We start from the raw sequence: 56,239 nt of genomic DNA on the forward strand, positions 1-56,239 counted from the left end.
AAAGGCCGTGGAGGCGGACGAGCGCGGCGAGGCCATGCCGTCCTTCTTCCGCCACGACCTGGGCTTTGGAACGGCCGACGACGTCTCCGGACTGGTTGCCTACCTCGCCTCCGACGAGGCAGCCAACATCACCGGCCAGGCCATCGGCGCCGGCGGTGACCGGCTCCAGGTCTGGACCCACCCGGAAGCGGCCACCACCGAGTACCGTGAGGGCGGCTGGAGCTACGAGGCGCTGCAGGAAAACGCCGGCCAGCTGTTCACCGCCAGTACGCTCCAGGGCTACGGCGAGGAATTCCTCCCGCTGCCGGAGGACCTGAAGCCCGCACAGGCCGCCGAGGCCCGCTGACCATGGCCGACCGCTACGAACTGGGCATCGACCCGGCAAAGCTCGACGCCATCGACATGCACGTCCACCTCGAGGTGGACAGCTGCGGCCACGGCTCCCTGCCGGAGGAACTGACCGAAGCCTCGGCCAAGTACTTCAAGGCCGAGGACCGCACCCCGTCCCTGGACCGCATCGCCGAGGTCTACCGCGAACTGAACATGGCCGCCGTCGTCTTCACCGTGGATGCCCGCACCCAGCTCAAGCACGAGCCCAACAGCATCCCCGAACTCATCGCCGGCGCCGCCCGGAACAATGACGTCCTGATCCCGTTCGGCAGCGTGGACCCGCGAACCGGCGAGGACGCCATCGCCGGGGCCAAGCACCAGGCCATCGAACTCGGCGCCCGCGGCTTCAAGTTCCACCCCTCTCTTCAGGGCTTCGACCCCTCCAGCGAGCGCTTCTACCCGCTGTGGGAAACCCTCCAGGAACTGGGCCTGCCCGCCATCTTCCACACCGGACAAAACGGCATGGGCGCGGGCCTTCCCGGCGGCTACGGCATCAAGCTGGCCTACTCCAACCCCCTGCTGCTGGACGCCGTGGCCGCCGACTTCCCGGGCCTGCAGATCATCATGGCCCACCCGTCCGTGCCCTGGCAGGACGAGGCCAACTCCATCGCCACCCACAAGGCCAACGTGTTCATCGACCTCTCCGGCTGGTCGCCCAAGTACTTCCCGGAATCGCTGGTGAAGGCCTCCAACTCCTACCTCCAGGACAAGGTGCTGTTCGGCACCGACTTCCCGCTGATCACCCCGCAGAAGTGGCTGGGCGCCTTCGCGGACCTCCCGCTGAAGGACGAGGTACGGCCCAAGATCCTCAAGGACAACGCGGTCCGCCTGCTCGGGCTGGGGGCCTGAAATGGACACGCTGACGACGGCGGATGCCGCCTTGGGTGCCCGGCTTTATGAAACAGCGGATTGGTACGACGCCGAGTCCCTCCTCACACCCGAAGAGCGCCAGGTCCTGTCCCGGCTGCGGACTTTCCTCGATTCTGAAGCCAGGCCACTCCTGGCCGAGTACTGGGAACGCGGCGAGTTTCCGGATCAACTTGCCCGGCCGCTGATCGACCTGGACCTCATGGAACCAGCCGAACTCACTGGCGCCGCGGGTGCAGAACACAGCCCGGCCCGCGGCATCTACCAGGGCTTCCGGATCTTCGAACTGGCCCGCACGGACGCGTCCCTGGCCACCTGGTACACCGCCCAGGCCGGCCTGTTCCGCACCGCCATCCGCGTGGGTGCCTCGCCGGAACAGCAGGCCGAATGGATGCCCAAGGTCATCGACTTCTCCCTCAAGGGCGTGTTCTCGCTGACCGAACCAGAATCCGGATCGGACATCGCCGGCGGACTCTCCACCACCGCCCGGCGGCAGGCCGACGGCAGCTGGATCCTGGACGGTGCCAAACGCTGGATCGGCGGCGCAGCCACCGCGGACGTCCTCGCAGTATTCGCCCGGGACACCGCGGACGGGCAGGTCAAGGCCTTCCTCGTGGACCGGACAGCCGACGGCGTCAGCCTGGAGAAGATCCAGGGCAAGACCTCGCTGCGGATGATGCAGAACGCCCACATCACCCTCACCGGCGTCCGCGTCCCCGAGGCCATGCGCCTGCACAACGTGAACTCCTTCCGGGATGTAGCGGCGATGCTCCGGGCCATGCGCTCGGACGTCGCCTGGATCGCCACCGGCATTGCCGCCGGTGCCTTCGAGGCCGCCCTCGCCTACGTCAACGAACGCCGGCAGTTCGGCCGGACTCTAGGCTCCTTCCAGCTTGTTCAGGAAAAACTGGCCCGCATGCTGGGCAACGTCACAGCCAGCCTGTCCCTGGTGGTCCGGCTCACGGAACAGCAGGCCAAAGGCGTCTACCGCGACCAGGACTCCGCCCTGGCCAAGATGCAAACGTCCCTGTTCATGCGCGACACCGTAGCCCTGGCCCGCGAAGTGGTGGGCGGCAACGGCATCACCCTGGCAACCGCCGTCGCGCGTTTCCACGCTGACGCCGAAGCCGTTTACTCGTACGAAGGCACCCACGAGATCAACGCCCTCATCATCGGCCGCGCCCTCACCGGCGAAAGCGCCTTCACCCGCTAAGCCCTGCAACACCTGCACAGCACCACAACCACACACCAGCCCAGGAGGCAACGATGCCCAATCTCGTCGTCGATTTCGACACCCTGCTCACCCTGTCCGGCAAGGACCTCGGCACCACCGACTACCGCCAGATCACCCAGGAACAGATCAACCTGTTCGCGGACGCCACCGACGACCACCAGTGGATCCACACCGACCCCGAACGGGCCAAGGACGGCCCGTTCGGCGCACCCATCGCCCACGGTTTCCTCACCCTGTCCCTGATCATCCCGTTCTGGGGCGAGCTGTTCGACGTCGAGGGCGTCACCACCAAGGTCAACTACGGCCTGGACAAGGTCCGCTTCACCTCACCGGTCACCGCGGGCTCCAAGGTCCGCATGCAGGCCACCATCGCCGAGGTGACCGAGGTCAAGGGCGGCGCCCAGATCAAGGTCAACGCCACCATCGAGATCGAAGGCCAGGAACGCCCGGCCGTCGTGGCCGAATTCCTGGCCCGCTTCTACAAGTAAGCCGCTTCCACCAGTAACAGCAGTTCCAAACCCCAGGCGGTCCGCTCCGGCGCCGCCGCCTCAGGCAACCCCAAAACCCCCACATTCCTCCGTCTTTAGGAACAGCCATGTCCGGACACACCACGCTCGCACCTGCGGGCACGGCCGCCAAGCGCAAGGAAGCGCGCACGGTCATCCTGTCCAGCTATCTGGGCAGCACCATCGAGTTCTACGACTTCCTGCTGTATGCCACGGCAGCAGCAGTGGCCTTCCCCAAGGTCTTCTTCGCCGGCACGGACGAATGGGTGGGCGTCGTCGCCGCTTACGCCACCTTTGCCGCCGGGTACGTTGCCAGGCCGCTGGGTGGCGTGATCTTCGGTCACTTCGGTGACAAGGTGGGCCGCAAGGGGATGCTGATCATCTCCATGGCCATGATGGGCATCGCCTCCACCCTTATTGGTGTGATTCCGGGTGCCGGCGTGATCGGGCCGTGGGGCGCGGTCATCCTGGTGCTGCTGCGGGTCTGCCAGGGCATCGCCGTCGGCGGTGAATGGGGCGGGGCCGCACTGATGGCCCTGGAGCACGCGAACCCCAAACGGCGCGGCTTCGCGGCGTCGTTCGTCAACGCCGGTGCCCCCACCGGCGCCGTGCTGGGCACCCTGGTAATGGGCGCTTTTTCGGCCCTGCCGCAGGATGCGTTTTTGGCCTGGGGCTGGCGCGTGCCGTTCCTGCTGTCCTTCGTGCTCCTCATCGTGGGCATGTTCGTCCGCCTCCGGGTCTCCGAAAGCCCCATCTTCGCCGAGGCCGTGGCCAAAGAAGAGGCGCAGGGTGCCAAGCGCAAGATCCCGCTGCTGGACGTGCTCCGCCGGCCCAAGGCACTGATCATGATCATGTTCGCCGGGGCTGCCGGTTTCGGCCTGCAGGTGGTGCTGCCCACCTTCTCCGTGACGTACGCCGTGTCCAAGGGCGCACCGCAACAGGGCGTGCTCTACGCCTTCGCCGGAGCCTCCGCCATCTCCATCGTCTTCGTCCTGCTGGGCGGCCGCCTTTCGGACCGGTTCGGCCGCCGCCCGGTGATGATCGCCGGCCTGGCCCTGTTCATCGCCTACCTCTTCCCAATGTTCGGCATGCTCGGCTCGGGCAACGTGGGGTTGGTCTTCCTGGCCTTCACCGTGGCGCTCATCCTGCACTCCTCCCTTTACGGGCCGCTGGCGGCGTTCGTGTCCGAACAGTTCGGCACCACCTCCCGCTACACCGGCGCCGCCGTGGGCTACCAGCTGGCCACCCTCATCGGCGCAGGCTTCACCCCGGGCATCATCGCCGGACTCTACAAGGACTCCGGGCAAAACATCCTCCCGGTGGTGGTGTTCCTGTCCGTCATGGCGCTGGTCTCGATTGTCTTCATCACCCTGACGCGGGAATCTAAGAACAACGACCTCACCACGGTCCGTTAGGAGAACCATGGACAACAATGGAGTTGGATCCTGGCTGCAGCGCCGCCGCCGGAAGTCGGGCTCCAAGGCAGCCCTCCTGTCCGGTGCCGGCGCCTTGAGCTACCAAGAGCTGGCCGAAAGGGCCGACCGCCTGGCCAACGCACTCCGGGACAGGGGAGTGGCCAAGGGTGACCGGGTGGCCTACCTTGGCGAGAACCACCCTTCCTTCGTGGAAACGTTCTTTGCCTGCGGCATCCTGGGCGCCATCTTCGTGCCGCTGAACACCCGGCTCGCGCCGCCGGAACTGCAGTTCCAGCTGCAGGATTCCGGAGCCCGGCTCCTGGTCAACGCCGGCGTCCTTGAGGCGTCCGCAACTGCCGCGCTGGAAGGGACCGGTGTCACCCACCGCCTGGTGGTAACGCTCGACGGCGGGACGGAACCTTCCGCCGCCGCGTCACCCGCCGCCGTCGAACGCTCCGTCACGGTGGAACAGTACGGGGAGGCGCTGCAAACGGCGGCTGCCGAACCCGTCGACGTGCCCGTGGCCCATGACGACGGCGCCATGATCCTGTACACCTCCGGGACCACGGGCAAGCCCAAAGGTGCGCTGCTGACGCACGGGAACATCACGTGGAACTGCATCAACACCATCGTGGACATGGACCTGAACCGCAACGACGTGGCGCTGATGATCTCGCCGCTGTTCCACGTGGCGTCCCTGGACATGGGGCTGCTGCCGATGCTCCTCAAGGGCGCCACCGTGGTCCTCGAGGCCAAGTTCGATCCCGCCAGGGTTCTGGACCTGATCCAGAAACACAAGGTGACCACCCTCAACGGGGTGCCCACCACGTTCCAGCTGCTTTGCGAAGACCCAGGCTGGGCAACCGCGGACCTCAGCTCCCTGGACAAGCTCACCTGCGGGGGCTCCGCCATTCCGCGCCGGGTCCTGGACGCGTACGAGGACCGCGGCATCGGCTTCACCAGCTGCTACGGCATGACCGAAACGGCCCCCGGCGTCACCATGCTTCCCGTGGACCGGTCCAGGGAGAAAGCCGGTTCGGCGGGCCTGCCGCACTTTTTCACCGACCTCCGGATCGCCGATCCCATGGGTGGCGCGGTGGCCCCTGGCGAGGTGGGGGAAATCCAGATCTCCGGCCCCAACGTGATCAAGGAGTACTGGAACCGGCCGGAGGCCACTGCCGCCAGCTATGCGGACGGGGCATGGTTCCGCTCCGGCGACATGGGCTACCGGGACCCGGAAGGCTTCCTGTTCGTCTCGGACCGGCTCAAGGACATGATCATCTCCGGCGGGGAGAACATCTACCCGGCAGAGGTGGAAGCGGTCATCTCCGAGCACAGTGCCGTGGGCAGCGTGGCCGTCATCGGCGTCCCGGATGACAAATGGGGCGAGGTCCCCCAGGCGATCGTGACCCTGCGCGAAGGGGAATCGTTGACCGCGGAGCAGCTGCGCAGCTTCCTCGACGGCAGGCTCGCCCGCTACAAGATCCCCAAGTCATTAGTGGTGGTGGAGGACATGCCGCGCACCGCCAGCGGCAAAATCCGCAAGATGGAGCTCCGCAAGCAGCTCTGACGTTCGCTGTACAACGCCCGCCCCGGTATCCCGGAGCGGGCGATTGTCTTAAGGGGCGATGAGCCCTGTCAGGCGGCACGTCCACGGGCGCCCGTTTGGAAAGTGACACCGAGACTGCGGTGGAAGGAAGCGCGCCACCTCGATTTCGACAACAGCGGAGCTTCCGTGGATGTCAACGACTTCGCAACCCAGACAACCCCAGGGGCAGCATAGGGTGCTGTTTCACGTACCGGTGCGCTGGGGCGCTCCGCTGGATTGGCGTGGGATGAGAGTGGGCATGGACCGGCGGATGAGTGGTTCGATGCCTGGGTTGACGATGAGGTCGATGGCGGTGGCTGCTATCTGGTCCAGGGGAACGTGCACCGAGGTCAGGGGCGTCGGCAGCCGGGCGGACAGTGGCGTGTCGTTGTATCCGACCAATGCCAGATTGTCGGGGATGCTGATCCCGTTGCGGTGGGCTGCGGCCATGACACCCATGGCGATGTTGTCGTTGGCGGCGAAGATGGCTGTCGGGCGGGATTGCGGTGTTCCTGCGAGGAGCGTTTCGCCGGCCGTGTAGCCATTCTCGATGCCGTACCCGGCAGCGATAAGCCATTCTTCGCGCGGCTGGATGCCTGCTTCATTCAGTGCTCTGCGTGCTCCCGCCAAGCGTGCGGTTCCGGTGGAGGTGAAAGCGGGGCCGGTAACGACAGCAATGTTGCGATGGCCCAGGTCGATGAGGTGACGTGTGGCGAGGTAGCCGCCGACCTCGTCGTCTCCGAGCGCCGAGGGACTGATGCCGTCGGTTCGGAGCACCAGCGCATGCGCTACACGGCGCTCACGCAGCAGTCGGGGGAGCTCGTCATCGAGCCGCGCCGTGGCGAGAATCAACCCATCGACGTTTCTATCGAGGAGTGTTTCGGCCGCGCTGCGTTCATCCACGGGGTCATCTCCGCTGGTGGCGACCATCGCAAAGTAGCCGCGGGAAGACGCTGCCTTCTCGAGCTCTTCGAACATCAAGGCCATGACCGTGTCGCTGAGCCGGGGCACAAGGACGCCCAAAGTCCGGGTCTCGCCGCGGCGCAGGCTTGAGGCAAAGGAGTTCCGCCGGTACCCGAGTTCTTCCGCGATCTTCCGGACATGGGCTGCCGCCGCGGATCTGGAGGTGGTGCGTTCATCCAGCGCGCGGCTGGCGGTCGAGATGCTCACGCCACTGGCAGCCGCGACATCCTTGAGCGTGACAATCCCTGCGGGGGCGGGACGTTCCATCGCGGTTCTCCTCTTCAGCAAGGGTGTTACAGCCACTCTATTCCTCCTTCTTGCAAACGTTCTCTTGACAGTGAGCTGCGACACGTGCAAACTTGAAAACGTTCCCGCAAACGATTTCATCTTAGCGGAACTACCGACCATCAATGAAGACAAGAAGGTAGCTGCAAATGGCACTCGATCTCCGCGGACTTAGCCCCGCACCTGTCACCCCGTTCACCGAAGATGGCGCTGTCGACTTCGCTGCGATCCAGCGCCTGGGTTCGTGGCTCGGATCGATTGAGGGCGTAAAGAGCCTCGTCGTCCTGGGCCACGCCGGCGAAGGCACGTTCCTCACCGAAGAAGAACAGCTTGACGTCATCCGCGCGTTCGTGGCCTCCACCGACGGCCGGGTACCGGTTGTGGCTGGTATCACCAAGGAAGGCAACAAGACTGCGGCCCTCGAGGCCAAGAAGGCCGTCGAGGCCGGCGCGTCAGCTGGTCTCGTTTACCCCTCGCACGGCTGGCTGCGCTTCGGCTACCAGCAGGGCGCACCGCAGTCGCGCTACAAGGAAATCTATGAAGAGTCCGGCCTGCCGCTGATCCTCTTCCAGTACCCCGACAACACCAAGGCGACCTACGACCTCGACACTCAGCTGGAGATCGCTGGCCAGGAGGGAGTCTTTGCCACGAAGAACGGTGTCCGGAACATGCGTCGGTGGTACACCGAGATCCCCGCCCTGCGCGCCGCTTACCCCGAACTGCAGATCCTGTCCTGCCACGACGAATACCTGCTGCCGACAATGTTCGATGTCGACGGCCTGCTCGTCGGCTACGGTAACATCGCCCCCGAACTGCTCGTCGAACTGATCGAAGCAGGCAAGGCGCAGGACTACAAGCGTGCCCACGCAATCCATGAGCGGCTGCTCCCGGTAACGAAGAACGTTTACCACCGCGGCTCCCACATGGAAGGCACGGTCGCCTTGAAGTGGGGCCTCGTGAACCGCGGCATTCTGGACCACGCCACGGTGCGCACCCCGCTCCTGCCCCTGCCCCAGGGCGCCGAAACCGAAATCGCGGAAGCCTTCGCTGCCGCGAACATCGGCAAGGTCACCGTCAGCGCCTGATCCCCGGATCCTGAGGATGGCGGGAGCAACTCCCGCCATCCTCCCCTAGGCTTTAGCCATCTCCACTCTGGTCAATGAGGACCCCAGCATCACCGCTGGAGAAGGAGGACTCGCAATGCGCGAGCCAAACAACACCACAACCATGGCTGGCGGCCCCAACGCCGCCAGGATCAATGCAGAGCTCGTAGCCCGCCTCGAACGGCTCCCGCTCACCCGACGCCTGACCCTCATCCGCGTGGTCATCGGGTCAGCCACGTTCTTCGACGCTTACACCGTCCTGGCCATCGCATTCGCAATGCCCCAGCTGTCCTCAGAATGGCACCTCACCGCCGGGGAAATCGGAATGATCCTCTCCGCCGGCTACGTCGGCCAAATCTTCGGATCACTCTTCTTCGGCCAACTCGCCGAACGGATCGGACGCCTCCCGGTCCTGTTGATCACGATCCTGCTTTTCGTCTCCATGGACGTAGCCTGCCTCTTCGCCTGGGGCGCCACGTCAATGATCATCTTCCGCTTTCTCCAAGGCATCGGCACCGGCGGCGAAGTACCGGTCGCCAGCGCCTACATCAACGAATTCGTCGGAGCCAAGAAGCGCGGCAGATTCTTCCTGCTCTACGAGGTCATCTTCCCTGTCGGTCTCATGTTCGCGGGCGTCGCCGGATACTTCCTCGTCCCGGTCGTTGGCTGGAAGGCCATGTTCATCGTCGGCATCGTCCCGGCCCTGCTCACCATCCCGATGCGGTGGCTGATGCCCGAATCACCGCGCTGGCTAGCCTCCCGCGGACACGTCCACAAAGCCGAAACCGTCGTCACCATGCTCGAAAAGGAAGCACTCAAGGCAGGACACACCCTCTCCGAGCCCGTCATCCGCCCCGTGGATCCGAAGGCCACCGCCCGCACCAGCTGGCGCGAACTCTTCTCAGGCATATACAAAAAGCGCACCTTCATGATCTGGATGCTCTGGATCTGCGTCTACATGGTCAACAACGGCCTGGTCACCTGGCTGCCGACCCTTTACAAGCAGACATTCAACCTCCCCCTGCAGACCAGCCTCGCCTACGGCTGGGTCACCTCCGCCGTGGGCGTCGTGGCATCCATCCTCTGCGCACTGCTGATCGACCGCGTAGGCCGTAAACGTTGGTACACATTCGCCTTCCTGGCCGCGACCGTCCCTCTTGTCATCCTCACAGCCCTCGGCGCCGTGTCGGCGACACAGGTCGTAGTATTCGCCAGCATCGCCTACGCCATCCTCCAGACCATCTCCTTCTCGCTCTACCTCTACTCCGCCGAGCTGTACCCGACCCGGCTCCGCGCCATCGGCACCGGCTTCGGCAGCGCCTGGCTCCGCGCCGGCTCCGCCATCGGCCCCATCCTGGTCGGCTACATCGTGGACAACTACGGCATCAGCCTGGTGTTCACCGTCTTCGCAGCCGTTGCCCTCATAGGTGGCCTGGTGACTATCTTCTTCGCCATCGAAACTAAAGGCCGGGTCCTCGAGGAACTCTCGCCCTAACTCCCTAGCACCCGCCTCAATGGCAGCGCCACGAACCAGCTCCGGTCCGTGGCGCTGCCGTTGCCAGTCAAGGACTACCCTCGGAACATTGCTTCCCGTTCCGCCCAGATCCCAGGTGCGCCGTCTTGAGGACACTCGCGCTGCGCTTCGGCGGCCAAGGCGTCGACCTCAAAGGCGCATTGCCGCGGGATTCCGCCGTTGTTACCGTTCACGGTCATCAATTGGCGGAATCCTATAGGACAGTGCCACCATTATTGGATGCTTGAGGCAACTAAACCCCAGAAGTCCCCGGACGGGACACCCGTCAATCCCGCGCTCGAGGCGGAAAGCAGGATCGCCCGCATCGCGGTGACTGTGTTCCCCATCCTGGTGGTCGTTGCCGGCATCCTCGGTTTCCTGCTCCCCGGAGTCTTCAAGCCCATGGCCCCCAGCGTGCCCTACCTGCTGGGCATCATCATGTTCTGCATGGGCCTGACCCTCACCCCGCCGGACTTCGCCGCCGTGGCCAAGCGGCCGTGGGCTGTGGCCTTGGGAATCGTGGCGCACTACATCATCATGCCCGGCGCTGGCTGGCTGATCGCGGGCGCCCTCAACCTCCCGCCCGAGCTGGCCGTCGGCGTGATCCTGGTGGGCTGCGCACCCTCCGGCACGGCCTCGAACGTCATGGCCTTCCTGGCCAAGGGCGATGTTGCCCTCTCCGTGGCCGTGGCCTCCGTCTCCACCCTGATCGCCCCGATCGTCACCCCGCTGCTGGTCCTGTTCCTGGCCGGCTCGTACCTGCAGATCGACGCTGCCGGCATGGTCCTGGATATCGTCAAGACCGTGCTGCTCCCGGTGGTGGCCGGCCTCCTCGCCCGGGTCTTCCTCAAGAAGCTCGTTGCCAAGGTGCTGCCCGCGCTGCCGTGGGCGTCCGCCGTCGTGATCTCCCTGATCGTGGCCATCGTGGTAGCCGGCAGCGCCAACAAGATCATTGAGGCCGGGGCCATCGTCTTCCTCGCCGTGGTGCTTCATAACGGATTCGGACTGGGCCTTGGCTACCTTGCCGGCAAGCTGGGCCGCCTGGACGACAAAGCCCGCCGCGCCCTCGCGTTCGAAGTGGGCATGCAGAACTCCGGCCTGGCCGCGACGCTGGCCACCGCCCACTTCACGCCCCTGGCCGCACTGCCGTCCGCGGTCTTCTCGCTGTGGCACAACATCTCCGGGGCCATCGTGGCCGCCTGGCTGGCCCGGCGCCCGCTGCAGGACAAGCAAGCCTAAGGAGCCCGTTTCCAGCCAGCCATCCTGGGTACAGGATCCGGTAGGGACAGCGCCGTTTCGACGCTGTCCGCCGGTTCCTGTAAGGAGATGGACAGATGGCTCGGATTGACCGGATAGCTGAACCATGGGGGACACGGACGCCGTACGGCAGCGGCGCTGACTGGCCGGTCAGGGTCGATACCCACCTGGCCGAAGGCGTGGCGCCGGAGGACGTGGACCGGTGGGTCCAGACGGCCTCGCTCCTGCACTCCAACGGCGACGCCATGGACATCGCCGTCAAGGACAACAGGATCGTGGGCGTGCGGGGACGGGCCGTGGACCGCGTCAACCACGGCCGCCTGGGACCCAAGGACCTGTACGGCTGGCAGGCGAACGCCTCCCCGGACCGGCTCACCAAACCCCTTATCCGCGAGAGCGGGAAGCTGGTGGAAACGGACTGGGACACCGCCATGCAGCGCATCGTGGACAAGTCCAAGGCGCTGCTCGCGGAACAGGGCCCCAGCGCCCTCGGCTTCTACACCACCGGCCAACTCTTCTCCGAGGAGTACTACACCCTGGGCACTATGGCCCACGGCGGCATCGGCACCAACCACGTGGACGGCAACACGCGTCTGTGCACCGCGACTGCCGGCGAGGCGCTGAAGGAATCCTTCGGCTGCGACGGGCAGCCCGGCTCCTACACGGACGTGGACCACGCCGATGTCATCGCCCTGTACGGGCACAACGTGGCGGAAACCCAGACCGTCCTCTGGACCCGGATGCTGGACCGGCTGGCCGGCCCCAACCCGCCCAAGATCATCTGCGTGGACCCGCGCATGACGCCCGTGGCCAGGGCCGCCACCGTGCACCTGGCGCCGCGGCCCGGCACCAACGTGGCGCTGATGAACGGCATCCTGCACGAGATCATCACTAACGGCTGGGTGGACCAGGAGTACATCCAGGCGCACACCGTGGGGTACTCCGAGCTCGAGAAAGAGGTCAAGAACTACCCGCCGGCCCTCGTGGCGGAGATCTGCGGTGTCCCGGCGGAACAGATCTCCGAGGTGGCCAGCATCATTGGCCACGCGGAGCGGCTGCTGTCCACGGTGCTGCAGGGCTTCTATCAGTCCAACCAGGCCACGGCCGCCGCCGTGCAGGTCAACAATGTCAACATCATCCGCGGCATGCTGGGCAAACCCGGCTGCGGCATCCTGCAGATGAACGGCCAGCCCACCGCCGAGAACACCCGCGAATGCGGGGCCGACGGCGACCTCGCCGCCTTCCGTAACTGGTCCAACGACGCGCACATCCAGGACCTGGCCCGGGTCTGGAACATCGATCCCATGTCCATCCCGCACTACTCCCCGCCCACGCACGTCATGCAGATGATGCGGTACGTGGAGGACGGCTCCATCCGGATGCTGTGGGTCAGCGGCACCAACCCCGCCGTCTCGCTGCCCGAGCTGGCACGCATCCGCAGCATCCTTGAACAGGACCGCCTGTTCCTGGTGGTGCAGGACATCTTCCTGTCCGAGACCGCCCAGCTGGCCGACGTCGTCCTTCCCGCCGCCACCTGGGGCGAAAAGACCGGCACCTTCACCAACGTGGACCGCACCGTGCACCTCTCCGAGAAGGCGGTGGACCCGCCGGGCGAGGCCCGGCCGGACCTGGAGATCTTCATCGACTACGCCCACCGCATGGGCCTGCAGGACAAGGACGGGCAGCCGCTGATCAAGTGGCACGACCCCGAGTCCGCCTTCGAGGCCTGGAAGGAATGCACCCGGGGACGGCCTTGCGACTACACCGGCATCACCTATGACAAACTGCGCGGCGGCTCCGGCATCCAGTGGCCCTGCAACGAGGAGAACCCGGACGGCACGGAACGCATCTACGCTGACGGGAAGTTCTGGGCGCACCCCGAGTACTGCGAAACCTACGGCCGCGACCTCATCACCGGTGCGCCCGTGGAACCCACGGAGTACAAGGCCCTGAACCCGGAGGGCAAGGCCATCATCAAGGCCGCCGAATACATGCCGCCGCACGAGCTGCCCAGCCAGGACTTCCCGCTCCAGCTCATCACCGGCCGCACGCTCTACCAGTTCCACACCCGCACCAAGACGGGGCGGGCGCCGGAGCTGCAGGCGGCCGCGCCTGACGTGTGGGTTGAGTTGTCAGCGGACGACGCCGGCGCGTACGGGATCGCCGAAGGTGACCTTGCCGAGGTGGAGACACCCCGCGGTTCGGTCCGTGCGCGGGTGCGGATCAGCGGCATCCGGAACGGCGTCCTCTTCCTGCCCTTCCATTACGGCTACTGGGACACCAAGGGCGGACACCAGCCGGACGGGGCCGGGCGGGCAGCGAACGAACTGACCATTACCGACTGGGATGCGGCGTCCAAGCAGCCCATCTTCAAGACGGCGGCAGCCCGCATTACCCGCATTTCCGGTGGCGACGGGCCCTCTTCGGCGCCCACCACCACGGCGTCGGCACCCGCCGGCGTCTTCCCGGAAGACGCCAGGACCAAGGGCCTACCCACCTCTTTGGCGGACGAAGCCACCGGCGTGGCAGGAGGGGCACGATGAAATTCGGGCTGGTACTGGAGGAAATGCACCGCTCCGAGAATGACCTGGCACACCACCTGCTGGTCATCTCCGAGCGGCACAAGGTGGACCACGAGATCTACCACCTCGCCCGGGACCTGGCGCGCTGGTCGCAGCAGCACGTCCGGGACATCGCGGACATCGCCAAGAACTACGGCCAAAACCTGGATCCGGAGCCCCGCGGCGAAGCAGGGCTGATGGAAACCATCAGGGAGAAGGGCAGCGAAATGGTGGGCCGGCGCCCCGAAACCGGCATGCTGCTGCTGCGCGACCTGCGGGAGCTTTACCTGAAGGCCTGCGGGGTGTCAGCGGACTGGGAACTGCTGGCCCAGGCCGCCCAGGGGATGAAGGACAAGAATCTGCTGGCCCTGGCGGAGAAGTGCCACCCGCAGACCATCCGCCAGATGAAGTGGGCCAACGGGAAGCTGAAGGAATCCGCCACCCAGATCCTGGTCAGCTAAGCGTCAGCTGCGGGAACTTTCAGCGCGTCTCCCGCGCCGCCTGGAGGTGCGCCACCAGGGCCTGCAGCTGCTCCGCGGTCCGCGGCAGGGCGTGGCTCAATTCGGTGCTGTTCTCCGCCCACATCGCGCGGGCGGCTTCCTTGGTGCCCTCGCTGCTGTGGAAACGCGAGCCCAGCTCATCCCAGCGGCGCACCAGCTCCCGGGCCTCTGGGCTGACGGCGGGGACACCCCCGTCGACCTGCCGCAGGCCTTCCTGCACGAGGCCCGCCCACTCGGTCCGTGATTCATGGGCGGCCTCCTGCCCCAGTCATCCTTTCCAAAACAGTCATGAAATAGGTGGGCTCGGCGTGCCCCTGCCCGTGCCCTTGCCCCTGCCCGCCGAGGCGTGCCAGCAGCTCCCGGATGGTCCCCTGAGGCTGTTCCAGCTGCAAGGCCTGCTCGCCCAAGGCATCGAGCTGCCTCAGCAGCAGTTTTTGCAGGGAATCGGAACTTCCTTCCGGCCCGTCCACCAGGGCGCCAATCTCGCCAACTCCAGCGGGGTTCTTCCGGTTGTTCCATACCGCCCACCGTAGGACCTGACGCCGCGTCAGGTTCAACCGCGGCGCACGCGACCCTGGGCAGGATCCTGCGCGGAGTGAACCAGTTTCATTCAGTGAAACTGGCGGCGCGTGCAGCCCGGCCCATGGCACAGAGTTGAGTCCATGAACGAGGGGCCCGTTGCGGGCCCCGCCCAGCCCATTGAGCAGTTCACTAAAAACAGCACAGAAACGGCGCGTTACACATGGAGTCAACGATGACGGGACGGCGGATCCTCAAAGGGATTGAGTTCGCCCGGCCACAGAATGCGGCGCCGCTGCTGCTGGACCTCTACCTTCCCGCAGGAGCAACGCACCAGGGCGGCCGGCCCGCCGTGGTCCATTTCCACGGGGGCGGGTGGCGGATGGGGGAGCGGTCTTCGCTGGGCCCCGCTGTTGACGGTTTCGGGCTGAACCCCATCGAACAGCTCGCGGATGCCGGGTTCGTGGTGGCTTCGGCCGACTACCGGCTCAGCACGGTTGCCACGTTCCCGGCCCAGCTGGAGGACGCCAAGGCAGCCGTCCGCTGGCTCCGCACCCACGCGGCCGAGTACGGCGTGGACCCGCACCGGATCTACGCCTGGGGAGACTCGGCCGGCGGCCACCTCGCTGCCCTCCTGGGCCTGACCGCAGGGGCAGCGGAGCTTCCGGGCCAAGCCGGATATGGCGGGCCCGCCAGCGACGACCGGGTTGCCGGCGTCGTCGCCTGGTACCCGCCCACTGACCTCCTCAGGATGGGGGGACAGGCACGGCCGGATGCCGTTGCCCGGGCGGATGATCCCGGGTCCCGGGAAGCGCTGCTGATCGGTGCGCAGCCGGCCGACGCCCCGGACAAGGCCAGGGCTGCAAGCCCCCTCAGCTACGTCCACGCAGGCGCCCCGCCTTTCCTCCTCATCCATGGAACGGCGGACCGCTTCGTCCCGGTAGCCCAGTCCACCTCGCTGGCCGGGGCGCTGGAAGGCGCGGGCAACGCCGTCGAACTCCTCCTGCTTGACGGCGCGGACCACATGTGGGCCAGCCCGGACGGCAACAGCGAGGACGCGGAACAGGCCATTGCCGCCACCATCGATTTCCTCCGCCGCCAGGCAAAGCAGCACTGATTTCCCACCACCATGCCGGGGCAATACGCGCACCCCGGACCAGACCGAAAGGCCTCCCATGCAGTTCATCGGCATCACCCACCACGGCGGACCCTGGGCAGCGGCGCTCGCAGGCTCCCGCGTCCTCCCGCTCACGTCCGTCGACGATTTCTGGGCCGACGCCGAGGGCTGGCAGGACAAGGCAGCAGCCCTGGTTGCCGGCGCAGCAGTCACTGAAACGTCCGACGCCGGCCCCTGGCTGGAGCGCGGCAGTGTCACCGAAGTGCCGCTGGTCCCGGCCTCCGCTCGCGTGATCTGCGTGGGGCTGAACTACAAGGCGCACGTAGCCGAGGGCAGCTTCAAGGACCAGGAACTGCCGTCCTACCCCACTCTGTTCGCCCGCTGGACGGCCTCCCTGTCCGTGGGCAACGTCCCGGTCCCCGTCCCGGCGGGCGAGGAAGGCCTGGACTGGGAAGGCGAAGTGGCCGCCTACATCGGCCGCCGCGTGGAGTCCGCCGACGAGGACACCGCCGCGGATTCCGTCTTTGGCTACTCCACGTTCAACGACATCACCTCCCGCAAGGCCCAGAAGCTCACTTCGCAGTGGACCCTGGGCAAGAACGGCGATTTCAGCGGCCCCCTGGGTCCCGTGGTGAGCCGCGACGAGGTGGGTGACCTGCGCGACGGGCTGCAGGTCCGCACCCGCGTCAACGGGATCGAAGCCCAGAACGGCAACACCCGGGACATGATCTTCTCCGTCCCGGCCATCATCTCGCTCATCAGCGAAACCTTCACCCTGCACCCGGGTGACGTCATCGCCACCGGCACCCCCGAAGGCGTGGGCTACGCCCGTACCCCGCAGTGGCTCCTGCAGCCCGGCGATACGGTGGAAGTGGAGATCGAGAAGCTGGGCACCCTGACCACGCCGGTGGACGACATTTCCCTCCGGAGCCGTGCTTGATGAACTCCTTCCATACCGCTGCTGACCTGCCGGCGGAGGTGCAGGTCCTGATCGCCGGCGGCGGCCCCAGCGGGCTGTTCCTGGCCCTGGACCTCGCCTCCCGCGGGGTGCCCAGCACCGTCATCGAACCGCGGACAGCGCTGGACCACACCCGTCCGCGCGCCAAGACCACCAATGCCCGCACCATGACGCACCTGCGCCGGCTGGGCCTCGCCGAGGTCCTCCGGGACGCTTCGCCGCTGCCGGTGGAGTACGCCCAGGACGTCATCTTCTGCACCGGCCTCACCGGCCCTTCCGCGTACGAGCTGCGCCGGTTCCGCAACGCCTTCCAGCTGGTCCCCGGCAGGTACGGGCCGCAGCCGGAGTGCGGCCAGCAGGTGCCCCAGCCCGTCCTCGAGGAGGTGCTCCGGGCCGCCGTCGAAAGCCACCCGCTGGTGACGTTCCTGGCCGGCTGGACTGTCACTGGCGTCAACGTCCCTGAAGGCGGGGCAGCCACGGAACCGCGCGCCGTCGTCATGAGGGATCCCGAAGGTGATGAACGCACCATCGCCGCCGAGTACGTCATCGGTGCCGACGGCGGGTCCTCCGCCGTGCGCCGCAGCCTCAGGCTGCGGCTGGAAGGCGGGTCCGCCGAGCTGTCCAACATCAGCATCCTCTTCCGCTCTGAATCGCTGGCGTCAGCTGTCTCCTTGGCTCCGGCGGTGCAGTACTGGGTGGTGGGCTCGGAGACCTCCGGCATGGTGGGGCCCATGGACCGTGACGGCACGTGGTGGGCGATCGTCCAGGGCGTGGATCCGTCCGTCACCGTCACTGCGGGGGAGGCGGCCGCGATGGTCCGCTCCCTGGTGGGCTCCGACGTTGATGTTGAGGTGGTGGCCACCGACCCGTGGACGGCCCGGATGCTGCTGGCTCCCGAATACAGCCGCGGCAACGTCTTCCTGGTGGGGGACGCCGCCCACCTCAACCCGCCCTGGGGCGGCCACGGTTTCAACACCTGCATCGGTGACGCCGCCAACTTGGCCTGGAAGCTCGCCGCCACGATCAACGGCTGGGCCGGGCCAGGACTCCTTGCCAGCTACGGGGCGGAACGCCGGCCGGTGGCTGCGCGCACCATCCGCGACGCCGCCACCAACGGCAAGGCCCTGGCCTACCACTTCGCAGACCCGGAGCTGGTTGCGGCCGGCCCTGCCGGGGAAGCCGCGCGGGACGCGGCCCACCGGGCGCTCGCCGTGAAGCAGAGCGAGTTCGATTCCCTGGGCCTGGTGCTGGGCTACGACTACGGCGGTTCATCCGTGGTGGTGCCGGACGGTTCGGCCCTCCCCGACGAGGACCCCATCCGTTACGTTCCGTCCGCTGTTCCGGGGGCCCTGCTGCCGCACGCCTGGCTGGCGGATTCGGTCTCCGTGTACAGCGCCCTTGGTGCGGGTTTCACGTTGCTGGCCGACGCCGGGGCGCTGGGCGGGGTGCCCGCCGCCGAAGTTTTCGAGCCGGTCCTGGCAGCCGGTGCCCGGCAGGGCATCCCGGTGACCGTCGCCGCCGTCGGGCCTTCCGACGACGGAACGCACCTTGCGGACCTGTGGGGCGCCACTGCACTGCTGGTCCGTCCCGACCAGCACGTGGCCTGGCGCGGCAACTCCCCGGTGGAGGCCGCCGCAGCGTTGTCCGTCGCCGCGGGCTGGGCGCCGGCTGTCCTTCCCGCACGTCCTGAAGAATCTGCACCTTCCATCGAGACCAGGAGCGCCCGTGTCGACGCCGTCATTCCGTGATTTCCTCTTTGCCCCGGACCACCCCCGCGTGGCGGACATCCGGGGGCTGGACGCCCGCGAATACGCCGAGGCGGCCAAGACCGATGCGTTCGCCGGGCCCATGATCGAGGGCTGGCGGAAGCTCTATCCCCAGCCGTTCACGGGCATCACCAGCGACGGCGTCCGCCGGGAGGGCCTGTATCCGCTGGCTCCTGCCCGGCCGGGGGAGGAAGCGCCCACGGCGGACATGGTGGCTGCGGCGCGGAAGCTGCTTGGCGCTGTCGCCGCGGACCAGGCCGGGAAGCTTTGCTACGCCGTGGACGCGCCGGAGTGGCAGAGCTGGGCCAACCCCGAATTCATGCAGCACGACACCGGACTCCGTTTGGACGAGGTTGCCGGTCCCGTGCGGGACGCGGTGTTGGGCGTGGTGGAGGCTTCGCTGGGCCCGGCCGGGTTTGAGCTGGTGCGGAACCTGATGCGGATCAACGGTTTCCTGGGTGATCTGGTGGAGCTGCCGCTGCTCATGAACGAGTTCAGCTACAACTTCGCCCTCTACGGGGAGCCTTCCGAGACGGAACCGTGGGGGTGGCAGCTGTTTGGCCACCACGCGGCGCTGAACTGCCTGGTGGCCGGGACGCAGCTGGTGATCTCGCCGGTGTTCATGGGGGCCGAACCGGACATGATCGACGCCGGCCCGCACAAGGGTGTCAAGGTGTTCAAGGAGCGCATCGCCCTGGCCCGGCAGCTGATGGCCGCCCTGCCCGCGGACCTGCGGTCCCGGGCCGTTGTTTATGCCGGGATGGTGGATCCGGCCATGCCCGAGGGGCGCCTCCACCCGGGCGACGAGCGGCACCTGGGCGGCTGCTTCCAGGACAACCGGGTGATCCCGTACGAGGGCATCCGGGTGGCCGAGCTGCCGGCCGGGGCCCGGGAATTGCTCGACGCGGTGGTGGAGGACTTCATCGCCTACCTTCCGGACGGTCCCCGTGCCGCCCGGCGTCGGGAAATTCAGGAGCACTATTCAGAGACGTTCTTCAGCTGGATCGGCGGCTGGGAAGGGGAGGAGGCCTTCTACTTCCGGGTCCAGAGCCCGGTGGTGGTGCTGGAACTGGACCACCACACCGGCGTCTTCCTGGGCAACGATGAGCCCGCCCCCTTCCACATGCACACCGTGGTCCGCACCCCCAACGGCAATGACTACGGCCGCGAACTCGTCAGGCAAGCCACTTCCTGACCCACTCTCCACCCATCCACTCAGCAATCGATGGGTTTCAAAGACCAGAAGGCCCGGATTTCCTCTCGGAAGTCCGGGCCTTCTGTGTTAACTGTGGGTTAGGGGATGTCCAGTGCTGCGCGGCGCTGCGGCGGCGGGCCGACGACGGTCAGGTCCATCTCGGCCTGGGCGCGCCCGAAGCCGTCCATGTCCATGTAGGGCTCGCCGCCCTCGGTGTACATGTAGTCCTCCGTGGGTTCGTTGAAGTACTCGAAGAAGCCGTTGAACACCGAAGGGGTCAGGAAGCCCACCATCTGGGTGTTGTGGGCATCGAGCGCGAATGAGTGGATGGTCCCGGCGGGGGCGTGCACAAAATCGCCCTTCGTCAGGAGCATCTCGCGGCCGTTGGCATAGAGCCACATCCGGCCCTCGGTGCAGAGGAAGTTCTCCGTGTGCTGGGAGTGGAAGTGCAGCGGGATATAGGGGCTCTTGGCGCCCTTGGTGTGCACAGCGAAGTAGTTGGAGCCGGTGTTGGCGGGCCGGGACAGGTAGGTGAACATAGTCTGGTAGCTGACCATCCGCTCACCCTCCCCGGCAGTGAGGAAGTACGGGCTCTGTGTGGGCGGCAGCCCGGCGTCGTGCTTGAACGACGGCGCCACCCGCTCAACGTCTGGGAACGTGATGCCAAACTCGGCACCCACCTCGGCCTGCTCCTGCAGGCTGGCCTTGTGGCCAGGGCGCGCCGGCGGGACGTGCGAATCGATGGGCGTGCCCACCCGCTCGTAGTAGGCCTCGCCGCCGCCGGGGGTCATCCAGTTCAGGAAGCGGGTGTAGTGGCTGGCCATCCTGTAAGCGTGCGGCGTGTTGGGCGGGATGACCACGGAGTCGCCGGGGGTGAGGATGCGGCTCTCGCCCGGCAGCCACACGTGCAGGATCCCGTCGAAAACGTAGAGCGTCTTGTGCTCCACCGTGTGGCTGACAAACGGGGACTCAGCGCCCATGCCGCCGGAGATGTAGGCAGCGCTGAAGATGCCCCCGGTGTCGGCAGCGCGGGCGATGACCGTGACCAGCTGGCCGTTGATCTCGTAGCGCGCGCCTTCGCCCGAGGCCATGTAATACGGGACCGCCTCGCCGGGCAGCGCGTTGGCCACCGGGAGCTGCTTGTTCATTTCCTCAACGCTGAGGGACATGGTTTCCTTCTTTCCAGTCGGCCGGCCCTTGCCGGAGCGTGACCTACATCATGGCTGTCCCACGCCCCCGGCCACGAGCCCTGATTCCATTAGTTGAAATCCGAACGTGGCCGGCCATCGTCCCCCTGCTACCCCTCACATTCCTTGCAGTACTTCTTGCCGTCCTTCTCACGGGCCAACTGGCTGCGGTGGTGCACCAGGAAGCAGGACATGCACGTGAATTCGTCTGCCTGCACCGGGACCACCTGGATGAGGAGTTCCTCGTTGGAGAGGTCGGCGCCGGGCAGCTCGAAGCTGTCCGCGAGATCCGTTTCGTCCATGTCGGGAGCGGCCTCCCGGCGGCCGGACTTGTCGGACTTCAGCTCCTCCAAGGCGACGTTCGGCTCTTCCTCGGGAGTCACCCGCGGAGCGTCGTAGTCAACTGACATGTGGTGTGTTCTCCTGTCCAGCTGCTGATGTCCAGATTGTTCTGGACAGATCGACAACGCCGGATGGGCGCAACTAATTCCCATTCCGGATGTTGCTGTTTTCCCGCAGGGCCAGCGCGGCCTGCACCAGGGCGGCGTGGGTGAGGGCCTGGGGGTAGTTGCCCAGGAAGGCACCGGAGGCGGGATCCAGTTCCTCGCTGAAGAGTCCCAGCGGAGAGGCCAGGTCCAGCAACGCCCGGAAGGTCTCCACCGCCTCCCCGCCCCTGCCCGTCAGGGCCAGGGCCTGCACCAGCCAGAAGGAACAGGGCAGGAAGGCGCCCTCACCGCCCTCCAGCCCGTCCTGGCCAGGCGGATACCGGTACAGGAGGGGCCCGCCCGCGCCGAGCTCGGCCCGCACCGCGTCAACGGTTTGGCGGACCACGTCAGCGTCCGGGTCCTCCAGCCCAATCAGCGGAAGGACCAGCAATGCCGCGTCCAGGTCTGCCGACCCATAGGTCCGCGTGTAGGTGCCCCGCACGGGGTCGATGCCCAGGCTCCGGACTTCGGCGCCCAGCTGGTCCCTCGCGGACAGCCAGCGCTGCCGCTGCCGCGCGCCCAGGTGGTGGGTGGCACCGATGCGCAGCGCCCGGTCCAGGGCGAGCCACGCCATGAGCTTGGAGTGGACGTGGTGGGCGGCATCATCCCGGATTTCCCAGATCCCTGCATCCGGGGCGGCCCAGGACGCCGCCACCCTGTCGGCGAAACCGCGCATGGCCCGCCACGTCTCCGAGTACAGCCGGTGCCCGCCCTGCACCAGCACCCAGGCGGCGTCCAGCACCCAGCCGTAACCGTCCAGCTGGTGCTGCCCGGCCGCCCCGTTGCCCGTCCGCACCGGTACGCTCCCCACATATCCAGGCCAGCCGCGCAACTCGTGCTCGCGGGGGACCGGCCGGCCGGACAGCGTGAGCAGCGCCGGAAGCCGTGGCCGCTGGAGCCGGCTGGCGTGCAGCAGCCAACCGAAGAAGTTCCGGGCCACATCCGTCTTGCCCGCGTGCAGGAACGCGGCCACGCCGATGCTGGCGTCCCGCGGCCAGGCGAACCGGTAGTCCCAGTTCCGGATGCCGCCCGGATTTTCGGGCAGCGACGTGGTGGGTGCGGCCACTGGAGCCCCGGACGGTGAATAAGTGAGCAGCCGCAGGGTGAGCAGGCTCCGCAGGACCTGGCCGCGGAACGGGATGTCAGCGTCCACCTCCCCGGACCAGGCTTCCCACCGTTGCTCGTCCTCAAGCACCAGGTGCCAGGCCGCCTCGGGGTCCACGTGAATCAGCGGCTCGCCGTACGCAATGGACAGGACCAGGGTCACCGGGTTGCCGGGCTGCACCACCAGCGTCCGTTCTTCGCCGTCGGGGAGCGGGCACCCCTCGCTGGAGCCCAGCGCTATGGCCAGCGGTCCCCATTCGCACACCAGGTCCCGCGCCCGCCGGCTGATCCGTGGCACGCGGTGGGTTTCACCCAGGCGTGGAGTGAAGCGGACGACGGCGGCTGCCGGGCCGCCGTGGGCGGTGAGCCGGCGCACCAGGAGCGTTGTGGGCAGCAGGGCTCCGGACACTTCGGCCACCATCGCTTCGGTGAGCGTCAGCCGGGCCCCGCCCGCGGACCATGTCGTTTCCAGTGTTGCCGTATTCCCGCGGTAATGGCGCTGGAGCAGGTGGGCGGGGCCGGCGGGTCCGGCGACGAACTGGCCCGCTTCCGTTCCTCCCAGCAGGGCGCCGAAGATTGGCTCGCCGTCGAACGCCGGAGCGCACATCCAATCCACCGACCCCTTGGAGGACACCAGGGCGGCCGTCCTGGTGTCGCCGAGCATGCCGTAGTCGGCGATGGCAGCGGGCTGCCAGGGCCTTGGTTCGCGCGTGGGGACGGGGGAGGGGGCGACGGCGGGGTGCCGCTTTGGCGGCCCGGTCACGGAAGGTTCTTCCATCGAAGGGCGGGGCTTCCGCTCGAATGCGATGCTCACGGCTGCCTGCTCACAGCGCCCTCAGCAGAAGCCCCAGCACGGCCCCGTAGGCGACATGCGCCACGATGGCTACCGCCGGTGTCTGGATGCCGTAATTCAAACCCAGCAGTCCCGGTGGCTCCAGCACGGCGGTAGTGGACAGGCCCGCGCGGGTGGATGCCATCCTCGGGTGGACACCGGGCAGCAATGGCAGGATGACCGTCAGGGCCACGGCTACGTGCAGCAGGCCCAGCAGCGCGCCGATCCACCAGGTTGCCCTGCCCAAGAGGGAGAACGCCGCGGCATAACCGAGGGCAAACACCTGGCCGGCAGCCAGATGGATGAAGAAGCCGGCAACACGGGCCCGGTCAGGATCAGGCGTCACCAGGGTGCCCAGGACCAGCGGCAGGTCGAGCCGGGTCAGGCCCGCCATCTGGGCCGCGATCATGATGACCGTCAGTGCGGCGGTAGCCAGGAGCCCGAACAGGCCCCATCCTTGCCAGTCCATGTCATGCCGTCCAGCCCTGGTCGTTCTAAAAAAGATTATCTTGAACTTAGAAGCATCCGCGGAGGTTGTCAAGAGCGAGCGCGGGCCAGCACACCCGCTCCCCGATTCCGAGGGCCTGACGGCGTTGATAACGCCCTTGATTACGCCATTGAGACGCCGCGGCACGTGAATGTTGGCATGCTTGAGCTCATGCCCATCTTCCAGGTCCCGGGCGGCCTGACCTTTGACCGCCGCGAGCCCACTGCCTGACGTCCGCCCCCACTTCAACCACCACCAACCGATAGGTCCCCGCCAATGCAGCATGTGCACACCGTCAGCTTTCCCGATTCCCAGCTCCTGGCCGACCTGTCGCCGCTTCCCGGAAGCCTGCGCGGGGTTGTCTGGGACATGAAGGAGGCCCCCGGTGGGGACCTGGGCAGGATCGACGGCGTCATCCTGCCGTACATCAACGCCGGGGAAGTACTGGGTTCCCTGGGCAAGGTCCCGGACCTCAAGTTCGTGCAGACGCAGTCAACAGGGTACGACGGCGTCTGCGAGGCCGCCGGTCCGGGCACCGCGGTGGCAAACGCCTCGGGCGTCCATGCAGCTGCCACCGCGGAGCTGGCCGTGGGCCTCATCCTCGCCAAGCTGCGGGGGATCGACCAGGCTGTCAAGGACCAGCAGGCTGAAAGCTGGAGGCCGCAACGCCGCCAGTCCCTGGCCGACCGCAAGGTCCTGCTGCTGGGCATCGGCGGGATCGGCAAGGAACTGGCCCGCCGCCTGGAACCCTTCGAGGTCACCATCACCCGGGTGGGAAGCACGGCCCGCACGGACGCCGACGGGCAGGTTCACGGCCCGGACGAACTGGTGGCCCTCGCCGCGGACCACGACATCCTGGTCTCCGTCCTGCCCCTGAACGACAACACCCACGACCTGGTGGGCCGGGACGTCCTGGCCGCCCTGCCCGACGGAGCCCTGGTAGTGAACGTGGGCCGCGGCGCCGTCATCAGCACCGAGGCGCTGACCCGCGAAGTGGTCTCCGGCCGCCTCCAGTGCGCCATCGACGTGGTCGATCCCGAGCCGCTTCCCGCCGGCCACCCTCTGTGGTCCGCGGAGAACGCCCTCATCACCCCGCACGTGGGCGGCAACGCCTCGGCCTTTGAGCCCCGAATCCTGAAACTCCTGAAACAGCAGCTCGAGGCCCTGGCGACAGGCCAAACCCCGGACAACCTGGTGCAGCAGGGACCCTTTCAGCAGGGCCCGTTCTAACGGCCGCCGCGATCTCATGCAGGCAGCGGTACGAAACAACAATGAAGAGGAAGTAACCAGGACATGACAGGGCTTTTTGATCTTACGGGGCGCGTAGCCCTGGTCACCGGTTCGAGCAGGGGCATCGGTTCGGCCCTTGCCAAGGCATTGGCCGACGCCGGAGCAACAGTAGTGCTGAACGGCGTCAACCCCGAGCGGCTCAAGGACGCCGAAGCGGCCATGGCGGCAGGTTTCCCGCCGGGCCGAATCCACAGCGTGGCCTTCGACGTCACCGACGACGACGCTGCCGCCCGCAGCATCCGCTGGATCGAGGACAACGTAGGGCCGCTCGAAATCCTGGTGAACAACGCCGGTATCCAGCACCGCGTCCCCATGCTGGATCTCGATGTGGCCGACTGGGAACGCGTCCTCTCCACGGACCTCACCAGCGCCTTCCTGGTGGGCCGCGAAGCCGCCCGGCACATGATCACCCGGGGCCGCGGCAAGATCATCAACATCTGCTCTGTCCAGGCCGACCTGGCCCGCCCCACCATCGCCCCGTACATCGCGGCCAAAGGCGGACTGCGGAATCTCACCCGCGCCATGACCGCAGAATGGGCCGCCTCAGGGCTGCAGATCAACGCCGTCGCTCCCGGCTACATCCACACCGAAATGACCCAGAACCTGGTGGATGACGGGGAGTTCAACTCCTGGATCCTGGGCAGGACACCCGCGCACCGCTGGGGCACCGTGGAGGACCTCGCCGGTCCCGTGGTGTGGCTGGCCTCGGACGGGTCCAACTTCGTGAACGGGCAGACCATCTTCATCGATGGCGGAATGACGGTGGTGGTCTGATGGCACCGTCCCTTGATGTCGCATTGCCCGCCACCGGTCCGGCGCTGGTGGCCCATGCCGCCGGCGACCTGCGGATCGACGAGGTCCCGCTGCCCCTGCCCGCAGCCGACGAAGCGGTGGTCGAGGTCCGCTACGGCGGCATCTGCGGTTCCGACCTGCACTACTGGCTGCACGGTGCGGCGGGGGAGTCCATCCTCAAGGCGCCGCTGGTCCTGGGGCACGAAATCTCCGGGACCGTGGTCCGGGCCGCGGCCAACGGTACCGGGCCGCAGGCAGGGACCGCCGTCGCCGTCCACCCGGCAACGCCTGGTCCAGGCGCCGCGCGCTATCCGGAGGACCGGCCCAACCTGTCCCCTGGCTGCACATACCTGGGCAGCGCCGCCCGCTACCCGCACACCGACGGCGCCTTCAGCCGCTACGTCACGCTGCCCGTCCGGATGCTCCGCCCGCTCCCGGACAGCATCGACCTGCGCACCGCGGCCCTGATCGAACCGGCCTCGGTCGCGTGGCATGCGGTGTCCCGGGCCGGGGACGTCCGTGGGAAAACCGCGCTGGTCATCGGCTCCGGCCCCATCGGCGCCCTCACCGTCGCCGTCCTCAAACGCGCCGGCGCCGCCCGGATCACCGCCGTCGACCTGCACCTCAAGCCGCTGGAGATCGCCACGGCCGTGGGCGCGGACCAGGTCATCAACGCCGCGGACACCGAAGCCGTCGCCGCCGTCGAGGCCGACGTCGTGATCGAATCCTCCGGGAACCACCACGGCCTTGCCTCCGCCATCAACGGCGCGGTCCGCGGGGGGACTGTGGTGATGGTGGGCCTGCTGCCTACCGGCATGCAGCCGGTGCCCATCTCGCTGGCCATCACCCGCGAACTGCAGCTGCTCGGCTCGTTCCGCTTCAACGACGAGATCGATGACGTGATCACGGCCCTCGCCGACAGATCCCTGCACATCGAGCCCGTCATCACCCACGAATTCCCGCTGGCCGACGCCCTCCACGCCTTCGAAGTCGCCAAGGACTCCACCAGTTCCGGCAAGGTGCTCCTCTCTTTCGGCGATGAGGGGCAGGCCCCATGAGGAGAACTTCTCCTGCGCGAAGGTGGTAGGTAGACTGGTCTACCTACCACCTCTGTGAGGAGTGAACTATGGCAGCTTCAGGACTTTCATCACCTGCCCGGCGCCCCGCCCGGGAGCTCCTGCTCGACGCTGCGGCGCGCCTTTTCTATGCAAACGGCGTCGCGGCCACCGGGATCGATACCATCACTGCCGAAGCCGGAGTGGCCAAAAAGAGCCTCTACAACAACTTCACTTCCAAGGCGGACCTGGTGGCCGCATATCTTGAGGCGAGGCACGAGGAATGGCTCGGCCTGTACCGCAAGCGGCTGGAAACGGCGCCGACACCGCGCAGCCAGGTCCTGGCCGTCTTCGATGCCTACCTGGACCACGCCAACTTCGCCTACGAGCACGGCTTCCGGGGATGCGGCTTGCTCAACGCCGCCGCGGAACTGCCGGCCGGCGATCCCGGCCGGGACGCCGTGCGCCGCCACAAGGAAGAAGTCCAGGAACTCCTGGCCGGGCACGTGTCGGGGTTGTTGCCGGAGCGGGAGGAACAGGTCCCCGCCATCGCCGCGCACCTGGCGTTCCTGCTCGAAGGCGCCATGGCCCGCGCCGGGCTGGAAGGCAATGACGGTCCGCTGAAGGACGCCAGGCGCATGGCCGGACAGTTGCTGGACGCCCTGTGAGCATCGAGCGCCACCACCCCAAGGCCCAACGGTGGGGGGCAATGTCCGTGGTGGCTGCCTCCGTCCTCTGGGGCACCACCGGGACCGCAGCCACCTTCGCCCCCGACGTGAGCCCGCTGGCCATTGGCGCCGTGGCAATGGGACTGGGCGGCCTGCTGCAGGCGCTCTTCGCAGCACGGCACATCGGCCTCCAGGCGGGCAGCCTGCTCGCACGGTGGCGCCTGGTCTCGCTCGGTGCCGCGGCCGTGGCCACCTACCCCCTGGCCTTCTACAGCTCGATGCACCTCTCCGGCGTAGCGGTGGGAACCGTCGTCTCCATCGGCTCGGCCCCCGTGGCGGCAGCGCTCATCGAACGCTTCGCGGACAGGAAACCGCTGAGCCGGCAATGGATTCTTGGGGCCCTGCTGGGAGTCGGCGGCGCCGCATTGCTCTCCTTTGCCGGGCATGCCCCCGCAGCGTCATCACCGGTTCCAGCTGCTCCGGCTGCTGCGGGGGAGGCCACGGCTTGGAGTTCGACGGCGGGAATCCTCCTTGGGCTGCTGGCCGGCGCCACCTATGCCCTGTATTCCTGGGCGGCGCACCGCCTGACTGGTCTCGGTGTTACCCCCAGGGCCGCCATGGGCAGCATTTTCGGGCTGGGCGGACTCCTCCTGATGCCTGTCCTCGCGGTGACGGGCGGCCCGCTGCTGCAGTCCTGGGCCAACGCGGGCGTGGGGGCCTACATGGCTGTGGTGCCAATGTTCGCAGGGTATGTCCTGTTCGGCTGGGGCCTGGCCCGCGTGGGGGCGAGCACGGCCACCAGCCTCTCCCTGCTGGAGACCGTGGTGGCTGCTGTCCTCGCCGTGCTGGTGGTGGGTGAAAGGCTCCCGGCGCTCGGCTGGCTTGGCGCCGCCGTCGTCCTGGCCAGCTTGTTCATCCTGACCCCACGCACCCGCGCACTGGCCCCCGCAACGACATCATCACCCGCAGCGGCACAGTCACGGGCAACAGAACGGCCTGTTGCGGAATCAGCCGGTGTGCTGCCGACCCGCGCTCCGGGCCAGTACCGTGGGGCCGAGCAGCAGGCAGGCGCCCAGCCCCAGCAGCAGAATCCCTAGCACCACCGCGCCCGGGGCAGGGACCCCGGCCCCTGCAAAGACGAGCACCACGCCGATCAGGGCCGCCAAGATCCCCGGGAACAGGCCTGCGGGGAAACGCCGCGCGGGATAGCCGGACAGCAGTTCCATGGCCAGGTGGGGATCGTCCGCGATCAGCCCCAGTTCGAGCTCCTTGAGCAGGCGTCGCTCCTCATCGGACATTGGCATGGCGGGCCCCTGTTTTCCCTGGGAGGCGGTAACGGTATCGACCGTAGGAGCCTTCTACCGGTTAGTCAATAGGTGCAGCGGCCCGGCACTGCCCTCACTCCAGGACGTCGTAACGCAGCTCATCGCCCGTTACCCGTACGCCTCTGGTGGGAACGTGCGGAACTGCCTTGGCCGGCGGCATCAGGTGTTCAACGGGCAGGCCGGCCAGCAGGACGCAATGGTCCGCGATGAGGCGGCGGTGGCAGCGCCACCACAGGGTTTCGCTGCACATGATTGCGGTGGTTGCCGCCTGGGAGCCTGCCACCAGTTCCGCGGCTGCCGCCAGGAAGTCTTCACTGCGCATATAGCCTGCGTAGGCGCGGAACGACTCGTTGCGGAGGGCCGTATCCGGAGAGTCCGGGAGCAGCTTGCGGAACCCGCCCAGCCGCTTCTCCCAGCGGTAGTCGATGCCCGCCTCCGGAAGCCACAGGGCCAAATGGTCCTTGCCGAAATGCGGATACTTGCGGCTGCCCGGGCCGATCCGGACATCCACCAGGGACGTCACTCCGGCGCTGCGGAGCAGCCCGGCGAAGTCCTCCTGGGAGGCAGTGCCGTGACCTACGGTGAACAGGGCCTTCATCGAAGCCATGATAGGCGCGTGGGCGGGGTGGCCCGCAGAAGCCGGCTACCGTCGTCGTAATTCGGCGAACTCGATGGACGGCACGATGGCGCCCGCATCCCGCTCCACGAAGTTGGTGCCCGGGGGCACCAGGTCGTCGATGGCGTCCAGTACTGTCTCGCCCAGCTGGACGTCGGCTGCGCGAAGATACGCCTGGAGGTGTTCCTCGCTGCGGGGGCCGATGATCACGCTGCTGATGGCGGGGTGGGTCAGGGCGAACCCCACCGCCAGGTCCACCAGGGACAGCTCCAGCTTGTCCGCCAGGCGGGCCAAGGAGTCTGCGGCGAGCAGCTTCCGCTCGCTGGACGGTCCGGACAGGTCGTACCGGCCGGGAAGCGTATGGACGCGGGTGGGCGGCTTGCCCGATTCCAGCACGAAGCTGCCGGAAAGCCAGCCGCCCGCCAGGGGCCCGTACGCAAGGACACCCAGGCCGTACTGCTGGGCAATCGGCAGCACGTCGCGTTCATTGCCGCGGACCAGCATGGAATACGGGACCTGGTTGCCCACCGGCGGGATCAGGTGGTTGGTGGTGGCCAGCCATTGTGCCTCCACCAGCTGCGCCGGCGTGAACACCGAGGTGCCGTAGTACAGGATCTTGCCCTGGCGGATGAGGTCGTTCAGGGTAGTGATGGTTTCCAGGACGTCGGTGTTGTAGTCCGGCCGATGGGCCTGGTAGAGGTCGATCCGGTCCGTCTGCAGCCGGCGGAGGCTGCCCTCCACAGCCTGCATGATCCAGCGCCGGGAGTTCCCGGAATGCGCGGGGTTGGGGCTCATCTGGCCGTGAAACTTGGTGGCCAGGAAGACGTCGTCCCGGCGTCCCCGGAGTGCGCGGCCCACCACCTGCTCCGATTCGCCCTGCGAGTAGACGTCGGCGGTATCAACCGCGGTGATGCCGGCGTCCAGGGCCGCGTGGATGATGCGGATGCTCTCGTCGGCCCCGGTGGGTGCACCCTGGCCGTTGCCGGTCCCCTCACCGAAATTCATGGTCCCAAGGGTGAGGGGACTGATGGGGGTTCCCGACCGTCCAAACACCCGCAGTTCGCTCAGGCTCATCTCCGGTCTCCTCCATTCAGTTGCCGTCCCCTGGATCGTCACGACGCTACACAGATCAGGCAGGCGGCCGCAGATTTCCGTTTTAGTCCTTCTCTTTTCGTCGCATGGAGTAACCGGGGCAGCGGGGATGACGTTTTGTGGCGCACAAAGAGGAGGGAACAACGCCTATATTGAGGGCATGGGCATCCTCAGCAGCGATGAACAGTTCGTCCAGTTGCACGACCTCATTATCGGCAGCAGCAACGTGGCCGACTTCCTGTCCGAGCTTTCCGCTGTTGCCGCGTCAGCGCTCAGCGATGCAGCGGACGTCTTCATCGAATGCGGGGTCACGCTCCGCCGCCGCAAACGCAGCGCCACCATTGCCGGCAGCAGCGAACGGGCCGTCGTGCTGGACAAGCTGGAACAGGCCCTCGGGGAAGGGCCGTGCATCGCCTCCCTGGACGCAATGAAGCCCATGGTCCTGTCCGACGTCCACACCGATACCCGCTGGCCTGAATACCAGAAGGTGCTGGCCGACAACGGCTGCCGCAGCGTGCTGGGCGTGCCTTTGGCGCTCGACCGGAACCAGGCGGCCGCGTTGAACTTCTTTGCCGCGGAGCCCGACGTCTTTGCCCCCAATGTCATCCGCACGGCGGAGGGGTTTGCGGACCTTGCCGGCCGGGCGCTTCGACTGGCCCTGCGGATCGCGGACGCCCAGAACCTGGCGGACGACTTGAAGGCCGCGATGGCGAACCGCACCGCGATCGACCTTGCGTGCGGGGTGATCATGGCGCAGAACCGGTGTACCCAGGATGAAGCCATGGCCCTGCTCACCAAGGCATCCAGCCACCGGAACCAGAAGCTGCGGGACCTGGCCGCTGAGGTCCTTGGCAGGGTGAGTACCGGGCCGGTGACGACGCACTTCGATCCGTAGGCATCCCGGATCAACTCCCTACAAACCGGTCTTGACCCGCTTGTATGCCGCCCGGGTTTCGCCTCTGCGCCGCGCTGCAATAATCTGAACCAACGGTTGTGCACGGGGGTGTGAGCGCCCGGCACGACAGGCAGCACTGTAAGTTCCGGGACCATCACAGACGAGGCGGACGCCCATGACGGCTTCAGACCAGCAGCACGCAGCACGGCCAACGACGCCCGCAGACCCTCCAGCCGCGGCGCCAGGGCCGGTGGATCCGCACCTGCTGCAGCAACTGGCCGACGCGCACGGCGTGGGCACGTCCTTCCAGGGCTGGGACGGCCTTCCGCACTCCGTTGCCGAACCGACTCTGATCAAAGTGCTGGCGGCGCTGGGAGTCGAGGCCCACACCAACCAGCACATCGAGGCCGCCCTGGCCGAGGTGGAACTGGCGCCCTGGCGGCGGATGCTGCCACCCGCCGTCGTCATCAAGCAGGGCGAACCGGCGCAGGTTCCGGTCCACGTGCGGGACGGTGCCACAGCCAGCCTCACCATCAACCTTGAAGGGGGAGCCGGATCCAGGGAGGCGCTCCAGCAGGACATCTGGATCCAGCCTCGGGAGGTCGACGGCGTCTCCACCGGACGTGCCACGTTCTCCCTGCCCGAGGACCTGCCGTTGGGCTGGCACACCCTGCATGCGGAGGCAGAGGGCGCCACGGCCAGTGCCGTCCTGGTGGTCACGCCCGCCCGGCTAACGACGGCAAAACCTTTGGAGGAACGCCGCGGCTGGGGGCTGGCCACGCAACTGTATTCGGTCCGGTCCAAGCGGTCATGGGGCATCGGCGACTTTGCGGACCTGGCGGACCTGGCGGCCATCAGCGGTGCGCGCGGGGCCGATTATGTGCTGGTCAACCCGCTGCACGCGGCGGAGCCCGTCCCGCCCGTCCAGCCCTCGCCCTATTCGCCGTCCACCCGCCGGTTCTTCAACCCGCTGTACATCCGCATCGAGGCCATCCCCGAACTGGCGTACCTCCGGCCCCGGAAACGGGCGGCGCTGGAAAAGCTGCACGAGGAAGTGGCCGGCCTGAACCGGGACGCTGCGCGGTTGGACCGGGACGCTGTCTATGCGGCCAAGCTGCAGGCACTGGAGATGCTGTACCACACGCGGCGTTCGCCCTCCCGGCAAGCCGCCTTCGAGGAGTTCTGCGGCATCTCCGGCAGCGGGCTGGATGATTTTGCGCTTTGGTCCGCCATCCGCGAGGACCTGGCGCCCGGTGATCCGTTGTGGGCGGATCCGGCGTGCGCCATCGGAACACCTGAGGCGGAGTCGCTGCGGGAGAAGCTGGCGGACCGGATCGGGTTCCACCGCTGGCTGCAGTGGATCTGCGATGAGCAACTGGAAAACGCCCAGCAGGTGGCTCTCCGCTCCGGCATGCGGCTGGGCGTGGTGCACGACCTTGCAGTCGGCGTGGACCACAACAGTGCCGACGCGTGGACGCTGGGCCGTGTGCTGGCCCCGAACACCAGCGTGGGCGCGCCGCCGGACATGTACAACCAGCAGGGCCAGGACTGGGGCCAGCCGCCATGGCACCCGGCCCGCCTGGCCGAGGCCGGTTACGAACCGTTCCGCAACATGCTGGCGAACGTGCTCCGGCACGCCGGCGGCATCCGCGTGGACCACATCCTGGGCCTGTTCCGGCTGTGGTGGATTCCCATGGGGAACGCGCCCGGGGACGGTGCCTATGTCCGGTACGACCACGAGGCATTGATCGGTATCCTGGCCCTTGAGGCGCACCGCGCCGGTGCCGTGGTGATCGGAGAGGACCTGGGTACCTTCGAGCCCTGGGTGCGTGACTACCTCGCGGCCCGCGGCATCCTGGGTACGTCCATCCTCTGGTTTGAGTACGACGGCGAGTCGCCCCTTGCGCCGGAAAAGTACCGTACGCAGGCGCTCGCCAGCGTAAACACCCATGACCTTCCGCCCACGGCAGGCTACCTTGCAGGGGACCACGTGGGGCTGCGGAGCCGGCTGGGACTGCTGGAACGGTCTGAGGAGGAAGAACGGGCCGAGCACAACGCGTCGCTGGAGAAGATGTTTGCCCTGCTGCGCGAACGCGGGTACCTCTCCGAGGGGGCAGCCGGCGGAGCCGGTGCGCAGTCGGCGGAGGAGCACACCATCGAGGCGCTGCACCTCCTGCTGGCCCAGGCACCGTCTGTACTGCTCGGTGTGGCACTGGTGGACGCGGTGGGGGAGCGGCGGGTGCAGAACCAGCCCGGAACAACGGAAGCCCTGTATCCAAACTGGCAGGTTCCGCTGGGCGGCCCGGACGGCAGGCCGGTTTACCTGGACGACCTCCCCGGCAATAAGCGCTTCAACGCACTGCTCGCTGCCGTGGAGGGATCCCTGCACGGGTCCTGACTGGCTGGTTAACCACCATGGCCCCGCCGCTTCCGTAAGCGGCGGGGCCATGGTGGTTGTTCCGCTGAACTAGCGTGCGGTGATCACGTGGGTGAAGTGGTCGTAGCGGAAGGTGACCGGGCCGCCGTCGTGCTCAAACACGATGTTGGCTCCGGGCGTTGCCCCGCCGGCCCCGTAGCTGACGTCCCATGACTTGTTGAGGGCCGCCTTGAACTCGTAGCTCCCTGCCGGCAGGTCAGGCACGGTGAGCTTCCAGACGAGGTCTGCCGGGTCCAGGACCAGCTGGGCCTGCTGGCAGGCCGGCTCCCAGTCGGTGGCGCAGCCCAGCTCGCTGTCCATGCTTCCGGCCGCCGCCACGGCGGACGGCTGCTGCGACGCGTAGACGGCGCTGAGCAGGTGCGTGCTGTTGTCGTAGCGGAAGGTGACCGGTCCGCCGGGGTGGTCCAGCACGATGTTCTGGCCATTCAGCTGGCCGTCGGAACCGTAGTTTTCGTCCCAGCCGCCGTTGAACGCGGCCTTGTATTCGTACTTCCCGGCCGGCAGGTCCGCGGTCAGCCGCCAGATGCGGTCCGCCGGGTCCAGGACCATCTTTGCCTGCGGGCAGGCCGGATCCCACTGCGCGGTGCAGCCCATGGCCTGGTTCAGTGATCCGGCCACCGTGACCGAGTCGGGCTGCGGCGCCTGGCCTACCGTGACGGTCCTGGTGCCGCTGGTGACGCTGAAGCCCGTGCCGGCCATGACGGCCCGGTACTGGACCTTCGTGCCGTCAGCCAGCGTGGAGACATCATCGGTTGCCGAGTACACGGGCGACGACGAGTCGGTCCCCACCGCCGTCCAGTCTCCGCCGTTCACGCTGCGCTCAAAGGACACCACGTGGCTGGCCTTCTCCGGATCGGCGGTGGCGCTCAGCTCCACCTTTCCTTCCACGCTGCTGCCTTCGGCTGGCTTCTGCAGGGTCAGCACTGGCGCGGGGACGCTTGCTTGACGGCTCTGGCTGGTGGCGGTGTGGCCGCCATTGTCCAGCACGGTGGCGCGGTACTCCAGGGGTGTGCCGGCGTCCAGGGCCGCGACGTCGTGGAACACCTGGTACGGGGCGGTGTCGTCCGTGCCGATCAGCTGCCACTGGCCGCCTGCCGTTCGGGCCTCGAAGGTGACCTCGTAGAACGAAGTACCGTCGACGTCGGCCGTCACGTTGATGCGCCCGTTGTCGCTTGGGGCTGCGGCCGGCTGTTGCAGGGCGACGGCGGGTGCAGCCTTTGAGTGCGGGATCCGCCCCGAGGATTCGTAGACGACGGCGGAAAGCGGCGGCACGGTGACCGTCAGCTTGGCGTCCTCCGAGGTTTTGGCCTCGTCGGCCCCTTCGCCGTAAATGCGCGTGTAGCTGCGCTTGGCAATGTAGGTGGGGATTTCGGCCGTCTGCGGCTGGGCGCTGTTGTTCAGGGCCACCACGTATTCGCGCTGGTCCTGGGCGTCCGTGCGGGAGAAGGCGTAGATGCCTGGGCCGTCCGAGGCGTAGCGGTGCTGGTGGGCGCCGTTCCGCAGTGCCGGATGCTCCTTGGTGAGGGCGGCCAGGTCGCGGATCTTCGCATACAGCGGATGGCCAGGGTTGAAGTTGTCCGTGGCGTGGGTGGCATCCGTGCCCAGCAGGTCGTCGTCGAGGTAGTCCGGGACCTTGCTTGCGAAGAGTGTCTGGCGGGCGTCCTGGTCGCCGCCGGGGCCGGTGAATCCCTGTTCGTCGCCGTAGTACACCACCGGGTTGCCGCGGGAGAAGTACATCAGCTCGTGGGCCAGTTCGTCGCGGGCCACCTTCTCGGCATCGCTGGCGGCCGGGTTGTCCTGGCTGATGAAACTGCCGATGCGGCCCATGTCGTGGTTGCCCAGGAAGGTGGGCAGTTCGTAGACGTTGGAGTCGGCGTCGGTGTACCAGTCGTCCCCGGCGAAGAAGGTTTGCAGGGCCTTGGCGTCCTGGCCCTTGGACGCGAAGTTGCGGGCCGCATCCTGGAAGGGGAAGTCCAGGACTGCCTGCATCTTGTTGCGGGTAGTGAACTGGGACGTGAAGCTCTTGGTGGTGTCGAAGACCTCGCCGAACATGAAGAACTCGTCCTTGCCGTGCTCTTTGGCGTAGTTGAGGACGTTGGGGCCGAATTCCTGCCAGAACTCGTTGTTGACATGCTTCATGGTGTCGATCCGGAAGCCGTCCACGCCGAAGTCGCCGATCCAGGACTTGTAGATGTCCTCCATGCCGTGCACCACTTTGGGGTTTTCGGTGAACAGGTCATCGAGGCCGAAGAAGTCACCGTACATGGAGTCCTCGCCGGTAAAGGTGGTGTCGCCCCGGTTGTGGTACAGCGTGGGGTCGTTCAGCCAGGCCGGCACTTTGAGGTTTTCTTCGCCGGGTGTCAGGACGGGTTTGTAAGGGAATGAAGTGTTCGCGTCCAACTGGGGGAAGGTCCCGGTGCCGGCGTAGTCGCGGTCATCGAAGGGTTCGCCCGAGGCCGTCTTGTACGGGACGGCGTCCTTGGAGACGTAGCCTTTGCGGTCGCCCTCCTGGTAGCCGATGACGTCAGCCGTGTGGTTGGTGATGATGTCGAAGTACACCTTCATGCCGCGGGCGTGGGCCTCGTCAATCAGGGCCTTGAGTTCGCCATTGGTGCCCAGGTGCGGATCGATCTGGGTGAAGTCGGTGACCCAGTAACCGTGGTAACCGGCTGACTTGTCTTCCGGCTGGACTGCCTTGTTCTTAAAGCTGGGGGTCAGCCAGATCGACGTGGTGCCCAGGCCCTGGATGTAGTCGATCTTGTTTCGGAGACCGGCCAGGTCGCCGCCGTTGTAGAAGCCTTTCTTTGTGGGATCGAAGCCGGAGACCATGGGATCGGGGCCAAGGCCGCCTTGGTCGTTGGCCGTGCTGCCGTTGCTGAACCGGTCCGCCATGACGAAGTAGAAGTTTTCATCCGTCACGGGACCGCGCAGCGAATGCAGGGCGGGCGCGGATCCCTGGTTCCTGCTGCCCGGGTCGCTGGACCCAGGACCGTTGGGGGCGGCCTGCGCCGGGAGGACTGCTGCGGAGACTGCGACGGCGGCCGCCAGGAGGCCGGCGGTGGACCGGCCAGCAACGCGTTTCCGGGTTGGCCGGGTGGTTGGAGGGTGCGGTGTCCCTGCCGGACCTGCCGGCAGGTGGGCGCGTGGGGGCGCGCCGGGAGGGGTGCGGAATAACAAGGGTGAGACCTTCCTGGGAAGCAGCGCTGCTGTACAGGCTTGCCGTTGACATGGGGATGCGGCAGGAGGGTTCGAAGAACAGCATGCTGTCTTGTGAACCAAGTCACAACTGTAAGCGCTTGCACTGAATTACTCCAGTGTTTAGGGAACGCGCTGGCGCGGGAAGCTGCCGCGGGGACCTGAAGTGCTAGCCGGCGGCTATCAGTGCGGTGGGCGACGCGGCATGCAGGTCGTGCAGCACCGGTCCGGGAAGGCCGGTGATGGGATCCAGCTCAAAGGTCGCGATGTTGTGTGATCGTTCGTGCGCCACGTGGAGCCAGTTTCCGCGGACAAGGTGGTGGCGCGGCCAGTTCCCGCCGCTGTCAAAGTCCTTGACGGGGATCAGTTCGGTGCCATCCCCGGCAACCTCCAGGACGCTGATGAGGTTGGAGCCGCGCACGCCGGCATAGGCGAAGTTTCCTTGCGGGCCCAGGCAGATCTCGGCGGCGGAGTCCCCTTGCTGGCTTCCGCCCGCCGTCGCAGGTCCGCGGAAGACCAGCTCGTAGGTGCCGGCCTCGGGACGGACCACGAAGACTTCCACGGAGTACTCCGACACGATGAAGACGTTCCCGTTCGGGTGCTCCACCAGGTGGCGCGGGCCGCAGCCGAAGGGGAGGACCACCTCGTGGTCCGCCACCAGCCCTGCACCCGCCTGGTAGGTCCAGATGCGGAGGGTGTCATGGCCCAGATCTGTGGTCATCACCCGGCCGTCCCGCAGCATCAGGCTCGCGTGGGCACGGCTTTGCCTCGGGCTGCCGGGAGAAAGGGCAGCGTGGGGATCAACGGACGGTGCGGCCGGGAACCGCCCGGCCAGGCCGCCGTTGGAATCCAGCTCGTAGAGCAGAACCTGCCCGTCGCCCCAGCACGCGGCAGTGACAAAGCGGCCGTGCGGGTCAACGGCAACATGGCAGGTGGCCTCGCCGGCCGGTTGTGGTTCCCCGTAGGGTTCCAGGGCGGCTTCGCCGTGACGGCGGTATGCCCGGACTTTCCTGCGCTGCTCAGCCGCCGCGTACACCACCGGCAGGGTTGGGTGTACAGCAACGAACGACGGCGATTGCGCTTCGACGGCCGTTCCCAACCATTCCAGGCTGCCGTCCTGGTGCTCGCGGACGGCGCCGATGCCGTCCGCGCGGCCGCCGCCGTCGGGGGTGTACGCGCCGATCCACAGGATATTGGTGGCCGGATTGTTGGTGGCTGCGCCGTTGGTCATGGTCCAATCCTGCCAAGGTTCGCCCCTATTCCCGTACCCCGGGCCGCCGATTAGCATGGGATTTCCGGCAGTGGCAGAAGGGAGACGGGCGCGGTCATGGCTGCATGGATGTCGATTGTCCACACCCGACGCCCTTCTGGGGCTTGGGCCTAGCCCGCGTGGAGGTGCCCGTGGGCTGGCCGGAGGGCGCTGCCCAGCCTCCTCCCGGACCGCGCGCTGTTCACGGCCGGTCCCTGTTGCTTGGCTTCGGCCGGATCGTTTCCCTGTTGCGTGCTGCCGGTTGTGTATTCGCCGAAGACGAGGCCCGGCTCCTGCTCGCTGAGGGCGCCGGCCCCGAGGAACTTTCACGCAGTGTCCAGCGCCGTATGGAGGGTGTTCCCCTGGAGCACATCCTGGGCTGGGCTGAGTTTGCCGGTGGCCGCGTTGTGGTTGAGCCCGGCGTTTTCGTGCCACGGCGCCGCACGGAACTGCTGGTCAATGAGGCCTTGGTTCTGCTGACGGACGGAGCACTGCCTGCGCCGCCGGTTGTGGTTGACCTGTGCTGCGGGTCCGGTGCCGTGGGAGCTGCAATTCTTCGCCGTGCCCCGCAGGTGGAGCTGCATGCAGCGGATATCGAGCCCGCTGCCGTAAGGTGCGCCCGGCGGAACCTGGATCCCCTGGGCGGCCATGTTCATGCGGGTGACCTGTTCGCAGCCCTCCCGCCGGCGCTGCACGGGCGGGTCGGGGTGCTCGCCGTCAACGCGCCGTATGTCCCTACGGAAGCAATTCGAACCATGCCTCCGGAAGCGCGCCTTTACGAACCTGTTGCCTCGCTCGACGGAGGCCCTGACGGTCTGGACTTCCACCGATGGGTCGCCGCCGGGGCCGTTCACTGGCTGGCTCCCCACGGTCATCTGCTCATCGAAACCAGTGACCGGCAGTCGGCCGGCACCTCCAAAATCCTGGCCGCAGCGGGGTTCACCGTCCGCACCGTGCGGTCGGAAGAGCTGGATGGGACGGTGGTCGTGGGACAGTGCGAGTCCCAAAACCCCTAAGTGGAAAACCTGGCTGTGGTTTAAGCGCTGCCGGGGTTTAAGCACTGCCGGCCGCCGCGTCCCCCAAAGGATCGCGACGGCCGGCAAGGCGATTCAGTTGTAACACAAAGGCGTGCCACGCCCATGTCACGCGGCGGCCCGTGCGTAATGAACGGTGCCGCTGCGGCAATCAGGACTTCGTGCCGGTCCCATCGGAGGTACCAAGGTTGGTGGTCTCCGGGTGGGTGCTGTGGGCTGGGATGTGGTCCCCGCCCAGGGCACCGGCGTCGCCGGCCCCGGAAGTGCCGGTGGAAGTACCAGCGGCAGCAGCAGTAGAGGGTCCTGAGGCCTGGCTGCCACCGGATGCGCCGTCACGGTGCATCGCAGAGCCAATCACGGTGCCTGCCCTGCGTGCGGCTTCCCCAAGCTGGTCTGCCACTTCAGGCGCCTTTTCCTTGATGGTTTCCGTCGCCACGGACACTTTGTCCTGGACCGGCTTGCTGTCCCAGATGCCGGCCGCGCGGGCCTTCAGCTTGTCGTAAGCCGCACGGCCTGACCGCGAACCGAGGACGTATCCCACGGCAACGCCTACACCCAAAAGAAGCTTGTTTTTCACGATGAACTCCTGCTCTGCGAGAAGGTTGTCAGTCCCGGCCGGGGCAGCGGGCGCCCGTGGCCGGGGAAAATGAAAGCCGGCCTGGGGATGATGTCCCCAGGCCGGCTTCCTGGCTTGCCCGTGCAGTTATCCGCGGGCGCTGCGCTTGGTGACCATGCCGTAAATGGCAAGGACGATCAGCGAGCCGACGATCGCCAGCAGCCACGTCTGGATCGAGAAGAACTCCTGCAGTCCACTGCCGAAGATCATCCCGCCCAGCCAGCCACCGAGGAATGCGCCAACGACGCCCAGGATCAGAGTGATGACCCAGCCGCCACCCTGCCTGCCCGGGAGGATCGCCTTAGCGATCGCACCAGCAATAAGTCCGAGAATCAGAAATGCAATAAATCCCATTTGAAGCTCTCTTCCTAAGTAAAGGAGGCCTCCAGGTTCCGGAGGCACTTCATCCTTCTGGCTCAATAGTAATCATGCTTACTATCTATTTGCCAACCCCGTTTTTGGAAAAGAGTGCAGTTCAGGCTGGTTTCAGTGTCCTGTTTTGTCCGAGTCGTTGCCTGATCCGGGACCTTCGTCAAGGATCGATAATTCCGCTAGATCCTGCGGGTCCAGGGCGAAATCAAACACGTCCAGGTTCTCCGCCATCCGGTCCGGCGAAGCGGTCTTCGGAATCGTTACCAATCCGTTTTGTATGTGCCACCGAAGGACGAGTTGGCCAGGGGTTTTCCCATGCTTTTCCGCCAGTTGGGAAAGGACGGGAGCGCCCAACAAACCCGCTCCCGAGCCGCCCAGCGGACTATAGGACTCAGTAATAATGCCATGCCGGCTATGGAATTCCCGCTCGGCGGACCGCGTGATGGCCGGGCTGAGTTGGATTTGGTTTACCGCCGGCACTACGTCAGTCTCCGCCATCAGCCGTTCGAGGTGCGCTGGCTTGAAGTTGGACACTCCGATGGACCGGACTTTTCCCTCCGCCTGCAGCCGTTCAAAGGTCTGCCACGTGGAGACGTACTGGTCCCTGCCGGGCAGGGGCCAGTGGATCAGCAGCAGGTCCACGTAATCAAGCCCAAGACGCGCCAGCGACCCCTCGAGGCCGGCTACGGCACGGTCGTGGCCCTGGAATTCGCCGTCCAGCTTGGTGGTGATGAAGAGCTCACTGCGGTCCGCGCCGCTGGCCCTGATGCCGTTGCCCACCGCGTTCGTTGCCGTACTTCACGGCGGTGTCGATATGCCGGTACCCGGCTTCCACGGCCTGTACGACGGCGGCGCCCGCCTGTTCGTCGTCCAGCGGCCAGGTGCCAAGCCCCAGCTGCGGAATCCTGTTGCCGTCATTGAGTTCGATGAGCGGTGCAAGTGTCATGCGATCAGTCTGCCCCCTCCCGGCCGTCCCGGCTCCAAGTGCCCGCGATTCGGGACGGCCCGGAGGGTACTGCCGGCGGCCTAGGCCGGTTCCTCCGCCAGTTTCCGCTTCAGGATCTTTCCACTGGGTCCCAGCGGGAGCTCGGAGAGTATCTTGACCACGCGCGGATACTTGTAGGCCGCAAGCTGGGAGCTGGCGAAGTCCATCAGCTCGGTCTCGGTGACACTGGCCCCGGCGTCCAGCACGATGGCGGCCGCGATCTCCTGGCCGTGGACATCGTGCGGGATGCCGTAAACGGCGGCACTGACAACTGCAGGGTGTGTCAGCAGGACTTCCTCCACCTCCCGCGGATACACGTTGTAGCCGTTGCGGATGATCATGTCCTTCTTGCGGTCCACGATGGTGAGGTAACCGTCGTCGTCCTTTGTGCCAAGGTCCCCGCTGCGGAACCAGCCATCCACCACGGCCTCGGCGGTGGCCTCAGGCCGGTTGAGGTAGCCCTTCATCAGCAGGTGTCCGCGGATCACCAGCTCGCCGAGTTCCCCGTTGGGCAGCAGCTCGATCCGCTCCGTCACCTCAGGGCGGGCGATTTCGATATCCACACCCCAGATCGGGATACCGATGGTGCCGGGCCGTGGCTGCATGCCCACGTGGTTGAAGGCCGCCACGGGGGACGTCTCGGTCAGGCCGTAGCCCTCATGGATCTCCACGCCGAAGACGTCGCGGAACCGGTCCATCACTGCCAGTGGAAGTGAGGCTCCGCCGGAGATGCCGTAGCGCAGGGCCGCCGGCCGGTCCGGCACGGTCTTGGCGGCTTCCAGGAGCGCCACGTACATGGTGGGGACGCCCAGGAAGATGTTCACGTCGTGCTTCGCCAGCAGCTTCAAGGCGTCCGGGCCGGTGAACCGGGGCATGAGGACGATGGTGGCCCCGGCGCGCAGGCCCGTGTTCAACACCACCGTCTGGCCGAAGGTGTGGAAGAGCGGCAGGCCGCCGAACAGGACGTCACCGGGCCGGAAGTCCATCACGCTGGTCAGCAGGACGCTGGTTTGTTCCACCAGGGCGAAGTGGCTGCCCAGTGCGCCCTTGGGCTTGCCGGTGGTGCCTGAGGTGTACAGGATGGTGGCCGTGTCCGATGGGCGGCAGGGTTCGTACGTCCGGATCGGCTCCGCGGCGGCCGCCTCCGCTTCCAGCCGTGGAAACCCGCCGTCGTCGGGCGCCATGACCGTCAGCACATCGACCCCGCTGGCTGAAGCACCGGCAGCGCCTTCCGTGAGCAGGGGAGCAGCGCAGATGAGCAGCCGGGCGCCGCTGTCCTGCAGGACGTACTCGATCTCGCGCGCCTTGAGCAGGGCGTGGACCGGGACAACGATGGCGCCCAGCGACAGGATGGCGTAGTACACCCGGGCGAAGTCCGGGACGTTGGGGATCAGGACGGCGACGGCGTCTCCCGGCCCGATTCCCCGCGCCCGCAGTGCACCGGCATAGCCGCGGGTTTGGCTCCACAGGTCGGCGTAGCTGACCTGGTCCTCGCCGACAACGAGGGCGATGCTGTCAGGATTCCTCTTGGCTGATTCTGCCAGGACGGCAGCGACGGAGATGGTGGCGAAGCCGTCAGCGGAGTTTGTGTTGGTCATGGCCTGCTTCTTTGTTGGGATGGGTCACGCTGTGAGGATCAGGGCGTCGCCCTGGCCGCCGCCCCCGCAGAGGGCCACGACGCCGGTGCCTCCGCCGCGGCGTTTCAGCGCCAGTGCCTGGTGGAGCACCAGGCGTGCACCCGAGGCGCCCACGGGGTGGCCCAGTGCGATGGCGCCGCCTTCGGCGTTCACGGATTCGGTGTCGATGCCAAGATCGTTGGCGGACTGGATGAGGACCGAGGCGAAGGCCTCGTTGATTTCCACCAGGTCCAGCTCCTGCACGGTCAGCCCCTGGTCCTTGAGCGCGCGCTCGATGGCGCGGGCGGGCTGGGAATGCAGGGATCCGTCGGGGCCTGCGGTCTGGCCGTGGGCGCCGACCTCGGCAATCCACTCCAGGCCTGCCGCTTCCGCGGCTGCCTTGCTGGCAATGACCAGCGCCGCTGCGCCGTCGGAAAGGGGCGACGACGACCCCGCCGTGATGGTGGCACTCTCCGCCTTGGAGAACGCCGGGCGGAGCTGCGCCAGGGATTCCGCGGTGGTGTCCGGACGGATGCCTTCGTCGTGTTCAAGGGTCACGGCAGGTCCCTTGCGCTGCGGTATCTCGATCGGAGCGATCTCCTCGGCCATGATCCCGGCGGCGCGGGCGGCTTCGGCGCGCTGGTGGGAGCGGGCCGCGACGGCATCCTGCTCTTCGCGCGTGATGCCGCGTTCGGCGTTTCCCGAGTCGGTGGCCTCACCCATGAGCTTCTTGCTCACCGGGTCCTGCAGCCCGTCATGGTTCAGGGAGTCCAGCATGGGCGCATCACCGATGACGACGCCGGCGCGCAGCCCGGGGACCAGGTGCGGTGCGTTGGTCATCGATTCCTGGCCGGCGGCCACAATGAAGTCGGCTTCCCCTGTGCGGATCATCCGGGCGGCGTCGATCACTGCCGTCAGGCCGGACAGGCAGAGCTTGTTGATGGTGATGGTGGGGACGTCCCAGCCGATTCCGGCGGCCAGGCTGGCCTGCCGTGCGGGGCCCTGGCCGGCGCCGGCTTGAATGACCTGGCCGACAATGACGGCGCCGATCTGCTCTGGCGCCACGCCGGTGCGTTCCAGCGCGGCGCGGATGGCGTGGGCGCCGAGTTCGCTGGAGGAAAAGGGCGTGAGTCCGCCGCGGAACCTGCCGAACGGGGTGCGGGCGCCGCCCAGGATGACGGGGATGTTGGCGTTCTGGTTCAAGAACAGTCCTTTCAGGGGATGATGGGCAACCAAAGCCGAAGGGCAGGGCTCAGGCGAAGGCGGAGGTGCCGGTGATGCCGCGGCCGATGATGAGGGCCTGCATGGTTTCGGTGCCTTCGTAGGTGTGGATGGCTTCGATGTCCGCAAGGTGCCTGGCAACGCGGTTTTCCAGCAGGATGCCGTTGCCGCCCAGGAGGTCGCGGGCGTTGGAGGCGATGCCGCGTGCGGTGCGGGTGCAGGTGTACTTCACGAGGGACGCCTGCTCGGGCGTGAGCGTTCCGGCTTCATCAAGCCGGGTCATCTGCACCACCATCAGCTGCATGGTGGCCAGTTCACTGAGCATCCGCGCCAGGCGCTCCTGCACAATCTGGGACGCGGCCAGCGGCCGGCCGAACTGCTTGCGCTGTTTGGCGTACTGGACGGCCGTTTCGTAGCAGGCGGTGGCATGGCCGACGGCGGACCAGGCCACGCCCAACCGGGTCGCCAGCAGTACCCGGGCCGTGTCCTTGAAGGTGCGTGCCCCCGGCAGGACGTTCTCCTCGGGGACGAAGACGTCCTCCAGGCGGATGTGGGCCTGCCAGATGGCGCGGAGGGCAAGTTTGCCTTCGATTTTGGTTGCGGTGTAGCCGGGGGAGTCCTGCGGAACCAGGTAGCCGTGGACCTGGCCGTCGTCGCCCCGGGCCCAGACGATGCTGACGCCGCCCACGGAGCCGTTGCCGATCCACTTCTTTTCGCCGTTGAGCAGGAACCCGCCGTCCGTGCGGGTTGCCGTGGTTTCCAGAGCCACCGAGTCGGAGCCGTGCGTAGGCTCGGTGAGGGCGAACGCCGCGTATTCCGTGCCCCTGGCAATTGCCGGCAGCCAGCGTTCCTTCTGTGCCGCAGAGCCACATTCAGCCACGGAACGCAGTGCCAGGCCGCCCTGGACGGCAATCATCGTGGCCACGGAGCCGTCGCCCCGGCTGATTTCCATGTTCACCAGGCCGGCGGCCATGCTGCTCATGGGTGCGAAGCCCTCCACGGTGATGCCGTCGCGGAGCAGGTCCAGTTCGCCCAGGCGCTGGAGGAGGTGCAGTGGGTACTCGCCGCGTTCCCAGTAGCAGTCAATGACGGGCAGGACCTCGTCCTGGACAAAGCTGCGGGCGCGCTCCCAGTAGGCGCGGTCCTCGTCCCCGACGCCGGCCAGGATAGACGCCGGGTCCGTCCCGAGGGCTTCGGTCAGGACATATTCCGGCTCAACTGTTCCGGAGGGGAAACCGGCGGGATCCCCGGTGCGGGTGGGCGCGGGGCTGGGCGACGTCGTCGTCATTGAAAGCATCCTTTGAATCAGCGGCGGCGGGAGGGCCGGGGCCTTGTGGCCTGGACCACACCCTCCAAGGATGCAATGAAACCCAGTTCCACGTCAAGAAACTGGGTATCAAGAGGCTGTAGTGGCGGGTTGGGGCTAGGGGAGGGCGTCCCGGACCGCCTGGGCGATTGCGTCCTTGTCGGCGGGGCCGGGGAAAACCGTAACGACGACGGTCGGCGCAGGTGGGGCGGCAGCGGCCGCGCCCAGGAGCGCAGGCCGGAACGTATCCGCCAAAGCATGGAGTTCGGCAGCCAGGGCGGTGGCCCGCTGCCGGTCGCCCGCCAGGGTGTCTCCGGCACTGGGAGCGGCCCGCAGCCACTCCCGCAGGAACGCGTTGTGCACCGCCACTACCGCTGCAGCGAAGGCGACGGCCTTGTATTCGCGCCGGTCGTTCCGGGGCAGCTTGTCGCTCAGGTAGTGCAGGAACGCCCGCTCGTACCGGTGCGAGGTCACCAGCTCCCGGTCCCTGAGGGCCGGGACTGCCTGCAACAGCCCGTACCGGGCGCGGGAGGTCTGGGGGTTCCGCAAGTGGTGGTCGAAAACCAGCAGCGCTGCGTCCGCCACTGCAGCCAGCGGCTCGAGCCTGGATTCGGCGAGCCTTTCGTTGACCTGGTGCAGGATCCGCTCGTGGTCGGCGAAGACGACGTCCTCCTTGGACCCGAACCTGCGGAAGAACGTGCTGCGGCTCATGCCCGAGGCTTCTGCGAGTTCCTCGACCGACGTTGTGTCGAAACCCTGCTTCGCCAGGAGGCCAATGGCTGCGGCAACGGGCCCGTCGGCAGGATGCCCATCGACGGGACGGTGGGAAGGGGGCGAAGTCATGCGCCGAAATGTAGCACAGCTGCCCTCCGGCAGCTGGCGCGCCGCTGGCCCGCCGCCGGCTGCGGCAGGCCAGCGTGCGGCCGGGGGTCAGGCGCCCTGCCGCGCCCAGCCGGTCAGCTTGTCGGAAAGCTGCATGTAAGCCTCGTTGACCTGCTGCAGCTCCGGGTGGCTGTCGTGCCACTCCACGATTTCCCGGGCACCGTCCGCGAACGGGATGGCGGCGGTGTAGTCCGGGACCAGTGACTTGATCTTGGTGTTGTCGAAGACCACCGAATGGGACCGGTCGCCCAGGAGGTTGGAACCCAGTTCCTGGTCGTGGGCGGCGATGGTTTCAGACGCCACATGGACCAGCTCCGGTTCCCGGACCCCGGCCGCCCTCGCGAAGAGCCGGTAGATCTGGTTCCAGGGCAGGTACTCGTCGGAGGTGATGGTATAGCTTTCACCCACCGCCTGCGGCCGGCCGAGCAGGCCGACGAACGCCTTGGCAAAGTCCTTGCTGTGCGTCAGCGTCCACAGCGAGGTGCCGTCTCCGTGGACCATGACCGGGAGGCCGTTGCGCATCCGGTGGATGTCCGTCCAGCCGCCCACCATGGCGATCTTGGTGCGGTCATAAGTGTGCGACGGCCGCACCACCGTCAATGGAAAGTCATCCTCCCGGTAGGCCCGGAACAGCAGCTCCTCGCACGCGATCTTGTCCCGGGAGTAATGCCAGAACGGATTCTTCAACGGCGTGGACTCGCGGATGGGCAGCCTGGTGGGCGGCTTCTGGTACGCGGAGGCCGAGCTGATGAAGACGTATTGACCTGTCCGCTCCCGGAACAACTCCATGCTGGTTTGGGCCTGGTCCGGAGTGTAGGAGATGAAGTCCGCCACGGCGTCGAACTCCCTCCCGCCCAGCACCTCCCTGACGGAGGCCGCATCGCGGACGTCTGCGTGCAGCACTTCGGTGCCGTCGGGGACAGGCCTGCCGGACTGCCCCCGGTTCAGGATGGTCAGCCGGTGGCCCAGCGCGGCGGCGCGTTCTGCCGCCGCCGCGCTGATGACCCCGGTGCCGCCGATGAAAAGGATGCTCCTGGGCGCCGCCGTATCCGCGGCGATTGTGCCTACCACGCGTAGTCTTCCGGCGCCGTGCGGTGTCCCGGGAAGATATCGTCAAGCCGCTTGAGTGCGTCGGCATCGAGGGAGACATCCAGCGCGCGGATTGCGGCATCCAGCTGTTCCTGGGTCCTGGGGCCCACGATCGGCGCGGTCACGGCAGGCTGATGGAGGAGCCATGCGAGGGCCACGTCGCCGGGTTCGTGGCCCAGTTCGTCCGCGAAATCCTCGTACTGGCGGATCTGGTCCTCGTGCTTCTTCAGCGTTTCCGCGGCCCGTCCCTCCGTGCGGCGGACTCCCTGGCGTTCCTTCTTCAGCACGCCGCCCAGCAGCCCGCCCTGCAGCGGCGACCAGGGAATGAGGCCCAGCCCGTACTGCTGTGCCGCCGGGATGACTTCCAGTTCCACCTGGCGCATGAACAGGTTGTAGATGGACTGCTCGCTGACCAGGCCCGTGTAGTTCCGGCGGCGTGCCGCTTCCTGCGCCTGGGCGATGTGCCAGCCGGCGAAGTTGCTGCTGCCCGAGTACAGGATCTTGCCCTGCTGTACGGCCACTTCGATGGCCTGCCAGATCTCGTCCCACGGAGTGTCCCGGTCGACGTGGTGGAACTGGTACACATCGATGTAGTCCGTCTGCAGTCGCTTGAGGCTGGCATCCAGCGCGCGGCGGATGTTCAGTGCGGAGAGCTTGGACTCGTTGGGCCGGTCCGTCATGGTGCCGTAAAGCTTGGTGGCCAGGACGGTGTGCTCCCGGCGCTCGCCGCCCTTTGCAAACCAGCGCCCGATGATCTCCTCGGTCCAGCCGCGGTGGTCGGCGCCCCCGTACACGTTGGCGGTGTCGAAGAAGTTGATGCCGGCTTCGTGGGCCGAGTCCATGATGCTGTGGGCATCCGCCTCCTCCGTCTGCGGCCCAAAGTTCATGGTGCCCAGGCAGAGGCGGGAGACTTTCAGGCCGGAGCGGCCCAGATGGGTGTACTGCATGGAAGATCCTTTCAACGGGTAGGCATGCCAACCGGTGGGTGGGCCGGCTGGAACCTACATCTGGGTGAAGGAGGCGACGGCGGGATCGGAGCCAATGCGCGCACCGGACTCCAGTGCGGTGATGGCGGACAGTTCGTCTTCGGACAGCTTCAGGGACGAAGCGGCGAAGTTTTCCCGGATGCGGCCAGGGTTCGCGGATTTGGGAATGACGATGTTGCCGTTGGCGAGGTGCCAGGCGAGCACCACCTGGGCGGTGCTGGCGTCGTGGGCGTTGGCGATTGCGGTGACTGCGTTCCCGTTGAGGTCACCGCCCTGCCCCAGCGGGCTGTACGCCTCCACGGCGATTCCCAGGCTCCGGCACTTGGCGGCAAGGTCCGCCTGCTGGTAGCTGGGGTGAAGCTCGATCTGGTTGACGGCGGGCACTGTTTCCGCGGATTCCAGCAGGGTGTCCAGATGGTCGGAGAGGAAGTTGGAGACGCCGATGGCGCGGATCTCCTTGTTTTCGTACAGCCGCTCCAATTCCTTCCATGCCTGGACGAAGAGGCCCTGCGAAGGAACCGGCCAGTGGATGAGGTAGAGGTCGATGAAGTCCAGGCCCAGGGCCTTGCGGCTGTTCTGGAACGCTTCCTGGGCCCGGCCCTGCTCGCCGTTGCGGAGCTTGGTGGTCACGAAAATTTCCTCGCGGGGGATCCCGGTAGCTGCGAGCGCTGCCCCTACCCCTGCCTCGTTGCGGTACGCGGCAGCGGTGTCGATGTGGCGGTAGCCCGCTTCCAGCGCATCCTCCACGGTCCGCTGGGTATCCTCCGGCGGGACCTGGAAAACGCCGAAGCCAAGCTGCGGAATGGTGACGCCGTTGTTGAGTGTCAGCTCTGACATGGATGTACTCCTTGGACGTATGGTGCTGAGGAATGAATGATGCCGGCTGCTCGACGAGTGGGGAACCAAAGTGAGAAATCGGTTTCCACCGGCTCACTCCTGAGCCTATGCACTTTCCGCCATCAAGTCAGCAGCCAAGGCTGATCCTGTTTTTCCTAGGACCGCCAGTCCTACCTTCGTTGTAGAGCCGGCCACGTCAACGCAGGCACAATGGTCTGCATGGGTCAAAGCGCCGAGTTCGGAAAATTCCTCAAAGCCATGCGGTCCCGGTTGAGCCCGGAGGTCGCCGGGACGGGGCCGAGTACGGGTGCCCGCAGGGTTCCGGGCCTGCGCCGGGAGGAAGTGGCGCGCCTGGCCGGGGTCAGCACCGATTACTACGTGCGGCTGGAGCAGGGCCGCAACATCCACCCGTCACGCACGGTCCTGGACGCCGTTGCCAGGGCCCTGCGGCTGGACAGCAGCGAGCACGCGCACATGCTGGACCTGCTCGAGAACTGCGCGGGTGCTCCCCGCGAACCGGGTGCCAATGCAGCCCAGGGCGTCCGGGCGGCGCTGCGCCAGCTCCTGGACGCGGTGGGGGAGGTGCCCGCGCTGGTGCTGGGCAGGCGCAACGACGTGCTGGCGGGCAACAGGATGGCGTTCCTCTTGTTCGCCGATTTCCCCGCGCTGCCGCCCGCGGAGCGGAACCTGACACGCTGGACCATCCTTGACCCGGCTGCGCGGGAACTCTTCAGGGACTGGAAAACCGTGGCGGCGGAAGCCGCAGGCTCCCTCCGCCTGGACGTGGGCCGGCACCCCAACGACCCCCAGGCGAACCACCTGGTGGGGGAGCTGGCGGTCCACAGCGAACACTTCCGCCAGTGGTGGGCGGGGCACCGGGTGGCCACCCGCGCTGCAGGCACCGTCCGGCTGCACCATCCCGCCGTGGGGGACCTGGAACTGAACTTCGAAAACCTGGTCCTGCCGGAGGACCCCGACCAGACGCTCCGCGTGTACTCCGCCCGGCCCGGATCGCCGTCGTCGGACGCCCTGGCGCTGCTGGGAAGCCTCGGGGCAGCCCCGGACGCAAGCCTGGCGCGGGACCCCGCCGCGGTGGCCGAAAGCGGCGACGCGGGCTGACCGGCACGTAGATGGCCACGCCACTGTACATTCGTCCAGCGCAGTGGGGTGATTCTGGCCAGCCGCCCATTGGTGGCGGCCCGGCCCTTTCCTAGGGTGGGAGTACCAGCTTTCCCTGCCCAGTTCTTATCACCCCAGGATGGTCTCAACGATGAAACGCATCGCCCTGCTGAAGGAGCGCCAGGCCTCTGCCGGCGCCGCCTCCACCGCCACCGGTTCCCACTGCCCGGCCTCCGGCCTCTGGAGCCCCGACATCGATCCCCACACGGTCCTGTCCTTCTTCGAGGGCCACGTGTTCCCGGCATTCGACGGCGTGCCCACTGTCTGGCGGCGCCGCAGCCCCGGCACGGCAAACTAGGTCCTGCCTTAAGCACAACTGACCCGCGGCCAACATCGTCAGGAACGTGTTGGCTGCGGGTCAGCCGTGTTTGGCGTTAGTGCTCTTCCAGGCGGAAGCCAATCTTGATGGTGACCTGCCAATCTGCGACCTTTCCGTCCTCCAGGTGGCCGCGGACCTCCTTGACCTCAAACCAGTCGAGGTTCCGCAGGGTCTGGGATGCCTTGGCAATGCCGTTGCGGACGGCGTCGTCCACGCCCTCGGTGGAGGTGCCGACAATTTCAGAAATGCTGTACGTGTGGTTGGACAACTTCGCTCCTCGTGATCGTCGATGCTCCCGGTTGCGGGCCGTTCCTGAAGCCTAGTAGGACTGCGGGAGCGTTGAACAGGGGCCCGGGGCAATCAGGACCGTGGCACGGGAGGCTACTTGGAGTCCAGCACCAGCTGCTTGAGGTCGTCGAGGGTTTGCTGCATGTGGGCGTCCATGGCCTGGCGTGACCGGTCAGGGTCACGGGATTCCAAGGCCTCGGCAATGTTCTGGTGATGGCCGATTGCGTGCTCCTGGATCGCAGGGACAGCGGAGGTCTCGGTCCTGCGCTTTTCCAGCACGCGATGCAGCGGCTCAAACAGGACCGACACGAACACATTCCCGGATGCGCGCAGGATGACGTCATGGAAGGCAAGGTCTGCTTCCACGAAAGCGGCAACATCGTTGATGCTGTGGGCGGCCTTCATCGCGGAAATGTAGTTGAAAAGGGAGGTGATGTCTTCCTCGACAATCCGTCCTGCGGCAAGTTCACAGGCTCCCGTTTCGAGCATCCTGCGCAGCTCGATCAGCTGGATGGAGGCATCGGCGTCGTTCTTGCCCTCGGATGCGGCGCGCAGCACGGCTTCGAGGGAGGCCCAGCGGCTCAGGGGATTGACGAAGGTGCCCCGGCCGCGCTCCACGCTGAGGATGCACTGGGCCTGCAGCGTCTTCATCGCCTCACGGACGGTCATGCGGCTGACCTCGTGGCGGGCACTCAGTTCATGCTCGCCGGGAACCGTGGAGCCGGGCGGAAACTCGCCTTCGATGATGCGGTCCAGCAGCTCATCGGCCACCACGCCCACCAGTGACTTCCTTGCCATGTTGCCCCCGATCGCTCTTTCCGGCCGACGCCTGGCGGATATGTCAGACAAGTGTACTTGCGTGTCCGTATGCCGTGTGCCACACTAATTTTCAGATGCAAGATGTCAGACATCTTACAGTTACCTTTACATCTGGATCCGCGAGCCCGGATCGCTACACAACGGAGTGCACTGTGACGTATGAAGCAGACGTTCTGGCCGCCTATCCGGCAGACCTCGAGATTCCCGCCGGGCTGGTTGCCGGCGCGCTGGCCGCTTCCAACGCAGCGGTTCCCCGCGTCCTGGTAGTGCTCGACGACGACCCCACCGGCACGCAGTCCGTGGCAGACCTGCCCGTGCTCACCCGTTGGGAAGTGGAAGACTTCACCTGGGCCTTCGGCCAGGGCAAGCCCGCCGTGTACGTCCTGACCAACACCCGCAGCCTTGACCCGGCGGAGGCGGCGGCCCGCAACGAGGAAGTGGTCCGCAACGCCCTGGCCGCAGCAGGGCAGCAGGACTCCGCTGGTTCCAGTCTTCGGCTGGGCTTCGTCAGCCGCAGCGATTCCACCCTCCGCGGCCACTTCCCCCTGGAGCCGGACGTCATTGCAGCCACCGTGGCCAAGGTCAGTGGAGAAAAGACCGACGGCGTTGTCCTGGTTCCGGCCTTCCCCGACGCCGGCAGGCTCACCATTGGCGGCGTCCACTACATGCGCGGCACCGGCGACGCCAAGGGCACCCTGGTCCCGGTCTCCGAAACGGAGTTCGCCAAGGACGCGTCCTTCGGCTTCAGCACCTCCGTCATGGCGGACTACGTCGCGGAAAAGTCGCAGGGCAGGTTCCCGGCAGATTCCGTGATCGTCCTGGACCTGAACACCATCCGCGCCGGTGCCTCCGCCCAGGACCCGGCCATCTCCGCCAAAGCGATTGCCGACGCCATCGAACCGGCCACCGATTCCACGCCCATCGTCGCGGACATCGTCACCGAGAACGACTTCCGCGCACTGGCCTTGGGCCTGGAAGAAGCCGAGCGCCGCGGCAAGAAGCTGCTGTACCGCGTTGGCCCGCCGTTCGTCCGGGGCCGCATCGGCCAGGACATCCGCGCCGCGCTGACCTCCGAGGAGGCTTACGCGGGCAACACGCCGTCGGAGGCCGGTGGCCTGATCGTGGTGGGCTCGCACGTCGGCGTCACCACGCGCCAGCTCAACGTCCTCACCGCGGAACACAGCTCCGCCCGGATCATCGAGATCGACGTCGAGAAACTCCTTGGTGCCGAGACCGACGCCAAGGCGCACCTGGACCAGACCGTTGAGGCCGTCGTCGAAGCCCTCCACGGCGGCGACGTCATCGTGCACACCAGCCGGCTGCTCATCAAGACCGATGACCCCGCCGAAAGCCTGCGGATCGCGCGGACGGTTTCCGCCGCCGTCGTGGACGTGGTCAACCGCACGCTGAAGACCTTCCCGCCCCGGTTCGTCATCGCCAAGGGCGGCATCACGTCCTCGGACGTCGCAGCCCACGGCCTGGAAATCCGCCACGCCATTGTCCGCGGCCCCATGCTGCCCGGCATCGTCAGCCTCTGGGAACCGGTCGACGGCCCCGCCAAGGGCATCCCGTACATCGTGTTCGCCGGCAACGTGGGCGACGACGACTCCCTGGCCCAGGTCACCCGCAAGCTCAGCAGCACTTTCTAATTCCCACCGGCTCCACGGGCCGGGCCCCCGCCGGCGAGGGCCGGGCAAATTTCAAGGAGAAACACCATGACCAGCAACTACACCGTCACCGTCCTGGGCCTCGGCGCCATGGGCCTGCCCATGGCCACCCGCCTGGCCTCGCAGTTGACCGTCCACGGCTTCGACATCGCCGAACCCCGCCTGGAACTTGCCCGGGAAGCCGGGATTGCCACCTTCAGCACGGCCCGCGAAGCCGCCAAGGGTGCCGACGCCGTCCTCCTGGCCGTCCGCAATGGTGAACAGCTCAACGACGTCCTCTTCGGGGAGAACGGTGTGGCCTCCGTCCTGGAACCGGGTGCCGTCGTCATCCTCGGCAGCACGGTGGGCACCGACGCCATCCCCGCCACGGTCGCCAAGCTGGCCGAATACGGCGTGGACCTGGTGGACGCTCCGCTGTCCGGCGGCCCCAAGCGCGCCGGCGAAGGCGACCTGCTGATCGTCGTCGGCGCATCCCCCGAAGCCCGCGAAAAGGCCGCCCCCGCCCTGGACCTGCTCGCCTCCACCCTCACCGTGGTGGGCGACAACCCCGGCGACGGCCAGGCCCTGAAGACCGTCAACCAGCTCCTGTGCGGCGTCCACATCGCCGCCGCCGCCGAGGCCCTGGCCCTGGCCGACGCCCTGGGGCTGGACCAGGCCAAGACACTTGCCGCCCTGGAAGCAGGCGCGGCCGGTTCCTTCATGCTCTCCAACCGCGGACCCCGCATCCTGGAGGCCTACAACGAGGAAGGTGCCGAAGTGCTGTCCCGCCTGGACATCTTCGTCAAGGACATGGGCATCGTGGGCAAGGCAACCCGCGCCGCCGGCCTGGCAGCCCCCGTTGCTGCCGCCGCCGAACAGCTCTACCTCCTGGGCCAGGCCCAGGGCCTCGCCGCCGCCGATGACTCCGCCGTCATCAAGGTGGTCGCGCCCGCCAAGCGCACCAAGTAAGCCACCCCTCCTGCCCTTGCGGCACAAGACGTACGACGACGGCGGTCCCCCCTCCGCCGTCGTCGTACCTCCCAGCGTTGCCGGCGCAGTCCCGCAACGTTTATCCCCACCCACCATTCCCTGATGCCGCCCTGCCCCGGACCGGCACGTCAAAGGAGACATCCCCCCGTGAACCACCTGATGAGCCCGCTGATACAGCGGGCGGCCGATGCCCCGGCCATCAAGCCCGCCGTTGAGCTGGGCACCCCGGTACTGCTCACCATCGCAGCGGTGGGCATCGCCATCCTGCTGGTGATGATCATCCGCTTCAAGATCCAGGCCTTCGTGGCCCTGCTCACCGTCAGCATCCTGGTGGCCGTGGCGGCAACCATCCCGCTGCAGGACATCTTTACCGTGGTCTCCAGCGGCGTGGGCAGCACCATGGGCAAGGTTGCCATCCTGATCGCGCTCGGCGCCGTGCTGGGCCGCATGATCGAGGTGTCCGGCGGCGTCCAGTCCCTCGCGGACCACTTCACCCGCAAGCTCGGGGCCAAGCGCGTTGCCGTGGCGCTGACCGCCGTCGGCTTCCTGGTGGCCATCCCCGTGTTCTTCGAGGTGGGCATCATCGTGCTGGTGCCCATCGTGTACGCCTTCGCCAAGATCGCCAAGGTCCACCCGGTGAAGTTCGGCCTCCCCATGGCCGGCATCATGCTCGCCATCCACGTGGCAGTACCGCCGCACCCCGGAATCGTGGCCGGCGCCGGCGTGCTTGGTGCCGACATCGGACTCATCGCCCTGATCTCACTGCTGATCTGCGTGCCCCTGGGCTTCCTGTCCTACTGGGTTGCGTCCATCATGAACCGCAAGGACTATGAGCTGCTGCCGGCCGTGAAGGCCCAAGTGGAGGAGTTCGGCTCCAAGTCACTGGTCAAGGTGGGCCATGACGGTCCCGGGGCCGCCGCCATCGCACCCCCGCGCCCGGGCCTGATCATCTTCCTGATCGCAGCGCCCATTGTGCAGATCCTGCTCGGTACCGTCGGCACCCTGGTGATCCCCAAGTCCGATCCGCTGTATGGCCTCGCTGCCTTCATCGGCAACCCCTTCCTGGCCCTGCTGGTGGCCGTGGCGCTGTCCTTCTTCCTGCTGGCTGTCCGCCGCGGCTGGTCCTTCAAGGAAACCGGCGAGATCTTCGAAGGCTCCCTTCCTCCCATCGCCTCCATCCTGATGGTGGTGGCCGCCGGCGGCGTGTTCGGCAACGTGCTGCAGGTCTCCGGCATCGGGTCGGCGCTGTCCAAGACCCTGGACACCCTCGGCGTTCCGCTGCTGCTGCTCGGCTTCATCATCTCGCTGGCCCTCCGCGCCGCCCAGGGTTCGGCCACCGTGGCCATCGTGACCACCACCGGCCTGCTGTCCGCAGCAGTCAGCGGCGGCGGCTACAGCCCGGCGCAGATCGCAGTAATCGTGATCGCCATCGGCTTCGGCGCCCTGGGCCTGTCCCACGTGACTGACGCCGGCTTCTGGGTAGTGGTCCGCTACTACGGCCTCACCGTCTCCGACGGCCTCAAGACCTGGACCGTCCTGACCACCATCCTGGGCGTGGCCGGCTTCCTGCTGACCTTCGTCGCCTGGATCCTGGTGGGAGGCCTGGGC

The 56,239-nt window shown here is 67.0% G+C and carries 50 protein-coding genes and 2 pseudogenes (2 of these 52 only partly in view); 29 read left to right on the forward strand and 23 right to left on the reverse strand.

Going from position 1 to position 56,239, the window contains the following annotated elements; all coding sequences use genetic code 11:
- The 6 genes from VIK36_RS01930 to menE all read left to right on the forward strand — a co-directional run.
- On the forward strand, positions 1 to 346 hold the end of the coding sequence (locus VIK36_RS01930; RefSeq protein WP_324643881.1) for an SDR family NAD(P)-dependent oxidoreductase. Its footprint begins 596 nt before the window's first position; the window shows 346 of its 942 coding nt (coding positions 597–942); the start codon falls outside the window, past its left edge; the stop codon is at positions 344 to 346.
- A 2-nt stretch (positions 347 to 348) separates the two neighbouring features.
- Positions 349 to 1,239 (forward strand): amidohydrolase family protein, encoded by an 891-nt coding sequence (locus VIK36_RS01935; RefSeq protein ID WP_159634018.1) that lies wholly within the window; start codon positions 349 to 351, stop codon positions 1,237 to 1,239.
- Position 1,240: 1 nt separating this feature from the next.
- On the forward strand, positions 1,241 to 2,470 hold the full coding sequence (locus tag VIK36_RS01940) for an acyl-CoA dehydrogenase family protein (RefSeq protein WP_324643882.1): 1,230 nt from the start codon (positions 1,241 to 1,243) through the stop codon (positions 2,468 to 2,470).
- A 53-nt stretch (positions 2,471 to 2,523) separates the two neighbouring features.
- Positions 2,524 to 2,979: a MaoC family dehydratase gene (locus VIK36_RS01945; RefSeq protein ID WP_255174151.1), complete on the forward strand. Its 456-nt coding sequence runs from the start codon at positions 2,524 to 2,526 to the stop codon at positions 2,977 to 2,979.
- A gap of 107 nt (positions 2,980 to 3,086) precedes the next feature.
- Entirely contained in the window at positions 3,087 to 4,412 is a 1,326-nt protein-coding gene (locus VIK36_RS01950) for an MFS transporter (RefSeq protein WP_324643883.1), read from the forward strand.
- Positions 4,413 to 4,419: 7 nt separating this feature from the next.
- Positions 4,420 to 5,982, forward strand: a complete 1,563-nt coding sequence (menE, locus tag VIK36_RS01955; protein ID WP_255174153.1) for an o-succinylbenzoate--CoA ligase — start codon at positions 4,420 to 4,422, stop codon at positions 5,980 to 5,982.
- A 222-nt stretch (positions 5,983 to 6,204) separates the two neighbouring features.
- Here the strand turns inward: menE and VIK36_RS01960 are convergent, their stop codons facing one another.
- The gene (locus VIK36_RS01960) at positions 6,205 to 7,230 is read right to left on the reverse strand and encodes a LacI family DNA-binding transcriptional regulator (protein ID WP_324643884.1); all 1,026 of its coding nucleotides are present in this window, start codon (positions 7,228 to 7,230) and stop codon (positions 6,205 to 6,207) included.
- A gap of 167 nt (positions 7,231 to 7,397) precedes the next feature.
- On the opposite strand from VIK36_RS01960, the gene VIK36_RS01965 reads away from it, so the two are divergent.
- From VIK36_RS01965 to VIK36_RS01985, 5 genes are all read left to right on the forward strand, one after another.
- On the forward strand, positions 7,398 to 8,333 hold the full coding sequence (locus tag VIK36_RS01965) for a dihydrodipicolinate synthase family protein (protein ID WP_255174155.1): 936 nt from the start codon (positions 7,398 to 7,400) through the stop codon (positions 8,331 to 8,333).
- A gap of 115 nt (positions 8,334 to 8,448) precedes the next feature.
- Positions 8,449 to 9,846, forward strand: coding sequence for an MFS transporter (locus tag VIK36_RS01970; protein ID WP_255174156.1), 1,398 nt, complete (start codon positions 8,449 to 8,451; stop codon positions 9,844 to 9,846).
- A 258-nt stretch (positions 9,847 to 10,104) separates the two neighbouring features.
- Positions 10,105 to 11,103, forward strand: a complete 999-nt coding sequence (locus tag VIK36_RS01975) for a bile acid:sodium symporter family protein (RefSeq protein WP_324643885.1) — start codon at positions 10,105 to 10,107, stop codon at positions 11,101 to 11,103.
- 95 nt (positions 11,104 to 11,198) lie between these two features.
- Positions 11,199 to 13,664 (forward strand): nitrate reductase, encoded by a 2,466-nt coding sequence (locus VIK36_RS01980; protein ID WP_324643886.1) that lies wholly within the window; start codon positions 11,199 to 11,201, stop codon positions 13,662 to 13,664.
- Positions 13,661 to 14,143, forward strand: a complete 483-nt coding sequence (locus tag VIK36_RS01985; RefSeq protein WP_255174159.1) for a hypothetical protein — start codon at positions 13,661 to 13,663, stop codon at positions 14,141 to 14,143. The genes VIK36_RS01980 and VIK36_RS01985 overlap by 4 nt, the downstream gene beginning before the upstream one ends.
- Positions 14,144 to 14,162: 19 nt before the next feature.
- On the opposite strand, the gene VIK36_RS01990 is transcribed toward VIK36_RS01985, so the two are convergent.
- Positions 14,163 to 14,402 (reverse strand): hypothetical protein, encoded by a 240-nt coding sequence (locus VIK36_RS01990; protein WP_324643887.1) that lies wholly within the window; start codon positions 14,400 to 14,402, stop codon positions 14,163 to 14,165.
- A 534-nt stretch (positions 14,403 to 14,936) separates the two neighbouring features.
- Here VIK36_RS01990 and VIK36_RS01995 point away from each other — a divergent pair.
- Genes VIK36_RS01995 through VIK36_RS02010 form a run of 4 tightly spaced genes read left to right on the forward strand, consistent with a single transcriptional unit; the run spans position 14,937 to position 19,737 of the window.
- Positions 14,937 to 15,818 carry an alpha/beta hydrolase gene (locus VIK36_RS01995; protein ID WP_324643888.1) on the forward strand — a complete coding sequence of 294 codons (882 nt, stop codon included), beginning with the start codon at positions 14,937 to 14,939 and terminating at the stop codon, positions 15,816 to 15,818.
- 58 nt (positions 15,819 to 15,876) lie between these two features.
- Positions 15,877 to 16,758: a fumarylacetoacetate hydrolase family protein gene (locus VIK36_RS02000; protein ID WP_324643889.1), complete on the forward strand. Its 882-nt coding sequence runs from the start codon at positions 15,877 to 15,879 to the stop codon at positions 16,756 to 16,758.
- Positions 16,758 to 18,524, forward strand: a complete 1,767-nt coding sequence (locus tag VIK36_RS02005; protein WP_324643890.1) for an FAD-dependent monooxygenase — start codon at positions 16,758 to 16,760, stop codon at positions 18,522 to 18,524. Before VIK36_RS02000 ends, VIK36_RS02005 begins: the two co-directional genes overlap by 1 nt.
- Positions 18,502 to 19,737 carry a DUF3500 domain-containing protein gene (locus VIK36_RS02010; RefSeq protein ID WP_324643891.1) on the forward strand — a complete coding sequence of 412 codons (1,236 nt, stop codon included), beginning with the start codon at positions 18,502 to 18,504 and terminating at the stop codon, positions 19,735 to 19,737. The genes VIK36_RS02005 and VIK36_RS02010 overlap by 23 nt, the downstream gene beginning before the upstream one ends.
- Positions 19,738 to 19,835: 98 nt before the next feature.
- Here VIK36_RS02010 and VIK36_RS02015 read toward each other — a convergent pair whose 3' ends face one another.
- The 4 genes from VIK36_RS02015 to VIK36_RS02030 form a co-directional block, all read right to left on the reverse strand.
- Positions 19,836 to 20,906 (reverse strand): quercetin 2,3-dioxygenase, encoded by a 1,071-nt coding sequence (locus VIK36_RS02015; RefSeq protein WP_255174165.1) that lies wholly within the window; start codon positions 20,904 to 20,906, stop codon positions 19,836 to 19,838.
- Positions 20,907 to 21,034: 128 nt separating this feature from the next.
- Complete coding sequence (locus VIK36_RS02020) at positions 21,035 to 21,334, reverse strand: DUF4193 domain-containing protein (protein ID WP_018772148.1); 300 nt, start codon at positions 21,332 to 21,334, stop codon at positions 21,035 to 21,037.
- Between the two features lie 73 nt (positions 21,335 to 21,407).
- A complete protein-coding gene (locus VIK36_RS02025) occupies positions 21,408 to 23,327 on the reverse strand; it encodes a glycoside hydrolase family 15 protein (RefSeq protein WP_324643892.1) in 1,920 nt (639 codons plus the stop codon).
- Positions 23,328 to 23,337: 10 nt separating this feature from the next.
- Entirely contained in the window at positions 23,338 to 23,814 is a 477-nt protein-coding gene (locus VIK36_RS02030) for a hypothetical protein (protein WP_324643893.1), read from the reverse strand.
- A 117-nt stretch (positions 23,815 to 23,931) separates the two neighbouring features.
- Between VIK36_RS02030 and VIK36_RS02035 the strand changes: the two are divergent.
- From VIK36_RS02035 to VIK36_RS02060, 6 genes and pseudogenes are all read left to right on the forward strand, one after another.
- Positions 23,932 to 24,063, forward strand: a pseudogene (locus VIK36_RS02035) (SDR family NAD(P)-dependent oxidoreductase); the annotation flags it as partial.
- A 45-nt stretch (positions 24,064 to 24,108) separates the two neighbouring features.
- Positions 24,109 to 25,062 (forward strand): 2-hydroxyacid dehydrogenase, encoded by a 954-nt coding sequence (locus tag VIK36_RS02040; RefSeq protein ID WP_324643894.1) that lies wholly within the window; start codon positions 24,109 to 24,111, stop codon positions 25,060 to 25,062.
- Between the two features lie 63 nt (positions 25,063 to 25,125).
- Complete coding sequence (locus tag VIK36_RS02045; protein ID WP_324643895.1) at positions 25,126 to 25,896, forward strand: SDR family oxidoreductase; 771 nt, start codon at positions 25,126 to 25,128, stop codon at positions 25,894 to 25,896.
- Positions 25,896 to 26,972, forward strand: a complete 1,077-nt coding sequence (locus tag VIK36_RS02050; RefSeq protein WP_324643896.1) for an L-idonate 5-dehydrogenase — start codon at positions 25,896 to 25,898, stop codon at positions 26,970 to 26,972. Before VIK36_RS02045 ends, VIK36_RS02050 begins: the two co-directional genes overlap by 1 nt.
- Before the next feature lie 68 nt (positions 26,973 to 27,040).
- Positions 27,041 to 27,637 (forward strand): TetR/AcrR family transcriptional regulator, encoded by a 597-nt coding sequence (locus tag VIK36_RS02055; RefSeq protein WP_255174171.1) that lies wholly within the window; start codon positions 27,041 to 27,043, stop codon positions 27,635 to 27,637.
- A 41-nt stretch (positions 27,638 to 27,678) separates the two neighbouring features.
- Positions 27,679 to 28,734, forward strand: a complete 1,056-nt coding sequence (locus VIK36_RS02060) for a DMT family transporter (protein ID WP_324645350.1) — start codon at positions 27,679 to 27,681, stop codon at positions 28,732 to 28,734.
- Here VIK36_RS02060 and VIK36_RS02065 read toward each other — a convergent pair.
- The 3 genes from VIK36_RS02065 to VIK36_RS02075 all read right to left on the reverse strand — a co-directional run bounded on the left by VIK36_RS02065 (position 28,645) and on the right by VIK36_RS02075 (position 30,652).
- Positions 28,645 to 28,941: a DUF3040 domain-containing protein gene (locus VIK36_RS02065; protein ID WP_255174172.1), complete on the reverse strand. Its 297-nt coding sequence runs from the start codon at positions 28,939 to 28,941 to the stop codon at positions 28,645 to 28,647. The genes VIK36_RS02060 and VIK36_RS02065 overlap by 90 nt on opposite strands.
- A gap of 94 nt (positions 28,942 to 29,035) precedes the next feature.
- Complete coding sequence (locus tag VIK36_RS02070) at positions 29,036 to 29,569, reverse strand: DUF488 domain-containing protein (RefSeq protein WP_324643897.1); 534 nt, start codon at positions 29,567 to 29,569, stop codon at positions 29,036 to 29,038.
- A gap of 36 nt (positions 29,570 to 29,605) precedes the next feature.
- Complete coding sequence (locus VIK36_RS02075; RefSeq protein WP_324643898.1) at positions 29,606 to 30,652, reverse strand: aldo/keto reductase; 1,047 nt, start codon at positions 30,650 to 30,652, stop codon at positions 29,606 to 29,608.
- Positions 30,653 to 30,830: 178 nt separating this feature from the next.
- Here VIK36_RS02075 and VIK36_RS02080 point away from each other — a divergent pair, with 178 nt between their 5' ends.
- Both VIK36_RS02080 and malQ read left to right on the forward strand, forming a co-directional pair.
- Complete coding sequence (locus VIK36_RS02080; protein WP_324643899.1) at positions 30,831 to 31,565, forward strand: GAF and ANTAR domain-containing protein; 735 nt, start codon at positions 30,831 to 30,833, stop codon at positions 31,563 to 31,565.
- Positions 31,566 to 31,740: 175 nt separating this feature from the next.
- The gene (gene malQ, locus VIK36_RS02085) at positions 31,741 to 33,963 is read left to right on the forward strand and encodes a 4-alpha-glucanotransferase (RefSeq protein WP_324643900.1); all 2,223 of its coding nucleotides are present in this window, start codon (positions 31,741 to 31,743) and stop codon (positions 33,961 to 33,963) included.
- Between the two features lie 69 nt (positions 33,964 to 34,032).
- Here the strand turns inward: malQ and VIK36_RS02090 are convergent, their stop codons facing one another.
- The gene (locus VIK36_RS02090; protein ID WP_324643901.1) at positions 34,033 to 37,179 is read right to left on the reverse strand and encodes an alpha-amylase family glycosyl hydrolase; all 3,147 of its coding nucleotides are present in this window, start codon (positions 37,177 to 37,179) and stop codon (positions 34,033 to 34,035) included.
- Between the two features lie 187 nt (positions 37,180 to 37,366).
- Positions 37,367 to 38,428: a lactonase family protein gene (locus tag VIK36_RS02095; protein ID WP_324643902.1), complete on the reverse strand. Its 1,062-nt coding sequence runs from the start codon at positions 38,426 to 38,428 to the stop codon at positions 37,367 to 37,369.
- Positions 38,429 to 38,694: 266 nt separating this feature from the next.
- Between VIK36_RS02095 and VIK36_RS02100 the strand changes: the two genes are divergently transcribed.
- Positions 38,695 to 39,462, forward strand: a complete 768-nt coding sequence (locus VIK36_RS02100; RefSeq protein ID WP_324645351.1) for a putative protein N(5)-glutamine methyltransferase — start codon at positions 38,695 to 38,697, stop codon at positions 39,460 to 39,462.
- A 169-nt stretch (positions 39,463 to 39,631) separates the two neighbouring features.
- Here the strand turns inward: VIK36_RS02100 and VIK36_RS02105 are convergent, their stop codons facing one another.
- From VIK36_RS02105 to VIK36_RS02150, 10 genes and pseudogenes are all read right to left on the reverse strand, one after another.
- Positions 39,632 to 40,057 carry a YtxH domain-containing protein gene (locus tag VIK36_RS02105; RefSeq protein ID WP_324643903.1) on the reverse strand — a complete coding sequence of 142 codons (426 nt, stop codon included), beginning with the start codon at positions 40,055 to 40,057 and terminating at the stop codon, positions 39,632 to 39,634.
- 126 nt (positions 40,058 to 40,183) lie between these two features.
- Positions 40,184 to 40,450, reverse strand: coding sequence for a GlsB/YeaQ/YmgE family stress response membrane protein (locus VIK36_RS02110; protein ID WP_018769627.1), 267 nt, complete (start codon positions 40,448 to 40,450; stop codon positions 40,184 to 40,186).
- A 132-nt stretch (positions 40,451 to 40,582) separates the two neighbouring features.
- Positions 40,583 to 41,414, reverse strand: a pseudogene (locus tag VIK36_RS02115) (aldo/keto reductase).
- A gap of 80 nt (positions 41,415 to 41,494) precedes the next feature.
- Positions 41,495 to 43,051, reverse strand: a complete 1,557-nt coding sequence (locus tag VIK36_RS02120) for a long-chain-fatty-acid--CoA ligase (protein WP_255174181.1) — start codon at positions 43,049 to 43,051, stop codon at positions 41,495 to 41,497.
- 24 nt (positions 43,052 to 43,075) lie between these two features.
- Positions 43,076 to 44,272, reverse strand: coding sequence for an acetyl-CoA C-acetyltransferase (locus VIK36_RS02125; RefSeq protein ID WP_324643904.1), 1,197 nt, complete (start codon positions 44,270 to 44,272; stop codon positions 43,076 to 43,078).
- Positions 44,273 to 44,321: 49 nt separating this feature from the next.
- Positions 44,322 to 45,578 (reverse strand): acyl-CoA dehydrogenase family protein, encoded by a 1,257-nt coding sequence (locus VIK36_RS02130; protein ID WP_255174183.1) that lies wholly within the window; start codon positions 45,576 to 45,578, stop codon positions 44,322 to 44,324.
- A gap of 135 nt (positions 45,579 to 45,713) precedes the next feature.
- Positions 45,714 to 46,439 (reverse strand): TetR/AcrR family transcriptional regulator, encoded by a 726-nt coding sequence (locus VIK36_RS02135; protein ID WP_255174184.1) that lies wholly within the window; start codon positions 46,437 to 46,439, stop codon positions 45,714 to 45,716.
- A gap of 87 nt (positions 46,440 to 46,526) precedes the next feature.
- Positions 46,527 to 47,549, reverse strand: a complete 1,023-nt coding sequence (locus tag VIK36_RS02140; RefSeq protein ID WP_255174185.1) for an NAD-dependent epimerase/dehydratase family protein — start codon at positions 47,547 to 47,549, stop codon at positions 46,527 to 46,529.
- Complete coding sequence (locus VIK36_RS02145) at positions 47,543 to 48,514, reverse strand: aldo/keto reductase (protein ID WP_255174186.1); 972 nt, start codon at positions 48,512 to 48,514, stop codon at positions 47,543 to 47,545. The genes VIK36_RS02140 and VIK36_RS02145 overlap by 7 nt, the downstream gene beginning before the upstream one ends.
- 54 nt (positions 48,515 to 48,568) lie before the next feature.
- Positions 48,569 to 49,390: an aldo/keto reductase gene (locus tag VIK36_RS02150; RefSeq protein ID WP_324643905.1), complete on the reverse strand. Its 822-nt coding sequence runs from the start codon at positions 49,388 to 49,390 to the stop codon at positions 48,569 to 48,571.
- Between the two features lie 219 nt (positions 49,391 to 49,609).
- On the opposite strand from VIK36_RS02150, the gene VIK36_RS02155 reads away from it, so the two are divergent.
- Together VIK36_RS02155 and VIK36_RS02160 are read left to right on the forward strand one after the other, a co-directional pair.
- On the forward strand, positions 49,610 to 50,509 hold the full coding sequence (locus VIK36_RS02155; protein WP_324643906.1) for a helix-turn-helix transcriptional regulator: 900 nt from the start codon (positions 49,610 to 49,612) through the stop codon (positions 50,507 to 50,509).
- A 151-nt stretch (positions 50,510 to 50,660) separates the two neighbouring features.
- A complete protein-coding gene (locus VIK36_RS02160) occupies positions 50,661 to 50,867 on the forward strand; it encodes a hypothetical protein (RefSeq protein WP_159633882.1) in 207 nt (68 codons plus the stop codon).
- Positions 50,868 to 50,943: 76 nt separating this feature from the next.
- Here VIK36_RS02160 and VIK36_RS02165 read toward each other — a convergent pair whose 3' ends face one another.
- Both VIK36_RS02165 and VIK36_RS02170 read right to left on the reverse strand, forming a co-directional pair.
- Complete coding sequence (locus tag VIK36_RS02165; RefSeq protein WP_142131425.1) at positions 50,944 to 51,156, reverse strand: dodecin; 213 nt, start codon at positions 51,154 to 51,156, stop codon at positions 50,944 to 50,946.
- 113 nt (positions 51,157 to 51,269) lie between these two features.
- Positions 51,270 to 51,974, reverse strand: a complete 705-nt coding sequence (locus VIK36_RS02170; protein WP_324643907.1) for a FadR/GntR family transcriptional regulator — start codon at positions 51,972 to 51,974, stop codon at positions 51,270 to 51,272.
- Positions 51,975 to 52,147: 173 nt separating this feature from the next.
- Here VIK36_RS02170 and VIK36_RS02175 point away from each other — a divergent pair, with 173 nt between their 5' ends.
- From VIK36_RS02175 to VIK36_RS02185, 3 genes are all read left to right on the forward strand, one after another.
- Positions 52,148 to 53,644 carry a four-carbon acid sugar kinase family protein gene (locus VIK36_RS02175; RefSeq protein ID WP_324643908.1) on the forward strand — a complete coding sequence of 499 codons (1,497 nt, stop codon included), beginning with the start codon at positions 52,148 to 52,150 and terminating at the stop codon, positions 53,642 to 53,644.
- Between the two features lie 66 nt (positions 53,645 to 53,710).
- Positions 53,711 to 54,610, forward strand: a complete 900-nt coding sequence (locus VIK36_RS02180) for an NAD(P)-dependent oxidoreductase (RefSeq protein ID WP_224024499.1) — start codon at positions 53,711 to 53,713, stop codon at positions 54,608 to 54,610.
- Between the two features lie 168 nt (positions 54,611 to 54,778).
- On the forward strand, positions 54,779 to 56,239 hold the 5' portion of the coding sequence (locus VIK36_RS02185; protein WP_324643909.1) for a GntP family transporter. The gene runs 6 nt beyond the window's last position; 1,461 of the gene's 1,467 nt are visible here — the first part of the coding sequence; the start codon lies at positions 54,779 to 54,781; the stop codon falls past the right edge of the window.

Origin of the sequence: Pseudarthrobacter sp. LT1 (genome assembly GCF_035621795.1) — a bacterium.
GTDB lineage: Bacteria > Actinomycetota > Actinomycetes > Actinomycetales > Micrococcaceae > Arthrobacter.

What these genes read in the sequence shown, in the direction of transcription:
- VIK36_RS01935 (WP_159634018.1), top strand. Translation starts at nt 349, where the DNA reads ATGGCCGACCGCTACGAACTGGGCATCGACCCGGCAAAGCTCGACGCC.
- VIK36_RS01940 (WP_324643882.1), top strand. Translation starts at nt 1,241, where the DNA reads ATGGACACGCTGACGACGGCGGATGCCGCCTTGGGTGCCCGGCTTTAT.
- VIK36_RS01945 (WP_255174151.1), top strand. Translation starts at nt 2,524, where the DNA reads ATGCCCAATCTCGTCGTCGATTTCGACACCCTGCTCACCCTGTCCGGC.
- VIK36_RS01950 (WP_324643883.1), top strand. Translation starts at nt 3,087, where the DNA reads ATGTCCGGACACACCACGCTCGCACCTGCGGGCACGGCCGCCAAGCGC.
- menE (WP_255174153.1), top strand. Translation starts at nt 4,420, where the DNA reads ATGGACAACAATGGAGTTGGATCCTGGCTGCAGCGCCGCCGCCGGAAG.
- VIK36_RS01960 (WP_324643884.1), bottom strand. Translation starts at nt 7,230, where the DNA reads ATGGAACGTCCCGCCCCCGCAGGGATTGTCACGCTCAAGGATGTCGCG.
- VIK36_RS01965 (WP_255174155.1), top strand. Translation starts at nt 7,398, where the DNA reads ATGGCACTCGATCTCCGCGGACTTAGCCCCGCACCTGTCACCCCGTTC.
- VIK36_RS01970 (WP_255174156.1), top strand. Translation starts at nt 8,449, where the DNA reads ATGCGCGAGCCAAACAACACCACAACCATGGCTGGCGGCCCCAACGCC.
- VIK36_RS01975 (WP_324643885.1), top strand. Translation starts at nt 10,105, where the DNA reads ATGCTTGAGGCAACTAAACCCCAGAAGTCCCCGGACGGGACACCCGTC.
- VIK36_RS01980 (WP_324643886.1), top strand. Translation starts at nt 11,199, where the DNA reads ATGGCTCGGATTGACCGGATAGCTGAACCATGGGGGACACGGACGCCG.
- VIK36_RS01985 (WP_255174159.1), top strand. Translation starts at nt 13,661, where the DNA reads ATGAAATTCGGGCTGGTACTGGAGGAAATGCACCGCTCCGAGAATGAC.
- VIK36_RS01995 (WP_324643888.1), top strand. Translation starts at nt 14,937, where the DNA reads ATGACGGGACGGCGGATCCTCAAAGGGATTGAGTTCGCCCGGCCACAG.
- VIK36_RS02000 (WP_324643889.1), top strand. Translation starts at nt 15,877, where the DNA reads ATGCAGTTCATCGGCATCACCCACCACGGCGGACCCTGGGCAGCGGCG.
- VIK36_RS02005 (WP_324643890.1), top strand. Translation starts at nt 16,758, where the DNA reads ATGAACTCCTTCCATACCGCTGCTGACCTGCCGGCGGAGGTGCAGGTC.
- VIK36_RS02015 (WP_255174165.1), bottom strand. Translation starts at nt 20,906, where the DNA reads ATGTCCCTCAGCGTTGAGGAAATGAACAAGCAGCTCCCGGTGGCCAAC.
- VIK36_RS02020 (WP_018772148.1), bottom strand. Translation starts at nt 21,334, where the DNA reads ATGTCAGTTGACTACGACGCTCCGCGGGTGACTCCCGAGGAAGAGCCG.
- VIK36_RS02030 (WP_324643893.1), bottom strand. Translation starts at nt 23,814, where the DNA reads ATGGACTGGCAAGGATGGGGCCTGTTCGGGCTCCTGGCTACCGCCGCA.
- VIK36_RS02040 (WP_324643894.1), top strand. Translation starts at nt 24,109, where the DNA reads ATGCAGCATGTGCACACCGTCAGCTTTCCCGATTCCCAGCTCCTGGCC.
- VIK36_RS02045 (WP_324643895.1), top strand. Translation starts at nt 25,126, where the DNA reads ATGACAGGGCTTTTTGATCTTACGGGGCGCGTAGCCCTGGTCACCGGT.
- VIK36_RS02050 (WP_324643896.1), top strand. Translation starts at nt 25,896, where the DNA reads ATGGCACCGTCCCTTGATGTCGCATTGCCCGCCACCGGTCCGGCGCTG.
- VIK36_RS02055 (WP_255174171.1), top strand. Translation starts at nt 27,041, where the DNA reads ATGGCAGCTTCAGGACTTTCATCACCTGCCCGGCGCCCCGCCCGGGAG.
- VIK36_RS02060 (WP_324645350.1), top strand. Translation starts at nt 27,679, where the DNA reads ATGTCCGTGGTGGCTGCCTCCGTCCTCTGGGGCACCACCGGGACCGCA.
- VIK36_RS02065 (WP_255174172.1), bottom strand. Translation starts at nt 28,941, where the DNA reads ATGCCAATGTCCGATGAGGAGCGACGCCTGCTCAAGGAGCTCGAACTG.
- VIK36_RS02070 (WP_324643897.1), bottom strand. Translation starts at nt 29,569, where the DNA reads ATGGCTTCGATGAAGGCCCTGTTCACCGTAGGTCACGGCACTGCCTCC.
- VIK36_RS02075 (WP_324643898.1), bottom strand. Translation starts at nt 30,652, where the DNA reads ATGAGCCTGAGCGAACTGCGGGTGTTTGGACGGTCGGGAACCCCCATC.
- VIK36_RS02080 (WP_324643899.1), top strand. Translation starts at nt 30,831, where the DNA reads ATGGGCATCCTCAGCAGCGATGAACAGTTCGTCCAGTTGCACGACCTC.
- malQ (WP_324643900.1), top strand. Translation starts at nt 31,741, where the DNA reads ATGACGGCTTCAGACCAGCAGCACGCAGCACGGCCAACGACGCCCGCA.
- VIK36_RS02095 (WP_324643902.1), bottom strand. Translation starts at nt 38,428, where the DNA reads ATGACCAACGGCGCAGCCACCAACAATCCGGCCACCAATATCCTGTGG.
- VIK36_RS02110 (WP_018769627.1), bottom strand. Translation starts at nt 40,450, where the DNA reads ATGGGATTTATTGCATTTCTGATTCTCGGACTTATTGCTGGTGCGATC.
- VIK36_RS02120 (WP_255174181.1), bottom strand. Translation starts at nt 43,051, where the DNA reads ATGACCAACACAAACTCCGCTGACGGCTTCGCCACCATCTCCGTCGCT.
- VIK36_RS02130 (WP_255174183.1), bottom strand. Translation starts at nt 45,578, where the DNA reads ATGACGACGACGTCGCCCAGCCCCGCGCCCACCCGCACCGGGGATCCC.
- VIK36_RS02135 (WP_255174184.1), bottom strand. Translation starts at nt 46,439, where the DNA reads ATGACTTCGCCCCCTTCCCACCGTCCCGTCGATGGGCATCCTGCCGAC.
- VIK36_RS02145 (WP_255174186.1), bottom strand. Translation starts at nt 48,514, where the DNA reads ATGCAGTACACCCATCTGGGCCGCTCCGGCCTGAAAGTCTCCCGCCTC.
- VIK36_RS02150 (WP_324643905.1), bottom strand. Translation starts at nt 49,390, where the DNA reads ATGTCAGAGCTGACACTCAACAACGGCGTCACCATTCCGCAGCTTGGC.
- VIK36_RS02155 (WP_324643906.1), top strand. Translation starts at nt 49,610, where the DNA reads ATGGGTCAAAGCGCCGAGTTCGGAAAATTCCTCAAAGCCATGCGGTCC.
- VIK36_RS02160 (WP_159633882.1), top strand. Translation starts at nt 50,661, where the DNA reads ATGAAACGCATCGCCCTGCTGAAGGAGCGCCAGGCCTCTGCCGGCGCC.
- VIK36_RS02170 (WP_324643907.1), bottom strand. Translation starts at nt 51,974, where the DNA reads ATGGCAAGGAAGTCACTGGTGGGCGTGGTGGCCGATGAGCTGCTGGAC.
- VIK36_RS02180 (WP_224024499.1), top strand. Translation starts at nt 53,711, where the DNA reads ATGACCAGCAACTACACCGTCACCGTCCTGGGCCTCGGCGCCATGGGC.